Origin of the sequence: Pedobacter anseongensis, assembly GCF_037482965.1 — a bacterium.
GTDB classification, from domain to species: domain Bacteria; phylum Bacteroidota; class Bacteroidia; order Sphingobacteriales; family Sphingobacteriaceae; genus Pedobacter; species Pedobacter anseongensis.
In genome coordinates, this window is the sequence record NZ_JBBHKB010000001.1 from 1,441,107 (window position 1) to 1,498,777 (window position 57,671).

The 57,671-nt window shown below is 37.8% G+C and carries 49 protein-coding genes and 2 tRNA genes (2 of these 51 cut by a window edge); 35 read left to right on the forward strand and 16 right to left on the reverse strand.

Features of this window, described 5'->3' with window-relative positions:
* A protein-coding gene (locus tag WG904_RS06420) for a Tex family protein (RefSeq protein ID WP_339578467.1) crosses the window boundary here: on the forward strand, positions 1-1,732 show its 3' portion. The gene continues 542 nt to the left of window position 1, outside the view; only the last 1,732 of its 2,274 coding nucleotides appear in the window; the start codon falls outside the window, past its left edge; the stop codon is at positions 1,730-1,732.
* 117 nt (positions 1,733-1,849) lie between these two features.
* On the opposite strand, the gene WG904_RS06425 is transcribed toward WG904_RS06420, so the two are convergent.
* Positions 1,850-2,323, reverse strand: a complete 474-nt coding sequence (locus WG904_RS06425) for an Lrp/AsnC ligand binding domain-containing protein (RefSeq protein ID WP_339578468.1) — start codon at positions 2,321-2,323, stop codon at positions 1,850-1,852.
* 197 nt (positions 2,324-2,520) lie between these two features.
* Between WG904_RS06425 and WG904_RS06430 the strand changes: the two genes are divergently transcribed.
* Both WG904_RS06430 and WG904_RS06435 read left to right on the forward strand, forming a co-directional pair.
* Positions 2,521-2,630: transfer RNA gene (locus WG904_RS06430), tRNA-Asp, on the forward strand.
* Between the two features lie 74 nt (positions 2,631-2,704).
* Positions 2,705-2,848, forward strand: a tRNA-Asp gene (locus WG904_RS06435).
* A gap of 61 nt (positions 2,849-2,909) precedes the next feature.
* Here the strand turns inward: WG904_RS06435 and WG904_RS06440 are convergent.
* Together WG904_RS06440 and WG904_RS06445 are read right to left on the reverse strand one after the other, a co-directional pair.
* Positions 2,910-4,238 (reverse strand): amidohydrolase family protein, encoded by a 1,329-nt coding sequence (locus WG904_RS06440; RefSeq protein WP_339578469.1) that lies wholly within the window; start codon positions 4,236-4,238, stop codon positions 2,910-2,912.
* Positions 4,231-7,272 (reverse strand): amidohydrolase family protein, encoded by a 3,042-nt coding sequence (locus WG904_RS06445; RefSeq protein WP_339578470.1) that lies wholly within the window; start codon positions 7,270-7,272, stop codon positions 4,231-4,233. Before WG904_RS06445 ends, WG904_RS06440 begins: the two co-directional genes overlap by 8 nt.
* 140 nt (positions 7,273-7,412) lie before the next feature.
* On the opposite strand from WG904_RS06445, the gene WG904_RS06450 reads away from it, so the two are divergent.
* The 4 genes from WG904_RS06450 to trpC all read left to right on the forward strand — a co-directional run bounded on the left by WG904_RS06450 (position 7,413) and on the right by trpC (position 10,971).
* Positions 7,413-7,853: a cytochrome B gene (locus WG904_RS06450; RefSeq protein ID WP_339578471.1), complete on the forward strand. Its 441-nt coding sequence runs from the start codon at positions 7,413-7,415 to the stop codon at positions 7,851-7,853.
* Between the two features lie 297 nt (positions 7,854-8,150).
* Positions 8,151-9,554 (forward strand): anthranilate synthase component I family protein, encoded by a 1,404-nt coding sequence (locus WG904_RS06455; protein ID WP_339578472.1) that lies wholly within the window; start codon positions 8,151-8,153, stop codon positions 9,552-9,554.
* A 37-nt stretch (positions 9,555-9,591) separates the two neighbouring features.
* The gene (locus WG904_RS06460) at positions 9,592-10,167 is read left to right on the forward strand and encodes an anthranilate synthase component II (RefSeq protein WP_339578473.1); all 576 of its coding nucleotides are present in this window, start codon (positions 9,592-9,594) and stop codon (positions 10,165-10,167) included.
* Between the two features lie 21 nt (positions 10,168-10,188).
* On the forward strand, positions 10,189-10,971 hold the full coding sequence (gene trpC, locus WG904_RS06465; protein WP_339578474.1) for an indole-3-glycerol phosphate synthase TrpC: 783 nt from the start codon (positions 10,189-10,191) through the stop codon (positions 10,969-10,971).
* Here trpC and WG904_RS06470 read toward each other — a convergent pair.
* Positions 10,946-11,569, reverse strand: a complete 624-nt coding sequence (locus WG904_RS06470; RefSeq protein ID WP_339578475.1) for an outer membrane beta-barrel protein — start codon at positions 11,567-11,569, stop codon at positions 10,946-10,948. The genes trpC and WG904_RS06470 overlap by 26 nt on opposite strands.
* Positions 11,570-11,757: 188 nt before the next feature.
* Here WG904_RS06470 and hflX point away from each other — a divergent pair, with 188 nt between their 5' ends.
* The 6 genes from hflX to WG904_RS06500 all read left to right on the forward strand — a co-directional run bounded on the left by hflX (position 11,758) and on the right by WG904_RS06500 (position 15,776).
* Positions 11,758-12,951 carry a GTPase HflX gene (gene hflX, locus WG904_RS06475; protein WP_339578476.1) on the forward strand — a complete coding sequence of 398 codons (1,194 nt, stop codon included), beginning with the start codon at positions 11,758-11,760 and terminating at the stop codon, positions 12,949-12,951.
* 64 nt (positions 12,952-13,015) lie between these two features.
* Positions 13,016-13,402 (forward strand): 30S ribosome-binding factor RbfA, encoded by a 387-nt coding sequence (rbfA, locus tag WG904_RS06480; RefSeq protein ID WP_339578477.1) that lies wholly within the window; start codon positions 13,016-13,018, stop codon positions 13,400-13,402.
* On the forward strand, positions 13,386-14,030 hold the full coding sequence (gene trhA, locus WG904_RS06485) for a PAQR family membrane homeostasis protein TrhA (RefSeq protein ID WP_339578478.1): 645 nt from the start codon (positions 13,386-13,388) through the stop codon (positions 14,028-14,030). Before rbfA ends, trhA begins: the two co-directional genes overlap by 17 nt.
* Before the next feature lie 83 nt (positions 14,031-14,113).
* Positions 14,114-14,830 (forward strand): peptidoglycan DD-metalloendopeptidase family protein, encoded by a 717-nt coding sequence (locus WG904_RS06490; protein WP_339578479.1) that lies wholly within the window; start codon positions 14,114-14,116, stop codon positions 14,828-14,830.
* 8 nt (positions 14,831-14,838) lie between these two features.
* Positions 14,839-15,390, forward strand: a complete 552-nt coding sequence (locus tag WG904_RS06495; protein ID WP_339578480.1) for an energy transducer TonB — start codon at positions 14,839-14,841, stop codon at positions 15,388-15,390.
* Between the two features lie 2 nt (positions 15,391-15,392).
* Positions 15,393-15,776 carry a hypothetical protein gene (locus WG904_RS06500; RefSeq protein WP_339578481.1) on the forward strand — a complete coding sequence of 128 codons (384 nt, stop codon included), beginning with the start codon at positions 15,393-15,395 and terminating at the stop codon, positions 15,774-15,776.
* Between the two features lie 67 nt (positions 15,777-15,843).
* On the opposite strand, the gene WG904_RS06505 is transcribed toward WG904_RS06500, so the two are convergent.
* Positions 15,844-16,713, reverse strand: a complete 870-nt coding sequence (locus WG904_RS06505; protein ID WP_339578482.1) for a diacylglycerol/lipid kinase family protein — start codon at positions 16,711-16,713, stop codon at positions 15,844-15,846.
* Between the two features lie 141 nt (positions 16,714-16,854).
* On the opposite strand from WG904_RS06505, the gene WG904_RS06510 reads away from it, so the two are divergent.
* Together WG904_RS06510 and WG904_RS06515 are read left to right on the forward strand one after the other, a co-directional pair.
* Positions 16,855-17,829: an App1 family protein phosphatidate phosphatase gene (locus WG904_RS06510; protein ID WP_339578483.1), complete on the forward strand. Its 975-nt coding sequence runs from the start codon at positions 16,855-16,857 to the stop codon at positions 17,827-17,829.
* A 33-nt stretch (positions 17,830-17,862) separates the two neighbouring features.
* On the forward strand, positions 17,863-18,261 hold the full coding sequence (locus WG904_RS06515; protein WP_339578484.1) for an META domain-containing protein: 399 nt from the start codon (positions 17,863-17,865) through the stop codon (positions 18,259-18,261).
* Here WG904_RS06515 and WG904_RS06520 read toward each other — a convergent pair.
* On the reverse strand, positions 18,254-18,622 hold the full coding sequence (locus WG904_RS06520; RefSeq protein WP_339578485.1) for a YccF domain-containing protein: 369 nt from the start codon (positions 18,620-18,622) through the stop codon (positions 18,254-18,256). The genes WG904_RS06515 and WG904_RS06520 overlap by 8 nt on opposite strands.
* Before the next feature lie 45 nt (positions 18,623-18,667).
* Between WG904_RS06520 and aat the strand changes: the two genes are divergently transcribed.
* Positions 18,668-19,306 (forward strand): leucyl/phenylalanyl-tRNA--protein transferase, encoded by a 639-nt coding sequence (gene aat / locus WG904_RS06525; RefSeq protein ID WP_339578486.1) that lies wholly within the window; start codon positions 18,668-18,670, stop codon positions 19,304-19,306.
* Between the two features lie 50 nt (positions 19,307-19,356).
* On the opposite strand, the gene WG904_RS06530 is transcribed toward aat, so the two are convergent.
* Entirely contained in the window at positions 19,357-22,254 is a 2,898-nt protein-coding gene (locus WG904_RS06530; RefSeq protein WP_339578487.1) for a DEAD/DEAH box helicase, read from the reverse strand.
* A gap of 355 nt (positions 22,255-22,609) precedes the next feature.
* On the opposite strand from WG904_RS06530, the gene WG904_RS06535 reads away from it, so the two are divergent.
* Positions 22,610-23,263: a GIN domain-containing protein gene (locus WG904_RS06535; RefSeq protein ID WP_339578488.1), complete on the forward strand. Its 654-nt coding sequence runs from the start codon at positions 22,610-22,612 to the stop codon at positions 23,261-23,263.
* A gap of 81 nt (positions 23,264-23,344) precedes the next feature.
* Here the strand turns inward: WG904_RS06535 and amaB are convergent, their stop codons facing one another.
* Positions 23,345-24,886: an L-piperidine-6-carboxylate dehydrogenase gene (gene amaB, locus WG904_RS06540; protein WP_339578489.1), complete on the reverse strand. Its 1,542-nt coding sequence runs from the start codon at positions 24,884-24,886 to the stop codon at positions 23,345-23,347.
* Between the two features lie 307 nt (positions 24,887-25,193).
* Positions 25,194-25,658 carry a nuclear transport factor 2 family protein gene (locus tag WG904_RS06545; protein WP_339578490.1) on the reverse strand — a complete coding sequence of 155 codons (465 nt, stop codon included), beginning with the start codon at positions 25,656-25,658 and terminating at the stop codon, positions 25,194-25,196.
* Between the two features lie 191 nt (positions 25,659-25,849).
* Between WG904_RS06545 and WG904_RS06550 the strand changes: the two genes are divergently transcribed.
* From WG904_RS06550 to WG904_RS06580, 7 genes are all read left to right on the forward strand, one after another.
* Positions 25,850-27,253 carry a tetratricopeptide repeat protein gene (locus WG904_RS06550; protein WP_339578491.1) on the forward strand — a complete coding sequence of 468 codons (1,404 nt, stop codon included), beginning with the start codon at positions 25,850-25,852 and terminating at the stop codon, positions 27,251-27,253.
* 72 nt (positions 27,254-27,325) lie between these two features.
* Positions 27,326-28,102 carry a phosphosulfolactate synthase gene (locus tag WG904_RS06555; protein WP_339578492.1) on the forward strand — a complete coding sequence of 259 codons (777 nt, stop codon included), beginning with the start codon at positions 27,326-27,328 and terminating at the stop codon, positions 28,100-28,102.
* A 49-nt stretch (positions 28,103-28,151) separates the two neighbouring features.
* On the forward strand, positions 28,152-28,898 hold the full coding sequence (locus tag WG904_RS06560) for a shikimate dehydrogenase family protein (protein WP_339578493.1): 747 nt from the start codon (positions 28,152-28,154) through the stop codon (positions 28,896-28,898).
* A gap of 1 nt (position 28,899) precedes the next feature.
* The gene (gene gldD / locus WG904_RS06565; protein WP_339578494.1) at positions 28,900-29,475 is read left to right on the forward strand and encodes a gliding motility lipoprotein GldD; all 576 of its coding nucleotides are present in this window, start codon (positions 28,900-28,902) and stop codon (positions 29,473-29,475) included.
* A gap of 44 nt (positions 29,476-29,519) precedes the next feature.
* On the forward strand, positions 29,520-30,161 hold the full coding sequence (locus WG904_RS06570; RefSeq protein ID WP_339578495.1) for an MBL fold metallo-hydrolase: 642 nt from the start codon (positions 29,520-29,522) through the stop codon (positions 30,159-30,161).
* 28 nt (positions 30,162-30,189) lie between these two features.
* Positions 30,190-31,422, forward strand: a complete 1,233-nt coding sequence (locus tag WG904_RS06575) for an ABC transporter permease (RefSeq protein ID WP_339578496.1) — start codon at positions 30,190-30,192, stop codon at positions 31,420-31,422.
* Positions 31,422-31,802 carry a hypothetical protein gene (locus WG904_RS06580; RefSeq protein ID WP_339578497.1) on the forward strand — a complete coding sequence of 127 codons (381 nt, stop codon included), beginning with the start codon at positions 31,422-31,424 and terminating at the stop codon, positions 31,800-31,802. The genes WG904_RS06575 and WG904_RS06580 overlap by 1 nt, the downstream gene beginning before the upstream one ends.
* 5 nt (positions 31,803-31,807) lie before the next feature.
* Here the strand turns inward: WG904_RS06580 and WG904_RS06585 are convergent, their stop codons facing one another.
* Together WG904_RS06585 and mqnB are read right to left on the reverse strand one after the other, a co-directional pair.
* Complete coding sequence (locus WG904_RS06585; RefSeq protein WP_339578498.1) at positions 31,808-32,671, reverse strand: menaquinone biosynthesis family protein; 864 nt, start codon at positions 32,669-32,671, stop codon at positions 31,808-31,810.
* On the reverse strand, positions 32,668-33,339 hold the full coding sequence (gene mqnB / locus WG904_RS06590) for a futalosine hydrolase (RefSeq protein ID WP_339578499.1): 672 nt from the start codon (positions 33,337-33,339) through the stop codon (positions 32,668-32,670). The genes WG904_RS06585 and mqnB overlap by 4 nt, the downstream gene beginning before the upstream one ends.
* Before the next feature lie 186 nt (positions 33,340-33,525).
* Between mqnB and WG904_RS06595 the strand changes: the two genes are divergently transcribed.
* From WG904_RS06595 to WG904_RS06610, 4 genes are all read left to right on the forward strand, one after another.
* Positions 33,526-33,936 carry a 6-pyruvoyl trahydropterin synthase family protein gene (locus WG904_RS06595; RefSeq protein WP_339578500.1) on the forward strand — a complete coding sequence of 137 codons (411 nt, stop codon included), beginning with the start codon at positions 33,526-33,528 and terminating at the stop codon, positions 33,934-33,936.
* 11 nt (positions 33,937-33,947) lie between these two features.
* Positions 33,948-34,583 carry a GTP cyclohydrolase I FolE gene (folE, locus tag WG904_RS06600; protein WP_339578501.1) on the forward strand — a complete coding sequence of 212 codons (636 nt, stop codon included), beginning with the start codon at positions 33,948-33,950 and terminating at the stop codon, positions 34,581-34,583.
* Between the two features lie 143 nt (positions 34,584-34,726).
* Entirely contained in the window at positions 34,727-35,605 is an 879-nt protein-coding gene (gene fabD, locus WG904_RS06605) for an ACP S-malonyltransferase (RefSeq protein ID WP_339578502.1), read from the forward strand.
* Positions 35,606-35,729: 124 nt separating this feature from the next.
* Complete coding sequence (locus WG904_RS06610) at positions 35,730-39,449, forward strand: sensor histidine kinase (protein ID WP_339578503.1); 3,720 nt, start codon at positions 35,730-35,732, stop codon at positions 39,447-39,449.
* Between the two features lie 7 nt (positions 39,450-39,456).
* Here the strand turns inward: WG904_RS06610 and WG904_RS06615 are convergent, their stop codons facing one another.
* A complete protein-coding gene (locus tag WG904_RS06615; protein ID WP_339578504.1) occupies positions 39,457-40,362 on the reverse strand; it encodes a DUF8428 domain-containing protein in 906 nt (301 codons plus the stop codon).
* Positions 40,363-40,527: 165 nt separating this feature from the next.
* On the opposite strand from WG904_RS06615, the gene WG904_RS06620 reads away from it, so the two are divergent.
* Positions 40,528-42,069, forward strand: a complete 1,542-nt coding sequence (locus WG904_RS06620) for a glycoside hydrolase family 10-like protein (RefSeq protein ID WP_339578505.1) — start codon at positions 40,528-40,530, stop codon at positions 42,067-42,069.
* A gap of 296 nt (positions 42,070-42,365) precedes the next feature.
* Here WG904_RS06620 and WG904_RS06625 read toward each other — a convergent pair whose 3' ends face one another.
* Genes WG904_RS06625 through nagB form a run of 3 tightly spaced genes read right to left on the reverse strand, consistent with a single transcriptional unit; the run spans position 42,366 to position 48,305 of the window.
* Positions 42,366-45,203, reverse strand: coding sequence for a M16 family metallopeptidase (locus WG904_RS06625; RefSeq protein ID WP_339578506.1), 2,838 nt, complete (start codon positions 45,201-45,203; stop codon positions 42,366-42,368).
* A gap of 28 nt (positions 45,204-45,231) precedes the next feature.
* Complete coding sequence (locus WG904_RS06630) at positions 45,232-46,383, reverse strand: acyltransferase family protein (protein ID WP_339578507.1); 1,152 nt, start codon at positions 46,381-46,383, stop codon at positions 45,232-45,234.
* Positions 46,384-46,385: 2 nt separating this feature from the next.
* A complete protein-coding gene (gene nagB / locus WG904_RS06635; RefSeq protein WP_339578508.1) occupies positions 46,386-48,305 on the reverse strand; it encodes a glucosamine-6-phosphate deaminase in 1,920 nt (639 codons plus the stop codon).
* 235 nt (positions 48,306-48,540) lie between these two features.
* On the opposite strand from nagB, the gene WG904_RS06640 reads away from it, so the two are divergent.
* Positions 48,541-49,740, forward strand: a complete 1,200-nt coding sequence (locus WG904_RS06640; RefSeq protein WP_339578509.1) for an anhydro-N-acetylmuramic acid kinase — start codon at positions 48,541-48,543, stop codon at positions 49,738-49,740.
* A gap of 6 nt (positions 49,741-49,746) precedes the next feature.
* Here WG904_RS06640 and WG904_RS06645 read toward each other — a convergent pair whose 3' ends face one another.
* Positions 49,747-50,493 carry a DeoR/GlpR family DNA-binding transcription regulator gene (locus WG904_RS06645; RefSeq protein WP_339578510.1) on the reverse strand — a complete coding sequence of 249 codons (747 nt, stop codon included), beginning with the start codon at positions 50,491-50,493 and terminating at the stop codon, positions 49,747-49,749.
* Positions 50,494-50,715: 222 nt separating this feature from the next.
* Between WG904_RS06645 and WG904_RS06650 the strand changes: the two genes are divergently transcribed.
* The 5 genes from WG904_RS06650 to WG904_RS06670 all read left to right on the forward strand — a co-directional run.
* The gene (locus WG904_RS06650) at positions 50,716-53,817 is read left to right on the forward strand and encodes a SusC/RagA family TonB-linked outer membrane protein (protein WP_339578511.1); all 3,102 of its coding nucleotides are present in this window, start codon (positions 50,716-50,718) and stop codon (positions 53,815-53,817) included.
* A 22-nt stretch (positions 53,818-53,839) separates the two neighbouring features.
* Positions 53,840-55,453: a SusD/RagB family nutrient-binding outer membrane lipoprotein gene (locus WG904_RS06655; protein WP_339578512.1), complete on the forward strand. Its 1,614-nt coding sequence runs from the start codon at positions 53,840-53,842 to the stop codon at positions 55,451-55,453.
* 18 nt (positions 55,454-55,471) lie between these two features.
* Positions 55,472-56,248, forward strand: coding sequence for a DUF4397 domain-containing protein (locus WG904_RS06660; protein ID WP_339578513.1), 777 nt, complete (start codon positions 55,472-55,474; stop codon positions 56,246-56,248).
* Between the two features lie 112 nt (positions 56,249-56,360).
* Positions 56,361-56,576, forward strand: coding sequence for a hypothetical protein (locus WG904_RS06665; RefSeq protein ID WP_339578514.1), 216 nt, complete (start codon positions 56,361-56,363; stop codon positions 56,574-56,576).
* 414 nt (positions 56,577-56,990) lie between these two features.
* Positions 56,991-57,671, forward strand: the start of a protein-coding gene (locus tag WG904_RS06670) for a hypothetical protein (RefSeq protein WP_339578515.1). Its footprint extends 1,233 nt past the window's final position; the window shows 681 of its 1,914 coding nt (coding positions 1-681); the start codon lies at positions 56,991-56,993; its stop codon lies off the right edge, out of view.

Sequence of the window (57,671 nt, forward strand, 5' to 3'; positions counted from 1 at the left end):
CTTTACCCAAAAGGCCACCTATAAAACAACTTTAATTAAAGGCAAAGAAGAAGCAGGCATAAAATATAAAGATTACTTCGAATGGGAAGAACCTGCTAAAAATGCACCGTCTCACCGCGTACTGGCCATGCTAAGGGGGGAGCAAGAAGGTTTTTTAAAACTAAATGTGCTTCCAGCAGATGAAGATGCGATCGCTTTATTAGAAAATCAATTTCTTACCGCCAAAAATGCTGCGGCAGATCAGGTACAACTGGCAATTATCGATGGCTATAAACGCTTGCTTCGCCCTGCAATGGAAACCGAATTGAGAGCAACGATCAAACAAAAGGCTGATGAAGAAGCCATAAAAGTATTTGCCGAAAATGCCCGTCAACTCTTGTTAGCCGCTCCAATGGGACAAAAAAATGTCTTAGCGATCGACCCAGGTTTTAGAACAGGCTGCAAAGTAGTTTGTCTGGATAAACAGGGAAAATTACTTGAAAATGCCACCATTTATCCGCATACTGGCCAAGGTAACGTTAAGGATGCCGAATGGCAATTAGTGAAGCTTTGTGAAAAATATGATATAGAGGCCATCGCAATAGGCAATGGTACGGCGGGACGAGAAACTGAAGCCTTTGTGCGCAAGCTTAAAATACCAAATGTGCTGGTGGTAATGGTAAACGAAAGTGGGGCATCAATCTACTCTGCATCGCCCTTGGCGAGAGAAGAATTTCCAACGCACGACATTACGGTTAGGGGCGCTGTTTCTATTGGCCGCCGATTAATGGATCCTTTAGCCGAATTGGTGAAAATTGATCCAAAATCTATTGGCGTTGGGCAGTATCAACACGATGTAGATCAAGGTAAACTCCAACAGAGCTTAGACGATACCGTGATGAGTTGCGTAAATGCAGTTGGCGTTGAGCTTAACACAGCGTCTAAACAAGTCTTAGCCTATGTTTCAGGCTTGGGCGATACCTTGGCTCAAAATATCATTAATTATCGCAATACTCATGGTGCTTTTAAAAATCGTGAAAGTTTAAAGAAAGTGCCCCGTTTGGGCGACAAAGCTTTTGAGCAAGCCGCAGGGTTTTTGCGTATTCGCGATGCAAAACTGGCATTAGATCGTAGCGGCGTGCACCCTGAACGCTACGAGTTGGTTAACCAAATGGCAAAAGATTTAGGTTGTACAATTGATGAGTTGATGAAAGACCTACAACTGCAAAAGCAGATTAATCTACAACGCTATGTAAGCACTAGCGTCGGATTGCCAACGTTAAACGATATTGTAAAAGAACTGGCAAAACCTGGTCGCGATCCGCGAGAGCAATTCGAAGCCTTTAGCTTTGCCGAAGGTATAAATGCAATCGAAGATTTAAAAGCAGGAATGAAACTGGCAGGCATTGTAACCAACATTACTAATTTCGGCGCTTTTGTTGATATTGGCGTGCATCAAGACGGACTGGTACACACTAGCCAAATGGCTAACCGCTATGTAGCTAACCCTAACGAAGTAGTGAAGGTAAGCCAAGTGGTACAGGTAACCGTGGTTGAGGTTGATGTGGCAAGAAAGAGGATTTCGTTAACGATGAAAGGTGATGAAAGCCCTAAGTCTGGAGTCAGAAGCCGCCCTGACTCTAAAGTCCCAAGTCCGAAAGCGGTAACGCCAAAACCAACACAACAACCTAAAAAAGAAGTTGAGGGCGATTTGCAAACCAAGCTGGAAGTGTTGAAGAATAGGTTTAAGTAAGAATTTTGAGCAAAGAACAAGGACAGACCGTCATATCAAGCGAGCATAACGACGAGATATCTATCGAATAATCCTAACAGATCTCTCCTTCCGTCTAGGTGACGGATGTGCTAACCTCTACAACTCAATCTGCCTTTTAATACTTTCTTCCAAAGAAATCAACGTTTCTGTGCGCTGTATCCCTTTCACAGCTTGTATCTCTTCGTTTAAAACATGACGAAGGTGGTCGGTATCGCGACAGGTAATTTTGGCGAACATGCTATACGACCCAGTGGTGTAATGTAACTCTACTACTTCCTTTATATTGCTAAGCTGTTCTACGGCATCTTTGTAGAGCGATCCTTTTTCTAAATAAATACCTAAAAAGGCAGTAATGTCAAATCCAGCTTTTTTAGGGTCGATGATGAGGTGAGAACCTTTAATAATTCCCATATCGGCTAATTTCTTCATCCGAACGTGAACGGTTCCGCCCGAAATGATCAATTCTTTGGCAATTTCGGTGTAAGGTTTAGTCGCATCGTTCATCAACTGTGTTAAAATCTGAATATCCAGGTTGTCAATTTCTAAATTTTGAGTTTCTTTTTTGAGCATAAATTTTGTTATTTCTAATGATTATCTAATATAATTACAATTATCATAAAAATAAAATAAAATGATTAAAATATTTGCAACATATTTAGTATTTGTCTTATGTTTGTATCAACGAACTAGTCCAAAGTCGTAAGTTGGTAGTCCGAAGTCTAAATTAGACTAAAGACTAATAACTGGAGACCTAAGACTATAAATAATGTAGGGTGGTGAAATTGGCAGACACACCTCCTTGTCTCGGTGGTAGAGGAAATGGGAAATCCGGCAACGGTACAACCACTCTATGAAGGTTCGACTCCTTCCCCTACAGCTTCGTTAGTTTTGAGTAGTGAGTTTGGAGTTTTGAGGCTCCGAACTCCCAACTTAAAACTCCGAACTAAAAAATGTTGGGTGGTGAAATTGGCAGACACACCTCCTTGTCTCGGTGGTGGGGATCATGGGACAAACGCAATTTATGGGTTGACCACAAATTAATTTTGAATTGCAGCTAACTACCCCTTGAAGGTTCGACTCCTTCCCCAACAGCCAGTTTTATAAATAATAAGTTAGTTAAAAAGAAAAGCGACCCGGATAGGTCGCTTTCTTCTTTTTATTTTATCCCATATTTATCGCTAAACTTCTTATCCAACTGCTTGTGCAAGTTATCTAGGTTAATTGATCGGCCTTGGATAAAGGCTTCTTCAACTTTGTTGCCGATCATATCTAAAGCATCGCCAGCCGAGATAAAGAAGGTTGCGTCTTTTCCAATCGCTAAACTACCTGTAGTTTTATCAATCCCCATTGCTTTAGCAGCATTTAAGGTAATGGTTTTAAGCGCATCTTCTTTAGTCATGCCCCATGCAGAAGCAGTACCAGCCATAAAAGGCAAATTGCGTTGTCTCCAAAAACCATCACCACCATCAAAGCTAATCACAACCGTAACGCCAGCATTGCTTAAGCGAGCAACATTTTTGTACGGCATATTTACATCGTCATCAGCACTGTTAGGCAATGATTGTGGCTTTTTAACCACTATAATGATATTATTAGCTTTCAAGAAATCAGTTAACAAGTAGGCATCATCCCCACCTACAATTATAGGTGTAATGCCGAATTTTTTAGCAAAATTAACTGCGCCAACAATTTCTTTCTGTCCGTCGGCGTTGATAAATAATTTCTGTGTCCCATTAAATAATCCCTTCATTGCTGCCAAACGCGTATTCGTAACCGCAGGAGTAGTTTCTTGATATAGCTTAGCTTCAGTAAAGAACTTGTTTAATTCGGCAATGGCATTATTGGTTCGTTCGTTAGGATCAACTGCTGCACCGGCTGCTGCCCCGCCAAATCTACTGAAACCAAAACCACCTCTGCCTCTAGGTGCAGTAGGCCAAGTCATGTGCATGGCATCTTCCTTTTTTATTGCAGCATCCTCCCAATTCCAAGCATCTAGTTGAACCACCGAAGAGCTTCCAGAAATGGTTCCCCCTTGTGGGGTAATCTGAGCCATCAAAATACCATTGCTACGTAAAGTTGCGGGCACTTTAGAGTCTGTATTGTAAGCAATTAATGCGCGAATGTGCGCATTGTTTTCTCCCAATTCGTCATCATCAATTGTTGCTTTAACCGATTCGACCTCAATTAAACCCAAATTGGTAACGGGAGCAATAAAACCTGGGTAAATATGTTTCCCTGTTGCTGTAATAACCTTTGCATCTGTAAGTGCAAACTTTACTACGGTAGCATCACCAATACCGGTAATTTTACCCTTATCGAATGTGATGTATCCGTTAGGGATAACTGCACCATCGCCAGTATGAATGGTTGCCCCCATTACAATAATTTTTTGGCTTTGGGGCTTTGCCGGAGAAATATTTGCTTGTCCGAAAGCTAAACTTACCGAAGCAACGATTGCAATAGCGGTACTTATATACTTATTCATGATTGTGTTCTCCTTCCATTTCCATTTGATTTGCTTCGGCCCAATAATCTTCCAGGTATTCGCAATAATATAAACGAGGTGGTCTTTCGCCAAAAGGACGTTGCGTACGTGCACCTGCATTTTTGCTTTCTAACAATTTTTGGATAATTCGTGCTTTTTCTGCTTTCTGTGCCGTTTGCTGCAATGCATCACGGTCCATATCCCAATAGGCAATACCGTCTACAAATGTTTTTTCTGCTTTTGCATAGATAGAAAGTGGGTTGGCCGACCAAACTACCACATCGGCATCTTTACCTGGTTTTAAACTACCTACTTTATTGTCGATGTGCAACATTTTGGCAGGGTTTAAGGTAACCAATTTTAATGCTTCCACTTCGGGCACGCCACCGTATAGTACCGATTTACCCGCTTCTTGATTTAAGTGACGAGCCATTTCCGCATCATCAGAGTTAAACGCAGTTGTGATTCCTACATTATGCATAATTTTTCCGTTATAGGGGATTGCTTCTTGAACCTCCATTTTATAGGCCCACCAATCTGAAAATGTAGAAGCAGCAATACCATGCGCTTTCATCTTATCCGCTACTTTGTAACCTTCTAAAATGTGGGTGAAGGTATTAATTTTGAAACCTAAGCTATCCGCAACATGGATAAGCATGTTAATTTCGCTTTGTACGTAAGAGTGACAGGTAATGAAACGTTTGTTGTTTAGAATCTCAACTAATGCATCTAATTCTAAATCTCTGCGTACATTATTGCCTTTAACAGCCAATGCTTTTTCGTAATCTTTAGCACGTGTAAAGGCATCAACAAAAGTTTGCTCAACACCCATACGGGTTGATGGGAAACGCTGATTGTTTGACGAAGAACTTTGTTTCACGTTCTCGCCCAAAGCAAATTTGATGAACCCATCGGCACCAGCAAATTTTAATTCTTCTGGCAATTTACCCCAACGGAGTTTAATTAATTGGCTTTGTCCACCAATCGGATTTGCAGAACCATGTAAAATCTGAGAAGAAGTTACACCACCAGCCAACTGGCGATAAATGTTTACATCTTCTGAGTTAATAATATCGCCAATGCGAACCTCTGCTGAAACAGATTGTGCGCCCTCGTTAATACCACCGCTACCAGCAATATGCGAATGCTCGTCGATTAAGCCAGCGGTAATGTGTTTTCCAGTTGCATCAATCACTTTTGCAGAGCCAGCCGAAAGATTTTTGCCTACAGCTTTAATTTTTCCGCCTTCTAAAAGTACGTCAGCATTTTCTAATATCCCTTCCTTTTCGTTAGTCCACACCGTGGCATTTTTAAGCAATACCGTTTCAAGCACAGGAGCTTTAGCTGTGCCAAATGAAATGAATGGATAAATAATTGGACCCATGGTAACTGCTGGTTTTGCAGGTTCATCGCGTTTTGGCATTTCTTTAGCCGCCTCCTTAAATGTGCCGTTCCAATGGCCAGCTGCAATCGAATTCACTACTACATCGCCACTAAAAGCCACAGGAGCAGCACTTGTTAAAAATCCACTTAAGCGAACATCGCCTACTGGATTTTTTCTTAAGTTAAAATGTATGTTTACCCAGTCGCCCGTACGTGTAAATGTAGCATTTACTTTTACGCTATCCGCACCTAAACGCTCAATGGCTGCGGTAGGTGCAGTTGCTGTTCCTGCTATTCTTAATACAGTAGAACCAATTCCATCGATGTTTACCGAGTAGGTGCCACGTAAATCGGTTATATCCATTTTACTGATTACAAAGCGTTTACCCTGTACCCAGTTTTCGAAAATAATGTTTCCGGTTTTAAAGATGTTATCTGAAGTAATTAAGAAGTTAGCCAATTTGCCTTTTTCTATCGAACCTACTTTATCGCTAATCCCAAGTATCGAAGCGGGAATTTCGGTAACCGAAAGTAAAGCTTGTTTCTCGGTTAATCCATTGGCAATTGCTTGTTGAATGTTAGCCCAAAATGCATTTGGAGCATCTAATCCGAAAGTGGTTAAAGCGAATTTAATCCCTGCTTTTTCGAGTGCACCAGGATTAGTAGGAGCTAGTTCCCAACCTTTTAATTGCGCTAAACTTAAATTTCTTGCTTCAGTAGGATCCTCAACATCGAACGCTTTCGGGAAGTTAATTGGAATAATTAAGGTCGCGCCTGTTGCTTTAACGGCGTCAATACGTTGATATTCATCGCCATTGGATTTAATGACATACGTTTTCCCAAATTCTTTAGCCACTTTATCGGCACGCAAAATATTTGCCCATCCATCTGCCTCAAAAAGCTGGGGAAGCGTTTGTTGTTTATTAAATTGATCTAAAGAAATGTTATACTCTTCTTTTTGGTTTTTATACCAGTTTGCATCTAAATAGGTCTGGCGTAGTAATGCAATCGAACCCATTAGCGAAGAAGGATAATCGTTACTCGATGTTCCTCTGTTAAATGAATAATTTGCTGCGCTTTGATCGTTCAGCATCACTTCATTTTCTCTGCCATCGTTTAGGGTCACAGCAGCAGAAGTTCCACGGGCAATTCCGTCTCTGCTAATGGCATTTACGCTACCAAAACCGGCTTTGCGCAAATCATCAGCTTTTTTGGTATCGATGGCAAAAATGTTTCTCACTTCGGTTTCAGAACGGATACTCTCGTTCCATCCATAGGCGCCCTTTTTATTTGATGTAAAAACAGATTGTCTGTTTCCAAATCCGCCTGCAGGCATAGCACGTACAGCCTCAGGAATTCCGTAAGAAGTAAAAGCATCAATAAGCGAAGGATAAATGTATTTTCCTTTTAAGTCGATCACTACATATCCTTTGGGGATTGCTGTTCCGGTACCAACCGATTGGATGGTTTTGTCTTTAACTAGTAACACTCCGTTACTAATGGTTTGGTTGGCATTTACTACAATGGTTGCATTGATAAACGCATACTGTATAGGTCTAATATCATAAGAGCCGTTAACGGGATACGTTTGCTGGGCAAACAACAATGTAGTAGAAAATACCAGCGCGAGCGCAAGTAGAATTCTCTTCATAAAATTTTAGTTAGTTGATTATGTGTTAAATCTATTGATAAATAAAGATTTATTATATATCTAACTGTTATTTTACAACATTTTTAATCATTTTATCATTACGTCTATTTATTTGCTATTTTTGGACTAAATAAAAAACCATGAATACTTACGAAATCTTAAAAAATGCACACTCAGGTTGGAGATATATTGTTATTATCTTGTTGTTTGTAGCTATAATTCAAGCGTTGTTGGGGTGGACTGGCGATAAGCCTTATACTTCTAGGCATAGAAAATTAAATGTGTTTACCTTAATTAGTGCGCATATTCAGTTGTTATTTGGCTTAGTGTTGTATTTTTTAAGTCCGCTAACCAAGTTGCCAGCTGCCGATGCCATTGGTAGGTATTGGAAGATGGAGCACGTTAGCTTGATGATTTTGGCTGTAATTTTAATCACCATCGGAAATGCGCAGTCTAAAAAGATTACCGACGAGAAGGGGAAACATAGAACCATAGCTGTATATTTTGGCCTTGCATTTTTACTTATTGTTGGGGCCATTTTTATGATGATTATGGCAGATCCGAGTAGGACTTGGTACTAAACTCAAATAATTTCCTAAAATATTTTGATTACTTAACTTTTTGTATATTTTTGCTACTCAATGATTAACAATATCCATACATGGCAATGGCGTGGTAATTCTAACAAGAGTTATGTCGAAGCTTTGTGCACCTTATAGTTTATCAACCTAAACCTTAAAAACCACTAAAAAACCCGACGTAACCACACGCCGGGTTTTTTGTTTAATACCCTTTAGATCGCTCACTATCGTTCGAGATGATACAGAATTGAATAGAATGCGGAGGATTGAAAAAGAGGATAGAAAATAGAAGAAAGAATGAATACATATAAAATACACACACACAGCAAAAAGCGACTAGCAGATACCACTACACCGGTAAGTATATACCTCCGCTTGCGCGATGTTTTTCCGAATACCATTTTGCTCGAAAGTTCCGATTACCATAGCCGCGAAAACGCTACCAGCTACGTGTGCGCTGAGCCTGTTGCAGGTATTATTTTAAAAGACGGGATATTAACTACCTATTTTCCCGATGGTAGTAAGGAAAGTAAAACACAATTTGTGCTTACTGAGGAAATCGCAGCCTTTAAAGCACGATTCGAACTGCATAATCATGTAAAGGAAAAACATATTTCTACCGGATTATTCGGCTATTTTACGTGGAATGCCATTCCTCATTTCGAGGATATTAGCTTTACATCCACCACACCAAATGAGGATAAAATTCCAGTAATGCAATATCATATTTACAGATACATTATTGCGATAGACCATTTTAAAAACGAAGTTACGCTTTCGAAGAACGTATTTAATGGCGACGAGGGAGAAGATTTGACAAAGATGGAATACCTTATCCAGAACAAAAATTTCCCAGAATATAGCTTTAAAACAAAAGAGACCGAACGGTCTAATTTAACAGATGAGGGCTTTATGGAAATGGTAGAACAATTAAAAACACACATTTACCGTGGCGATGTTTTTCAAATTGTACCTTCAAGGGCTTTTAGCCAGGGATTTTTAGGAGATGAATTTAATGTATATCGCTGCTTGCGCTCTATTAACCCATCACCATACCTGTTTTATTTCGATTATGGAAGCTTTAAACTCTTTGGGTCTTCGCCAGAAGCACAGATTACCATTGACAATAACGTTGCAAATATTTTCCCAATTGCTGGCACATTTAAGCGAACGGGTAACGACGAAGAGGATGTCGCTTTAGCAAAGAAACTTGAAGAAGATCCGAAAGAAAGTGCTGAGCACGTTATGCTGGTAGATTTAGCTCGAAACGATTTAAGTAGGCATTGTAATGCAGTCGCCGTAAAATCATTTAAGGAAGTCCAGTATTACTCGCATTTAATTCACTTGGTTTCTAAAGTAAGTGGAAATTTACAAGAGGGAGTAAGTGCGTTTAAAGTGGTGGCCGATACGTATCCTGCTGGTACATTGAGTGGAGCTCCGAAATACAAAGCCATGCAATTAATCGATCAATATGAACAATTAGGCCGAAATTTTTACGCAGGAGCCATTGGCTATATGGGTTTTAACAACGATTTTAATCACGCCATCATGATCAGAACCTTTATGAGTAAAAACAATTTCTTGCATTACCGTGCTGGAGCTGGAATTGTGGCCGATTCAGTCGCAGAAAGTGAATTGAATGAAGTGAATAACAAAATTGCGGCTTTGCGTAAAGCAATTGAAATGGCCTGTGAGCTGTAGAGTTGGGAAAAAGGGATATACAAGTTAGCAAATAAAGATGAATAAGAATACCGTTTTAGTAATCGACAATTACGATAGTTTTACCTATAATTTAGTGCATTTGATAAATGAACTGGGCTTTGAAGCCGAAGTTTGGCGTAATGATAAGTTTAAATTAGAAGATGTTGCGGCGTACGATAAAATTTTACTTTCTCCTGGTCCTGGCATCCCCGAAGAGGCAGGTTTATTGTTGGAAGTGATTAAAACCTATGCGTCTAAGAAAAGCATAATGGGCGTTTGTTTAGGTCAACAAGCCATTGCCGAAGCGTTTGGTGGGACTTTGCTTAATTTAGGCAGGCCAATGCACGGCATTGCAACACCCATAACGATATTAGATACGTCGGAATTAATCTTTAAAGATTGTCCCGATTTAATTGAAGTTGGACGGTACCATTCGTGGGTGGTTAATCCGGCCGATTTACCGAGTAGTTTAAAGGTTACCGCTCTAGATGGTGATGGACAAATAATGGCTCTTCGTCATGAAAAATACGATGTTTGTGGCGTGCAGTTTCACCCAGAAAGTGTACTTACCCCTAATGGCAAACAAATGATGAAGAATTGGGTGGAAAATTAATAAGCAGAAGCAAAGGAAAACATGTCAATTTTAGATAAAATCGTAATTCGCAAGAAGGAAGAAGTTGCGCTTGCTAAGCAAAGCGTTAGCATTAAGCAATTAGAGGCGGCGCCAAATTTTAATAGAACCCCTTTAGTTTTTAGCGATTTCTTATTGGATGCAAACCGCACTGGGATTATCTCTGAATTTAAAAGACGTTCGCCATCAAAAGGGTTGATCAATGGAATTGCTGATGTAGCAACAGTTACTCAAGCTTATACTGCTGCAGGTGCTTCGGCTTTGTCGGTATTAACCGATACCGATTTTTTTGGCGGGAAGGCCGATGATTTAATAGCAGCGAGAACGGTGAACCAAATTCCGATTTTGCGGAAAGATTTTATGATTGATGAGTACCAGATTTTGGAGGCAAAAGCCTTGGGAGCCGATCTGATTTTATTGATTGCATCGATATTAACGCCACAAGAAATTGCTAGCTATGGAAAATTTGCACAAAGCTTAGGCTTAAGTGTTTTGTTAGAGGTACACGATTTAGCAGAGTTAGAGCGAAGTATTTGTTCGCATTTGAACGCTATTGGCGTAAATAACAGAAATCTTGGCGATTTTACCGTAAATATTCAAACTTCATTTGATCTTGTCGATAAAATTCCAAACGAATTTTTAAAGATTTCTGAAAGTGCAATCGACAATCCAGAAATAATTAAACAATTAAAAGCAGTTGGCTACAATGGCTTTTTAATTGGTGAGAATTTTATGAAAACTGAAGATCCTGGACAAGCGATTAGGGATTTTGTGAGTAAGCTTTAGCGTTGTTAAATGTATACGTTAGGCCTAGATTAACATTTGAATAAAGAGATAACGGCCTCGAACTATTCCTATTTTGGGCTTCGGACGATATTAAACCACTGTAATTCAAATTTGGAAGAATAAAAACACCCAAGTTATTTTTAAAATGATATTGCCCACCTAAACCTAAGCTGGCGCCCAAGCCAGCATAATTATTTTGGCCATAAAATTTACTGCTACTTATCCCAACATCTATCGATAGACCATAATTTAAGAATATGTATTTTCCAAATGTGTGACGTAACTTAACCAACACATTCAGAAGATTGTCTTCATCGTTTATGCTGTTATCTTCATTTTTATACTGAGAATAGCTTAACCCAGTTTCTATAAATAAGTGCTTATTTGTTTGATATAAATAGCCAAAACCAAACGTTTTTAAGGGTTTAATTTCTTCTTTAAAAATGACGCAACCACAACCAACTCCGCCACTACTTTCTTTATCACGAAAGGAAATGGGTTGCCCAAATCCATAATTGATTGAGAATATTTTTTTATGCTCTTGACCATTACAAATCATCACCAAAAAGAGAAAGGGAAAAACAAGAATTTTTTTCATATTTATGGCTAGGTTAGCTGTAAGTTATACGTAAAAATTGATGAAACGTTACAGTTCGTTCTCAGTTTATAGTTTCCAATTATCTTAAACCTTGCTTTGTGCTCTCCGTGTAAAACTCACTTTGCGATAAAGTTAACAAACCATAAATCATTTCCTCTGTTTTAATCTTCGTATATTTGTATCAAAATATGGGAAAACAGAAAACATACGATACTGCGCTTAAACAAGAGCGTGCTGTACTTGTGGGCGTAGTTACACCAGGCGAAAAACCAGAGCAAACGAAAGAATATCTTGATGAGCTGGCCTTTTTAGTCGACACCGCCGGTGGCGCTGTTGAAAAAGTGTTCACACAAAAAATGCTTCGTCCCGATCGGGCAACCTTTGTTGGTACGGGTAAATTGGAAGAAATACAGGCTTATGTAAAGGCCGAAGAAATAGATATGGTGGTGTTCGATGATGAACTTTCACCATCACAATTGCGGAATATTGAACGTGAATTGCAAGTTAAAATCTTAGATCGTAGCAATCTTATTCTCGATATTTTCGCTGGGAGAGCACAAACGGCACAAGCAAAAACACAAGTAGAATTAGCACAACTGCAATATTTATTACCACGCTTAACACGTTTATGGACCCACTTAGAGCGCCAAAAAGGGGGTATTGGGATGCGTGGCCCTGGTGAAACACAAATTGAGAGTGATAGAAGGATGATTTTAGAAAAGATCTCTTTACTAAAAGAACGCTTAAAATTAATCGACCGCCAAAACGAAACGCAACGTAAAAACCGTGGACAATTAATTCGTGTTGCATTGGTTGGCTATACGAATGTAGGCAAGTCTACCATCATGAACATGCTATCAAAATCGGATGTGTTTGCAGAAAATAAACTCTTTGCAACCTTAGATACCACCGTTCGGAAGGTGGTGATTGAAAATTTACCATTTTTACTGTCCGACACCGTTGGGTTTATTAGAAAGTTACCTCACCATTTGGTAGAATGCTTTAAATCTACTTTAGATGAAGTTAGAGAAGCCGATATTTTAATTCATGTGGTAGATGTCTCGCATCCAAATTTTGAAGATCAAATTCACACCGTTAACGAAACGCTAAACGATTTGGGAGCACGGGATAAGGATACCATCATGATTTTTAATAAAATCGACGCCTATGTAACGCCCGAAACAGACGAATATAACGAAGAAGAAATTGCGCCTTTAACCTTGGCCGATTTTAAGAAAAGCTGGATGGCTCACCATAATGCACCTGCTATTTTTATATCCGCTACGCGAAAAGAAAATATAGAAGAATTTAAACAATTACTTTACGATAAGGTTAAAAACATTCATACAAAACGGTATCCTTACGATAAGTTGTTATATTAGGGATTGAAGTAGAGAAGATTTAAGAAGTGAAATCCCTTAATTGGTGAAATCAAATATAAAGAACATGGAAAGTAAAAGACAACAGAAATTTGCGGGATTATTACAGGAAGAACTTGCCGCTATTTTTCAGCGCGAAGGAGCTGCATATTTACCAAATACATTAGTTACCATTACCAAAGTGAGGGTATCGCCAGATTTAGCGGTTGCAAAGGTATACCTCAGCTTTTTAAACACCAATAATACAGGTTTGTCGGTTGCTACCGTAAATTCCCATGCTAGCGAAATTAGATATAAATTAGGTTCTCGCATTCGCCACCAAGCCAGGGTTATTCCAACACTTTCATTTTTCGTAGACGACACCAATGAATATGTAGAGCACATGGATAAAATTTTCGATAAAATAGCGAAAGAGCGAAAAGAAACCGACGAAGAAAGTGAAGAGCAAAACTAGTTATATTCGTGAACCAGGGAACTTCTTTACACATGTTATTCCAGCATTCTTAGCTATTCCTGGGGCATATCTTTTACTCTTAAAAGCGTCGAGCCCCTTTGAATACACAGCCGCTTTAATTTATGGAATTGGAATGTTCGTTCTTTTTAGTGTGAGTTCAATCTACCATAGCCTACCCCGTACACCTTATGGTATTCGGTTTTGGCAAAAATTTGATCACTGTTGTATTTATTTAATGATTGCCGGATCTTTTACCCCTACTGCGCTGTTGGTTTTTGAAGGTAATTTAAGGTGGATTATTTTTGGAATGGTCTGGCTCGTGGCTTTAATTGGCTGTTTACTGAAAATCTTTAATCGATTAAAAAATGGTGCAGTTTCTACGGGACTGTATATTGCTATGGGCTGTTTAGTTATTCCATTTATAAAAAATATGCTCGAAACTTTGCCAATGAGTGCCATATTGTGGTTAATTTTAGGGGGCATATTTTATGTTGGTGGAACTTATTATTATGCAAAAGATAAACCCATGAACCGATTTTTTCATAGCCACGAATTGTGGCACATGTTTGTTAATTTCGGGGCGCTCTCGCATTTTATTTACAATTACGTTTATGTTTTTAAGGGTTAATTAACCTTAAGAAAATTTAGTCCTAATAGATCTTAACTTCGTAATGTTTAAAATAAGCGTATTTAAATTATTTGTATTTATTGATGAATTCACTACAAAAACTGCAAGAATTTTTAACTAATCCGTTAAATAAAATCGGGAAAGTAGTCGATTTTAATCCAGCGACTGATACGTTATTGCCTTTCGATTTTACTGCAGCAAATACCGAATTAACGCCAACGATTTTAAACGATACCGATTCTTTTTCGAACTGGGTCGAGGATAAATTAAATCAAAATAAAGCCAAATATGGCATTGGTGGATACAATGAGCATCGAACCATCTACAGTCGAAGCGAGCATTTCGACGCCAATGAAGAACCTCGGAGACTTCATTTAGGAATAGATATATGGGGGGCAGCAGGCACACCTGTTTATAACTTTTATGAAGCCAAAGTGCATAGTTTTAAGTTTAACGACAACTTCGGCGATTATGGCGCAACTATAATTTTACACTATCAATTAGAGGATGTAGAAGTATTTGGCTTATATGGTCACCTCGATTTAGCATCGCTTGATGGTTTGGCTGAGGGGAAAGTTATCCCAGCAGGGAAACAATTCTGCTGCTTTGGCGTTAGAGAAGAGAACGGCAATTGGCCCCCGCACTTGCATTTTCAACTGATTTTTGATATGGAAGGCTTAAAAGGGGATTACCCTGGAGTTTGTCAGTTTTCTAAAAGAGAAAGTTTTTTGCAGAATTGTGCAGATCCAGCGCTTGTTTTAGCTGCGAACTTTGGCCCAACATTAAATAAAAATACGTAAATTTAAGGATGGTGAATATCTTAACTGCATTTCTCGTTTGCCTATCTATTGGAATCTATGCGCAAGAACCCCAATTGCAGGGAGGGTTAAGTGTATTTCTAAAAGAGAATATCGTATATCCCCGTTACTCTTTACAAAATTGTATTCAAGGTACAGTAGACATTGGCTTTAAATTAAATAAAAAGGGAGAAGTGTACTACGCCACCATTACGAATGGGATAGGGACCGACCTGGATGATGAAGCGCTGCGGTTAATTAAATTAAGTAGTGGTAAATGGAATGTTCCTTTAGATCACGATACATCCACATTGGTGCTCGTTCCTATTAATTTTACGTTAAAGGGTTACGATTGCGAGCGAAAAGATAAGTATGCCATAGCAAAGGCCATTAGCGCATATAAAGTGGAGGCTGAACTAATAAATGTGATCGTTAATTTTTATCGAAATAAGCAAAAGGGCGTGTTTAACGCAGTCGAAGAATCAAAAATCTTAAAGCTTAGATCAGATTTAGGAATTGATGACGAATATTTAAATCGCCTACTTGCTAAACCCATTAACTAATTATGCGCTTTACGCTCCGCTCTCTTGTACTTCTAGATACGATCTCATTGCTGCTTTTAGGCTGGCAAATATGGGCATTTCTAACCAGTAATTTTCCCGAACAGCCTTCGCAAGAGGTACGCCACATGCTAATGGTACCAATGTTTATTCTTATTCTAATGGGTGCGATTGGATTATTTTTAGAAAAAAAATACGGATTTGTACTCTATTATATTCAATTTCCTTTTAGACTTTACTTGTGGGTTTTCTCTGTAGGTTTTATTACGCTGATACCCGAAGCCCTCGAAGTTTTTAATGATACACTATACGATATATTGTTTAAGGCGTGTTTTGTTGCGGAGGTTATCCGATTGTATTTAACGATAAAGATACATAGGGCGAAGTAATTTTTAAATCATGCTATATGCTTCCAAAGACAATCTCGAATCTTAAGAAGTAGGGATAATTCCACCCTTAAACTATAACCGTTAGTGCTTTAGGCATAATCTTCGCCACCACCCGATCTACCTTGCCAAGGTATTCGCCATCTACCTGAAAATGCACTTTATGTTTTGTTTTAATTTCCAATTCTGAAAGCTGATAGCTTTCAATCTTTTTCGGATTCCAAGGCAATTTGCTAATCCAAATCTTAATGATTTCCATAACAGCATATTCCTTCACAATAATCACTTCAAATAAACGATCATCTAGTTTGCCATCAGGATTTATCTCTAATCCTGTTCCATATTTAGTGGCGTTTGCTATGGCTACCATGGCCGCCTTTTGCTTAATGATCTTTCCATCAACCTTGAACGAAACATCCATTTTTCGGTGATTCCAAAATGCATGCCATGCTGCCTTAGCATACGTTTTCATCCCTCGTGTGGGTAAATCATCAAATTTTTTAACTAAATAGGCATTAAAACCAATATCAGATAAGTGAATGCACAGTTCTTTATTCACCATTACCGCATGAATTTTCTCGAGTTTACCCGCAGTGGTTAATTCAATCGCATCTTGCAATTCAAGAGGAATTCCCAACTCCTTTGCCATTCCATTTGCCGATCCTGCAGGTATAATTCCGAGGGGCATTTCTGTGTTTACTACACACTCGGCAACCATTTTTAAAGTGCCATCGCCACCAACAGCAATAATTCGATCTGCATTTGATTTTTTTATCGCGGCTTTTAATTTTTCGAGACTGCAATTGCTTGGCAATTCATAAATCTCGATATGTTCTTCTCTTTTCTTAAAAAAAGCAGTAATTTCTGTTGTATAATTAATTTCACCCTTGCCTGATCCAGGATTTACTACATAGAGCAACTTTAGCGTTTTAGATTTCATCCGTAAATAATTTATTGTTTTTGTCGGTCGGATGGAGCTCACCACGATTTAGATTCATTCACCGTATGTTTATAAGTATTTTAATTGTGTTCGGTTCACAACATACAAACAACAAGCGCCTAAATCTGTTTTAATTATATTATGGGTAATGCAAGCGTAAAAGTATATCATGGTTATGGACATACCCATAATTTAGTCGTGTATGGCCATGTTTTTAAATTCAAGGCAAAAACGGCGCAAATCTTCAGCAACAATCTCCTTGTAAACATCCTTCATCTTTTTAAACTTTTTGTAGTTAAACCTTATCCCTTTGCTAAAGTTCGACTCCATTTTTATACACAAATTATCGAACAAAAGGCAGAATACGATGGCTTCTTTAAATTTGAATGGAAAGCATTGAATGAGATAAAAGCAGGGTGGCACGATGTAAAAGTAGAGGCTTTTGAAGCTAATAATGAAGTAATAGCAACAGCAGAGGGAAAGATTTATGTTCCCCACATCACGCAATATGCGTTTATTTCTGATATAGACGATACGGTTATGGTATCTTATTCGGCCCGGTTCATTAAAAGGTTAAGAGAATTATTTATTAAAAACCCTAGAACCCGGAAAACCTTTGAATCGCTTAAAAATCATTATCAGTTATTGGCAAATGCACATACAAAAATAGACCAACCTAACCCATTCTTTTACGTATCGAGCAGCGAATGGAACCTATACGATTATTTAGTAGAAACCTTTCGATACAATGAATTGCCAGAAGGTACGTTCTTATTAAATCAATTAAAACGATGGAAGAATTTAATTAAAACAGGAAAAACCGGCCATGAAGGAAAACTATTAAGGGTAATGCGTATTATCGATGCCTTTCCGAATCAGAAGTTTGTTTTTTTTGGCGATAATTCTCAGCAAGACCCAGCCATTTATCAAACCATTGCCGAGAAGTATAGTAAAAATATAACGGCTATCTACATTAGAAATGTACGACCCGAAAAACAAGAAATAACGAAGAGCTTATTGGCTCAAATTGAAGAAAAAGGAATTTCTACCTGCTTATTTGAACACAGTGATGAAGCAATAGCACATTCAAAAAGAATTAAATTAATTGTGAGTTAAGTTTTATATTTATATCACCTAAAATCATTAATCATGAAGAACATATTTTTTGCATTATTATTCGTTGTCGGATTAAGTTCATGTGCTAAAGACCTCGATAAGGCTGTTAAAACCAACTCGAAATGGGTATTAATCGACTGGCCAGGTAAAACTATTCCTTCCAATGCTCAAGCCACGTTAAACCTAAGCGATGGCAACAAAATTGGTGGAAAATCATTTTGTAACACTTATGGGGGCAATGCTACTTTTAATGGTAATGCCTTACAATTTAGTCAAATCGTTGGCACAAAAATGTATTGCACCGAGGTTGCAGAGGCGGAAAATAAATTTCTAGACGACTTGCAAGCTGTAAATTCTGGAAATGTTGACGGTAATAAATTAACGTTGATGAAAGATGGTGTAGTGATGCTAGTATTCAATAAAACTAACTAATTGATTTCCCGAAAGGCGAAAAGGCTAAATTCATCAACTTAAAATGCTGCAAACCAAAGGGAATACCAATTATGGTGATGCAGAATAGTAAGCCAAACAAGAGGTGCGTGAGTACAATCCAGATTCCGCCGAATACGAGCCATATAATGTTCATAATCGTCGATAAACAACCAATATTTGATGACGTATCGGTTATTTTAACACCAAATGGAGCTAAACCTACAATGGCAAACTTAAAGCATTGAATTCCAAAGGGGATGCCAACAATGGTAAGGCATAACACTAAGCCCCCAAAAATGTATTGAAAGAAGATGAAGATTCCTCCGAAGATAATCCAGATAATATTTCCGATAAAACTCATACTTTTAAGACATCAACTGCTAAAAGTTGTTACAGTACACCATTCATGATTTTTAAACTGCTTGATGATTCTTTAATCTTCCCTAATCCTGCTTTGGCAGAAGATGATGGATTATTAGCCATTGGTGGAGATTTAAGCTCAGAACGCTTGCTTTTAGCCTATAAAAATGGTATTTTCCCGTGGTTTAGCGAAGGCGACCCCATCTTATGGTTTTCGCCACACGAGCGATGCGTTATTTTTCCGGGGCGGATTGCCATTAGCAAAAGCATGAATAAAATAATAAAACGCGGCGACTTTACGATTACCGAAAATCAAGCATTCGCCGATGTAATTTACAACTGTGCGAAAGCGCCAAGAGTGGGTCAAGATGGTACCTGGATAACCACCGAAATGACAGAAGCATATATATGCCTAAACGCAAAGGGCATTGCCAAAAGTATAGAAGTTTGGAAGGGAAATGAATTGGTTGGCGGACTTTATGGTGTTGAAATTGGATCTGTTTTCTGTGGTGAGAGCATGTTTAGCAAAGTAAGTAATGCCTCTAAATTAGCATTGATTTATTTAGCGCAAAAGGAAGGTATCCGATTAATCGATTGCCAGTTGCCGAATGGTCATTTAATGAGCATGGGAGCAGAAATGATCAGTAGAGAAGAGTATACTAAAATTCTGATGCAGGCCCATTAAAACAAAAAACTTAGCGATTTGTATTATGCGCCCAATCTCATAACTCACAATTAGTTCAGCAACTCCCTAATATCATCTTTACTTAACGATTTAAAGAAGCTTTCTTCTGTAGTAATCAGTGAATTAGCTAAAGACTTTTTACGGCGTTGTAAAGCCAGTATCTTTTCTTCTACAGTATCTTTCGAAATAAATTTGTAAATGAAAACCTTCTTGTCTTGACCAATTCGGTGCGTTCTATCAATAGCCTGTTGCTCAACTGCAGGGTTCCACCATGGATCTAAGATAAAGACATAATCGGCTTGAGTTAGATTTAAACCAACTCCGCCAGCTTTAATAGAAATTAGAAATACTTTTAAATCTTTGTTTTCTTGAAATTCGGCTACAATCTCACCTCGGTTCTTTGTTCCTCCATCTAAATAGGCAAAAGGAATGCCTTCTTTTTCTAAGCAGGTTCTAAAGATGTTCAGGTGCTTTACAAATTGTGAAAAAATAAGCACTTTATGCCCACCTTTTAATACATTATCTAAGGTATGCATCACGTTTTCGAACTTGCCCGAATCAGAAGTATACGCTTCATCGATCATTACAGGGTGATTGGCCAATTGTCTCAATGCTGTTAAACCTTGCAATAATTGCACTTGTTTTTTTGCATAGGTTCCGTTATCCATGCTGCTTAACAAATCGTTTCTATAGGCCGATTTGGTTTTTTCGTAATAGGCAGCCTGATCTTCGCTCATATCACAATAGAAAATATGTTCTGTTTTAGGGGGTAGCTCGGCAGCAACCTGTTCTTTGGTACGGCGCAATACAAAGGGCTTAATAATGGCCTGTAATTTTCGCGCTTTTTCTTCGTCTTTTCGTTTTTCTATGGCCTGCACATATTCTTCGTTAAAGAAAGATTGTGTACCCAATAAACCAGGATTCAAGAATGTAAGTTGAGTCCACAAATCGCCTACCGAATTCTCAACAGGCGTACCACTCAATACTAATTTATGCCTCGACTTTAGCATGCGCACCGCCTTGAACGATTTAGAAGAAGGGTTTTTTATGTTCTGACTTTCATCTAATATGATATAATTAAAGTAAAAATGGCTAATCTCTTCTACATCAACTCTTGTAATACCATAAGTGGTAATTATCAGGTCGTATTTAGCAAAAAGACTCACATCTTTATTTCTAAACGTGCCAGTATGCGCATGGATTTTAAGCTTTGGTGTAAACTTTTTTGCTTCATTTAACCAGTTATAAATGAGCGATGTTGGCATAATAATGAGCGAAGTGCTATGCGTTCCATTTTGCTCATCTTCTTCCTTTAGTTTTTGCAGCATCGCCAAGGTTTGAATGGTTTTACCCAAGCCCATATCGTCAGCCAAGCAACCGCCAAAATTGTATTCGCGCAAAAAACTAAACCAATTGTATCCGGCCTTTTGATAGTGTCTTAAATCGCCCTTGAAATTAACAGGCATGTTGGTGTCGGCAATGTGTTCGAAATCGTTTAAACGCTGCAGTTTTCTGTCCAATGTAACATTGGCTAAGCTATCTTCTGCCAAATCATTAATTAAGCCAATATGGTGCTTTTTAAGTTTAAGTCCCTTGTTCCCATCTGCCAGGCTAAATAAGCTACTATATTGTGTAAACCATTTTTCGGGAATAATAGCAATATCTCCATCGGGCAACATAAATTCTCTTTTTTTATGGAGTATATGTTGTTTTAAGGATATAAATGGAATGGGGTGAATTCCGAAATAGACAATGCCATTAATATCAAACCAATCATTATCTTCTTTAATTTCGAAATCAATTTTATTTGTTCCAAATACAAAACGCTTACCTGAACTTGCTTGCTCGATCTCGAAGCCATTTTCTTGGAGAAGTTCGATATGTTCATTCACCCAAGTAATAATGGCATACGATGGATTATCATTCTCAGTTAAATTGGGCAGTTCTAAATGATGAAATATGGCACTTATTTTCTTTAAACCCAAACTTAATAGGAAACCAAATTTTTGTTTCTCCCACTCGCTATTGCGCTTAATTCGAGTAAATGTATAATTGTCGTCTTCCTTGCTTAAACGAACCGTAACTTTATGTTCGTTGCCCATAGCGAAAGCATAAGCGCCATATTTAAAATAAAGCTGAATTTGTGAGATACCACCGTCTACATAAATTACTTTCAGAACGGATGTGGGGTCGTGCTTTTCAGTTTTAATTTCGAAGCCCTCGGCGTATACATGATATTTTTCAATCAGCGGACCTACAAATTTTTCGAAGTAGGCATCTTCCGTTGCTCTGGGGATGGTGATGTAACGCTTGTTTAAGAAAGGCATTAGTTTTTTGCCTTCAATATCTTGTTCAAAGAAGTAGAGTACATCGTTCAATAAAAGCCAGGCGGGCTGATTACAAACTACCTGTGCATCTTTAAACATAAAATCGATACGCAGGCCTTGATACTTTATGGTTGGGAAATACCTCGTTTCGGTTTCACCTCTTCTGAAATGAAAAAGTACCGTTGCAGGTTCAGTAGCTAAATCGATTTTACGCTCTGCGGGCCAACCATCTTTGTCCATTAAATACAGTCCATCCTTAATTTTCAGCGTTTCTAGCACTTCAGCAAGTTTTTTTTCAATTTTAGGACGAACAGTATCATAAAATTTCTCGTCGTAAAACTTACTGAAGAACTCAAACGGACGAATCGCCTTTTTATGGTATTTCTTAATGATGTAATCTTGCTCAGTTTCGTCCAGGATTTTAATTAATTTAAAATCGACCTCGGATAAGTGTTTAGCAAATTCTTTAGCTGTATGCGTAAATAAACGTTGGTAGGTTAACGAAAAATCGCCCTGTGGATTTAGCTGAACAATGTGCGGTTCGATTAAATAACCCAAAAACTCATGCTTACATAAGGAATATACAATTCTGCAGGGACCGGAACTATTTACGCGTAACATTGGTTAAAGGCTAAAAGAAAGAAAAGGTAAGCAGCTAAAAAATTCTAAACTTACATCAAAAAGTTGTGTATTCAAACTGTATGTAAACTTTTGTAAGATTTATTTTTTACGGCTCATTCCAAAATGTTTTACCGTGTATTTTAATGAGGCGGATAAATAGGCGGTTGAAGCGGTGTTAATTTTTCTCTTCCCGTTCGTCGAAGAAATACAGCCGTTCGTCTATGGTTACCTGCTCATGGTCTAAAAGCCTGAAAGTCAGTGCAACCTTTTGCCTCTATTGTCGTCTTATTTACGAAACCTGCCAAAAGGAACGGCAGGCAAAACATAAAAACAAAATATTTAAAATATAAAAGACATGAAAACTTCTATCAAATCATTAATCGCAGCAGTTTTAACAACAGTAGTGTTAACTAGTTCTGCATTTGCTTCAACAGATGAGCAAAAAAACACAAACACAGTTACCATTTTAAACCAAGTAAAAAACATCAACAAATTAGTAGTTAGCGGAAACGTTGAGGTATTCATTATTCAAGCCCCAACAGAAAGTGTAAAAGTATACGATAGCTACTATTCAAAAAATGCATTAGTGCAACAAGAACAAGGAGTTTTAAGAATTAGCTCTTTCGAAAAAGAGACGTTAAAAGTTGCGATTTATGTGAACAACCTTTCGTCTATCCAAGCTTCGGATAACGCTTCAGTAAAAACTTTTGGTAAAGTTAGTTTCTTAAGCTTAGACGTGCTGTTAAAAGATAAAGCTTCTGCTGCTATCAATGCGAGCACAATTAGCTTGTTTACTTCGGTAAAAGATAGCGCAAGCTTAACTTTAAGCGGTACTACCGAAGATCATACAGCGGTTTTAGGATCAGTTGCTAAAATGAGCATGAACCAATTTGCAGCAGTAAGTTCTTCAGTAAGCAGCATTGCTAATCCGGTTATTGCAAAAAAACAACCTGTTAAACAAACGTTAGAGAGCTTATCATCAATGAGCATTTCCGAAATTGGAAAATAACAAACCCAACATATTAGTGAGAGCTCCCGATTTTCATCGGGAGCTCTCTTTTTTAGCGCATCAGATGAAAAAGCTTTTAAATTATAAATCAAACTTAATTCCTTGCGCCAAAGGCAAAGTGTTTGCATAATTAATCGTATTCGTTTGCCTCCGCATGTAGGCTCTCCAGGCATCTGATCCGCTTTCTCTGCCGCCACCTGTTTCTTTTTCACCACCAAAAGCGCCCCCAATTTCGGCACCTGATGTACCAATATTCACATTGGCAATGCCACAATCTGAACCTTGTGTAGATAAGAATAATTCGGCTTCTCTTAAATTCAAGGTCATAATAGCTGATGATAATCCTTGTGGAACGGCATTTTGCAGTGCAATTGCTTCTTCGAGTGTGCTGTATTTGATAAGATATAAAATAGGGGCAAAGGTTTCGTGCTGCACAATTTTAAAATCGTTTTTAACTTCTGCAATACACGGTCTTACGTAACAACCTGAAGTGTAATTTTCGCCTTCTAACACTTCTCCCTCTACTACAAAATTGCCGCCTTCTGCTTTGCATTTTGCTATCGAATCTAAATAGTTTCCTACGGCATCGGTATCAATCAGCGGACCCACATGGTTATGTTGATCTAATGGGTCGCCAATGCGTAATTGTCCGTAGGCTTTTACCAATTTTGCCACAAAAGTATCGTAGACACTTTCGTGGATAATTAATCGACGTGTAGTGGTACAGCGTTGTCCGGCAGTACCAACTGCGCCAAATACAGCCCCTATGATGGACATATCTAAATCTGCATCTTTCGAAATAATGATGGCATTGTTTCCACCTAGTTCTAACAAACTTCTGCCTAAACGTGCACCAACTGCAGCACCCACCGCTTTCCCCATTCGGGTAGAACCCGTTGCAGAAACCAATGGAATACGAGTATCATGACTTAAAAGCTCGCCAATTTCGCGATCGCCAATGATCAAATTCGAAACACCTTCTGGAACCTCATTCGCTGCTAAAACTTTTTCAATAATATGTTGGCAAGCAATTGCTGTTAAAGGTGTTTTCTCTGATGGTTTCCAAATGCAAACATTACCGCATACCCATGCTAAAGCGGTATTCCAGGCCCAAACTGCCACCGGAAAATTAAAGGCAGAGATGATGCCCACAATACCAAGTGGGTGCCATTGCTCGTACATTCTATGATTTGGCCGTTCGCTATGCATCGTTAAACCGTATAGCTGGCGCGACAAACCCACTGCAAAATCGCATATATCTATCATTTCTTGCACTTCGCCAAATCCTTCTTGCAAACTTTTACCCATCTCGTAAGAGACCAAAGTACCTAGCGCTTCTTTATTAGCACGTAAAGCCTCGCCAAACTGACGAACCATTTCGCCTCTTTTAGGTGCAGGTACTGTACGCCATGCTAAAAAAGCTTTTTGTGCCGTTTCTACAACTAAATCATAGTCTTTTTTAGAAGCTGTATAGGCTGAAGCAATTCTTTGCCCATCTACTGGAGAACTACTTTCAATTTGTTTTTCGCTTCCCGTAGTGCCCCAATTTGCACCTGTACTGTAGGCAGGATTCATCGCTTCAATCCCTAACTGCTCTAGTATAGCTTTTATATCTGTTTTCATCTGTTTATAATTTTGTTTTTAGTGGTCAGATGTTCCTTACCATGATTAAATAATCATACCCTTGTGTGTTTAATAATTCTTTAATCATGGTCGGTTCATATGTAGATTATATTGTTGTTATTTTTCATATGGAATACGCCATGTATCTTCATTTGTGTTTGTGCGTTTCGGCACATGGCTATTTCATACGTTGATGTTTAAATCTATAGGTACAAAGCAACAAAAAATTAAGGAGCTTTACCAATAATACATCATCGAATGAGTTTGGCATGTTGTCTATACTCATCCGAGAACGATTTCTTACAACTCAATTACACTTATCTTTCCTTCGCGTATCAATGATATAAATAATCTTCCAACCTTCTTCACTCTTAAAAAGCTGAAACGAATTTACACCACAATGGCTAAACCTATCACCAATATAGAATTTATAATCAGTCCACACGCTCGCAAGGTTTCCATCAATTAACACTTTGGTAAACACAATACGCTCATCGTATTTTTGGGGATGTGGAGCAGCAATACTTTTAATAAATCCATCTACACTTTCTGATCGCACCGATGCTTTACCTTCTTTGCTCATGGCAATGGTTTGCATGATGCTTTTTGAGGTAAAAACCTTTCTAATTATGATGGTGTCCGAAGTCCGCATGCCATCGAACAAGGCATTTATAGTTGCTTTAACTGCGTTTTCTTCAGCAAGAGCTGATTGAGCATTTACCTGGCCGATGCCCGTACAAAAAATAATAAATAAGATGAATAGCTGTTTCATGACTTGAATTTTACTGATTTAAGATTAAATATATGTTATTTTGCAAATAGTTGATAAGAACTTTATTATTAATGAATTAACAGATAAGATGTGTGGATGTGGAAAATTTTTCCATACAAGCGGCTATAGAAAAACGTAAACTTATATTGTATTTATTAATTAATTGGAGATGTTCTTTAAATACTTGAGAAATGGAAGAAGAATTTGAATTTGATTTTAGTAAAGATGCACAAAACTCGATTGAACGTTACGAAGAAATGATTCGTAATCAAGATCAATATTTCTTTGATGCACAAGCATTTGAGTACATAATTGATAATTACATCGATAAAAACGACCCTGTTAAAGCCTTACAGGTGGTAGAGTATGCGTTAAGTCAGCATCCCTACGCTGCAATTTTTTTAATCAAGCAAGCGCAATTGCTGTTGTTTACCGATCAGGTTGATAGCGCTTTTGCGGCCTTAGAAAAGGCAGAAATGTTAGAAGCTTCTGAAGCCGATATTTATGTGCTTCGGGGAAACATTTATCATAATTTAGAACGACATGCCGAGGCACTCGAAAATTTTGAAAAGGCATTAACACTTGCCGAAACTACCGACGAGATTTTATTACAAATGGCCTATGTGTATCAAAACATGCACGATTATGAGAGCGCGATTGTTTACATCAAGCGCAGCTTAGAGCAAAACATGGAGAATAAAGACGGTTTGTACGAGTTGGCTTTTTGTTATGATATTTTAGATAAACAAGAAGAAAGTATTCAATTTTATCAAGAATATATTGATAACGATCCCTATTCGTATGCTGCGTGGTATAATTTGGCGAATTCGTTCCATAAAATGGATTTATTTGAGAAAGCAATCGATGCTTATGATTATGCCATTTTGATTAAGGAAAACTTCGCATCAGCCTATTATAACAAAGGAAATGCATTGGTACAGCTCGATAAATATGCGGAAGCGATAGAAGTTTACAAACAAACTTTTGAGTACGAGCAGCCAAATGCAGATACCTATTGTGCAATTGGAGAGTGCTACGAAAAGCTTGAGCAAATGGACGAAGCCCGTTCTTACTACAAGAAATCGGTCAAAATGGATTCTAAAATGGCCGATGCTTGGTTTGGAATTGGGGTAACCTTAAATTTTGAAGAGCGCTTCTTCGAATCGCTTCATTTTTATAAAAAGGCTTTAGAATTGGACGCAGAAAATCCTGATTTTTGGTTCGCTATAGCAGATGCCTATTATAAACTAGGGCAAATTGAGCAGTCGGTAGAGGCTTACTACAAGGTTTTAGAGTATAATCCGCTCGATGTTGAAGCCTGGCTCGATTTTTCGACGGTATTGTACGAACAAGGCAAATTGATAGAGGCTTCAGAAACGATAGCCGATGCGATTAAGAATAATCCTGATGCTGCAGAGCTATATTACCGAATGGTGGCTTATCTTTTCGCACTTGGCGAAGGCAAGGATGCTATAACTTATTTAGAAACGGCGCTTACTACTGACCCCGAGAAGCATTATATTTTATTCGAATATCTGCCTCAATTGCAAGACAATGGGTTAATTATCGATGTCATTAACAAATATATTAAATAGAATATTTTAAAAAATAGCAGAGTTTTATAACCTTTGCAGGATATATGAAGCCCATAGGGTTAACACAAACAAATGAATTATAAATTAAATAATATTCCAGAGCGCCCAGTTAAGCCCCGTCAAAGCGGTTTAACAATGGTAATGGATAAAGGGTTAAGTCTGAGACAGGTTGAAGATTTTATAGAAATTGCTGGCGTACATACAGATATCGTAAAATTAGGTTGGGCTACTTCGTATGTAACCCCCAATTTAAAAGAGAAATTGGCACTTTATCGCAGTGCAGGAATACCTACCTATTTTGGGGGAACATTATTTGAAGCTTTTGCTATTCGTAACCAGTTCGACGATTATAGAAGGGTGTTAGACGAGTTTGGGATGGAGTATGCCGAAGTATCTGATGGATCGATGGATATTGATCACGATGTAAAATGCGAGTTTATTAATACGTTATCTAAGCAAGTTACTGTAATTTCTGAAGTTGGTTCAAAAGATGCCGCCAAGATATTTGCACCCTATAAATGGATTGCTTTAATGAAAGCAGAAATTGAAGCGGGTTCGTGGAAAGTAATTGCCGAGGCTCGTGAAGGTGGCAACGTAGGAATTTACCGTGGTACCGGAGAAGTAAGAGAAGGGTTGGTTGATGAGATTTTAACCCAAATACCTGAAGATACAATTATCTGGGAAGCTCCACAAAAAGAACAACAAGTATGGTTTATTAAACTAATAGGCACAAATGTGAACTTAGGAAATATAGCTCCATCAGAAGTTATTCCCTTAGAAACCATTCGCTTAGGGCTAAGAGGCGATACGTTTGATTATTTTTTGAAAGGGAAAAAATTTGGTGAATAGGTAATAGAAAATAAACAAGATACAATAATTGCCTAATAAAGCAAAATGCATGTTAAGAACCTTCGGTTTAATCGGTTACCCCTTATCTCATTCCTTTTCTAAAAAGTTCTTTTCAGAGAAGTTTGAGAAAGAAAAGATTGCAGGTTGCACGTATGAGTTGTTTCCGGTTGAAAACGCCGAGTCTATTTTAGGCTTAATTAATGAAAATCCATCGCTTTGCGGATTAAACGTAACGATCCCACACAAATTAGCAGTAATTCCTTTTATTGATGAACTGGATGATGCAGCCGCTAAAATTGGAGCGGTGAACTGTATTCGTGTTCATCAAAGTGATTCAGGAATTTCACTAAAGGGCTATAATACCGATGCGTATGGTTTTGCAGAATCACTAAAACCCTCACTAGAGAAACATCATCAAAAGGCCTTAGTATTTGGTGATGGTGGAGCGTCAAAAGCAGTTAAATATGTGTTAAACCAATTCGGTATTCCTTATCAGGTTGTATCAAGAAAGCAAACCTCAAATACGCTACAGTATAATGAGCTAACAGAAGACATATTAAACGAATATAAACTATTGATTAATACGACGCCACTTGGTATGTCGCCAAATCTAGAAACTTATCCACCCATACCTTACCAATACCTTAACCACCTGCATTTGGCTTACGACTTGGTATATAACCCTGACGAAACTGTATTTTTAACCAAAGCAAAAGAGCAAGGGGCTAAAATTAAGAACGGACTAGAAATGTTATATCTTCAGGCAGAGCGTTCTTGGGAGATATGGAATACATAGTATGAAAAAATTAGGCTTGTTTTTACTGATACTTGCCATTGGCTGTACAGATGGAAAGGTAGATACACCTAAACCAAAAGGTTATTTCCGTCTTAAATTTCCGGCAAAAAAATATATACCGTACAATTCAGATGCCCCATTTACGTTCGAGTACCCCACCTATGCAAAAATGGTAAAAGATACCGAAAGAAATGCACAGCCGTATTGGAACAACTTAGACTTTCCTCAATTTAATGGTCGATTACACCTTACCTATCATGGTGTATTTTCAGCAGAAAACTACAACAAAATGACCGAGGCAGCTAGAACTCTTGCCATGAAACATACTGTCAAAGCAAGTGCTATTGATCAACGGATCATTAATTATCCTGATAAGAAAGTTTACGGTATTTATTACGAAATTCAGGGAAACACCGCTTCAGCAGTGCAATTCTTTTTAACCGATAGTTCAAAACATTATTTTAGGGGAGCGCTTTATTTTAACGAAGCTCCAAAATATGATTCCATTCAGCCAATTATAAAATTTATAAAAAAAGATATCGATAGGATGATAGAAACGTTTAAGTGGAAGAAATGATTGGCTAATATGTAAATTAGCTAACAAGCGTATTAATTAGCAAGATGATCAACATAAAAAAATTTACATTTAACCCTTACCAAGAAAACACCTACGTATTGTACGATGAAAGTGGTGCTTGCGTGATTATCGACCCTGGAATGTACACTGGTGCCGAACAAAACGAACTTGTATCCTTTATTAAAGCACAAAATCTAAAGCCCGAACGGTTATTAAATACCCATTGTCATATCGATCATGTACTCGGGAATAAGTTTGTATTCGATAATTGGGGTTTGAAACCAGAATTCCATAAGGGCGAACTTTATATTTTACAAGCGGTTGCAGGTTATGCACCTCAAATGGGAATGCATTATGAGCTTTCTCCAGAACCCGAATTTTTTCTGCCTGAAACTGGGACGATTAATTTTGGCAATAGCATGCTGAGTTTAATTTTCGCTCCAGGTCACTCTCCAGCACATCTATGTTTTTATGCCCAAGCAGAAAATTTTTTAATTGGGGGTGATGTTTTGTTTTATCGTAGCATAGGTAGAACCGATTTGCCAGGTGGCAATCACCAACAATTAATCGATAGCATTGAGAATACGGTTTTTCAACTGCCAAACGATTGCGAAGTTTTTCCTGGGCATGGGCCATCTACAACAATTGGGTTTGAAAAAATGAATAACCCATTTTTAATTAGTTAATTAGCAAATTTACTAATTATCTTTGAGCGTGAATACAGCCCTATACATCGCCAGAAGATATCTTTTGGCAAAAAAATCGACTAATGCCATTAATATTATTTCGGCAATTTCGGTATTGGGTGTTTTTGTAGGCACCACCGCATTAATTATTATCCTATCGGTTTTTAATGGGTTCGAGAATGTTGTCTTAAAAATGATCAACACTGTTACGCCACAATTGCTTATTACACCTGCAAAAGGAAAAACCTTTGATCCTAATACGGTCTATTTTCAGCAGCTAAAAGCAAACAAAAGCATCTATTCTTATACCGAAGTTTTATCGGAGAACGCATTAGTTTTGTTTAAGGATAAACAAACGCCAGCCCTAGTAAAAGGCGTAAGCAACGATTTTCTGAAGAATGGTAGTTTGGATAGCATTACAGTAGAAGGTCAATTTGTTCTGCAGAATGCTGCGGGTCCGAATGCCATTATTGGGTCCGCTTTGCAGGCGTACTTAAATGTTAATCCCAGTGACCCCTTTGATAAATTACAGATTTATTCTCCAAAAAAAGGATTAAAAGCACCCTCAATTAATCCTATGGATGATTTTACAACACTAGCTATTTCTGCAGCAGGTGTTTTCGAAGTACAGCAAGATGTTGATAATACAGCTATTGTACCTTTGTCTTTTGCCAGAGAATTATTTGGGGAAGAAAATAAAATTTCATCTATCGAAATTAATTTAAACGCGAACGAGGATGCTGCCAGTTTAAAGGAGACGATTGAAGCTGCTTTGGGCGATGCTTTTGTAGTAAAGAATAGAGTTGAGCAAAATCAGGCTTTATATAATGTGCTGAGTTCGGAGAAATGGATGGTGTATATCATTCTCACTTTTATTGTGATTATTGCTATATTTAACATCATTGGTTCATTAACCATGTTGGTGATCGAAAAATTGAAAGACATTTCTATTTTGAATAGCTTAGGTGCTGGCAAAAAGCTAATTAAACGAATTTTTTTGGTTGAGGGGATGATGATTACCCTATCTGGTTGTATATTGGGCCTGGTTGTTGGTTTTGTTTTTTGCGTGCTACAACAACAATATGGCTTCGCAAAAATGGGTGAGGCCACCATACTTGCCACAAATGCCTATCCAATCGGATTAAAATGGAGTGATTTTGCGTTAGTATTTGTAACCGTTAGTGTTTTTTCTTTAATTGCTTCAACTTTAGCAGCAAGTTTAAGCGTTAAGAGAATAGATAAATTAAATCAAGACCTATAATGATGTTTAAAAAACAAAATTTATTTCTCTTTGTCCTATTTCTCTTTGGAGCAGCTTGTACAAATGATAAAAAAGAAACCAAAGAAGAAACAAGAATTCTAATCGCAAAAGGTTTGTATAGTTTTGGTCCAGAAGTAAAAACTTTTACACGCTGTGAAGATGGAAAGGAATATTGGGTTGCTGATAGTGCAAAAACTTTAGAGTTAGCCTATCACAATTTGGGCTTCGAAAAACCTTATTTGCCAGTTTATATTGAGGCAGAATATCATTTTATTAAATCCGACACGTTTGCTGCCTCCGCGCATTACGATTCGACAATGGTGGTTACCAAATTACTTAAAATTAGCAAGGAAATACCAAAAGGGCCTTGTTCGCCTTAGGAGATTTAGGACTGAACATAAATGCTTTCTGTAGACACTGGAATAATTCCTTTTTCTTTTGCCATGCTAAATAGCTTGTCGATCGCATTTCTACCCTCCTCACCCAAATCAATCGAGTATTGGTTCACATATAATTCAATGTGCTTGTACATTACTGCCTCTTCCATTTCTTGTGCATGTTCACGAATAAATTCAATTCCAGATTTTGGATTAGCAAAGGCAAATTCTACAGATTTACGGATCAATCGTTCTACTTTCTGCTGTAAGCTTACATCGATGTTTCGGTTAATTACAATTCCGCCCAAAGGGATGGCACAGCCTGTTAATTGTTCCCAATAATTTCCTAAATCTAAAATTTTCACTAAACCTTTTTCTTCATAGGTAAACCGATTTTCGTGAATGATTAACCCGAGATCAATTTGATCTAAAAGTAAAGCATTTTCGATTGCACTAAATATAATTTCCTCTTTATGAATTAGCTGAGGATAAGCTATGCCTAATAAGAAGTTAGCGGTGGTGTATTTGCCTGGAATTCCAGTTTTCAATTTAATTTTATCATCCTGAGCCTGTCCAAGCAACGTATTCATGCGCGCTTGATTTTCTGCCTTGCAGATTAGTAAAGGGCCAACACCAAACCCTAATGCGCTACCTGAACTTAATAAGGCATATTTGTCTATTACATGTGCAAAAGCATTAAAACTAAGCTTAGTAATGGCCAATTCGCCATGCATCGCTTTTTGATTTAACGTTTCTACATCGTGATAAGAAACCTCGAACGATAAACCTTCTGTGTCTATTTTGTGATGGACTAAGGCATCAAAAATAAATGTATCATTGGGGCAGGGCGAAAAACCTAAGCTAAGCTTCATGCTGTAAATTTAGTATTAAGATATGTGATTAACCATTCGTTTAAGTTTTTTATAGCCAATCCAACTTTCCAGCTTTCCCTATTTCTTTGCTCAATATAATTAGAGATGCTCCTAATTTGTACGGCAGGGATATTCAGTTGCTCACAGGCATAAAAAACGGCTGCACCTTCCATACTTTCTGTGCTAACAGGTAGCCGTTCGAGAAGTTGCTTAATTCGATCAGCATTACCATGAACGGTATTAACAGTAATGCCTTTTACTACCATTATATTCGTAATTAAATTATTTTCTGTAGTAAGATTTGAAAGATGTACGCTTTTGCCAAAGCCAAGTTCATCAATAGGTATAAAATGATGACCATCTTCGGCACCAAATTCTGAAAAAGTATCTTCTGTAATGTTAACCAAGCTCCCAAGCTCAATTTCTTTGTTGAAACTTCCGGCAATGCCAACATTTAAAACAAAACCATAAGAATCGTTTAGCCGTTGGCCCAGCGCAAATGCAGTTGCCGTTATGCCCACCCCTGTAATCAGCACATCGTAAGATGGCTGTTCAACAAAGTTAGCCTTTGGCCATCCAAAATGCGAAAACGTTGGTAAAAGTTCTTCGTATGTGGCGGCAACAACTAAAGTTTTTTGGTTTGTTGGTTTGTTGGTTTGTTCGGTCATACGTTCAATAGTTCATTAGTCATTTTCTTTGTGCCAAAGCTTCCCTGCTCCAGATAGTCTACGCTTATGCGCTAATGCCAACACCCTCAGCAAATTTAGCAATAAAACAATAACCCCCCAACCAAATAGCGAAAAACCAGTAACCAATTAAAACCATTCCGTATATTTGCTCATAATTCTATAATCATGATTTATATTACGCGCCGCGAAAGCTTTAATGCTGCACATAAATTATCTAGGAACGATTGGAGCCAAGATAAAAATACAGAAGTATATGGTAAATGTGCCAATCCAAATTGGCATGGTCATAACTACAACCTTTACGTTACAGTTAAAGGCGAAATTAATCCAGAAACAGGTTTTTTGGTTGATTTGAAGTGGCTTAAACAAATTATTAATGCTAATGTAATTGATAAAGTTGATCATAAAAATCTAAACCTTGATGTCGATTTTATGAAAGATAAATTAGCATCGACAGAGAATTTAGCCATTGCCATTTGGGACATTCTATATCCCCTTATCTATGAAAGTGGTGCCCAATTGCACAGCATTAAACTGTACGAAACTGAAAATAATTTTGTAGAATATTTGGGTTAAATTTAAATTGAATGAACAACGATATACATGAATATGATGATGAATTTTTGGGATACCAAAAAATAGACCGTTACGATGAAAAGAAAATCGAATCGGTAGCTATTCATTATAAAGATATTTTAAGCCAGCTTGGTGAAAATCCAGAGCGCGAAGGCTTGCTTAAAACACCAGAACGAGTAGCAAAGGCATTGCAATACCTTACGCATGGCTACGACATCCATCCCGAAGAAATTCTTCGTTCGGCGATGTTCAAGGAAGAGTATAGTCAAATGGTGGTGGTTAAAGATATTGAAGTGTTTTCCATGTGCGAGCACCATATGTTACCTTTTTTTGGCAAAGCACATATTGCTTATATTCCCAACGGACATATTGTAGGCTTAAGTAAAATACCCAGGGTAGTTGATGCTTTTGCCCGGAGGTTGCAGGTTCAAGAGCGTTTAACGAACGAAATTAGAGATTGCATTCAAAATACCCTACAACCTGCTGGGGTTGCAGTAGTAATGGAATGTAAGCATTTATGTATGGCCATGCGCGGTATACAAAAGCAAAATTCTGTAACCACAACCTCGGCTTTTACAGGTGGATTTTTAAGCAACGACAAAACCAGGGCGGAATTTTTAAGATTAATTACGGCAGATTTACATTAATTAGTAAAAATCGTCATCTCGAGTGAGTGAAACGGCGAGAGAACTATCGAAAGATATCTCCTCGCTACGCTGCGTTCGATATGACGAAATTGAGCAAGAATCATACAACTAACAAACCAAACAACGAACAAACTAAAAACCAAATGAAAGCATATATATTTCCAGGGCAAGGTGCTCAATTCTCAGGAATGGGCAAAGACCTATATGAAAATCCGTTAGCAAAGGAATTATTTGAAAAGGCAAATGATATCATTGGTTTCCGCATCAGCGACGTGATGTTTAATGGCACCGACGAAGAGCTTAAGCAAACCAATGTAACTCAACCTGCCATATTTTTACACTCGGTTATCTTAGCTAAGGTTTTAGGTAACGATTTTAAACCAGAAATGGTAGCAGGGCACTCTTTAGGTGAATTTTCGGCCTTGGTTGCAGCAAATGCCTTAAGTTTCGAAGATGGATTGAAATTGGTAATTTCTAGAGCCAATGCGATGCAAAAGGCCTGCGAATTGCAACCGTCTACAATGGCGGCTATTTTGGGGCTTGCAGACAATGTGGTAGAAGAAATATGCGCGAGTATCGAACATGTTGTAGTACCAGCGAATTACAATTGTCCAGGACAGCTTGTTATTTCTGGTAGCATTGAGGGAATAGACGAAGCCTGCGAAAAACTTACTGCTGCTGGGGCAAAACGTGCTTTGAAGCTAAATGTAGGTGGAGCCTTTCATTCACCATTAATGGAACCAGCAAAAATCGAATTGCAGGAAGCAATAGAAAACACGACTATTCTAACCCCTATTTGCCCAATTTACCAAAATGTAAATGCAAAGCCCACTACAGATCCGGCTACCATAAAGCAGAATTTAATTGCTCAATTAACAGGTGCGGTTAGGTGGACACAAACGGCAACAAACATGATTGCCGACGGTGGAACTGAATTTGTGGAAGTTGGACCAGGTAGCGTATTACAAGGACTTGTTAGAAAAGTAAGTAGAGAAGTACAAACAAGTAGCGCCGAGGTTTAGTAACAGATTTTACCAGATAATTTGTTAAATTTAAGCCGGAGATGTCGAGATTTTTCTCCCTCAGTTTACCGATGGGAAATCTGCGCATCTGCGGCTATTATTTTTACACGTTAAATTAAAAGCTGTGAGTATAGGAGGCAAAATCAGGTTTTTGTTATTGATTTTTGGCATTTGCTGCATCATTACGGCATTATCTTTAGATCATGCCATTACAAAGGCAGATCTTTTAACTCACGAATCCAATAAATTACAAGAAAACCTTTCTACAAAAGAACGGATTATCCAAAATTTTCTAGCCGACCCTAATCAACTGAAAAAAGCTAAAGCTTTTGATAAAAACGGCGAAGATGCATTAAAATTTATAGATACTTATCGACCTCAAGGCATAAATCTTTTAGTTTTTGAAGAAAATTCACTCAAATTCTGGAGTTCATCTAAAGTATTACCGCCAATTAACAGTGTAAAAGAAGGAACTTCCTTTTACTCATCAAGAAATGGCTATTATGAACTGGTTAAAAAAACAGTAGATAATTATTCATTCCTGTTTTTTATCACCATAAGAACGGATTTTTTTATCGAAAACCAATATTTAAGAAATGAAATTACGCCTGAGTTATTCCCTAATCAAAGTTTAGATCTAGCAGGATTTACAGACAAAGAAACTAGAAATATTTTTACCATAAATAAGGATTATCTTTTTCAGGTAAAACTGAAAGATACCTATACTGGTGGTGTTTACACCAATATACAATTGTGGCTGTGGATTGTAGGGCTGTTTACCATTTGTTTATTCGTAAATTCCTATTGTACCTGGTTAGTGAATAGAGGATCGGTGATTACGGGAATAGTTATACTAACTATTTTCTTTTGCGCACTACGGCTTACCGATCTCCAGTATTTTTGGCTTAACCACCAGTTTAATTTAGAGATATTTAATCCCTCTATCTATGCACAGAGTGATTTACTGCCTTCTTTAGGCGATTTTTTATTAAACATTGTTGCCATTACTTGGATTTGTTTATTTACCTATACCCATCGAAAAAAGCTAAATGTGCCAAAATGGGCTTCCAATAGTAAATTAACAGGAATACTAGTTCACATTGCACTTTTACTCATCTTATCAGCAATTGCTTTCCTCACCGATGATGTATTTTTTGGACTTATCGATAACTCCCGAATAAACTTCGATCTTACCAATATCATTAACATCAATTTTAATAGTTTTATTTGTATCCTAATTCTATGCTTGGTTTGGTTTAATATTTTCTTAATTGCGAATATCTTTATCGAAGTAACTAAACTATTTATTTTATCCAATAAGAATAGATTAATCGTTTTCTTGGTAAGCCTTTCTCTCTTTTTTGTTTATAAGTTGATAGATAATTTTACGATTTATTTTCTTGTTTATGCGTTATTCATTTTTATTCTCTGCTGGAATGATTATGTACAACAAAGGAGGTTTTATATTGGCATATATGCTGCTTTATTCTTTTGCATGGCCTTCATTAGCGCATTAAAATACGTTAGATTTATCGACATTAAAGAACGCAGTGTTAGAAGTGGAATTGCCGAAAAATTATTTCTAGCCGATGAACCAAAAGTAATAAACTCCATTACCAGTTTCGAAAATAAAATATCGAAAGACTCACTAATCGTGAACTATTTTAAGCAATCGCAGCGAATACTGCCCTTTCAAATCCATAACTATATTGTTAAAAATTACCTGGATGGCTACTTGTCGCGTTACGATTATAAAATATTTGAATACGATAAAATCGACTCTGCCTTTAAAGGTGAAGATATTATCCCTTTATCAAATTATAGAGATTTAGTTCGCTCTGGCGCACTAAAAATTCAAGGCTCGGGTTATTTTTACCGTATCAATGATACGTTTGGCTTCCAAAAGTATTTCGGAATTATTCCCGTTTTTGAAGAAGGAAATATTCTTGGCTTTATGGTAATCGAACTTACCTCGCAACCCTATAACCATAATGTTAATTTCCCTGAACTACTTATTGATGGGAAATTGAAAAGCGATGAAGATTATAACCAATACTCCTTTGCATTTTATAAGGATAATAAGTTGTTTAGCCAATCTGGAAAATATACGTACGCTACTATCAATAAATTTTCTGGTGTTATCGATTCAGTTGTATTTGAGAACGAGTTTAATCCAGATTACAACCATGCTATTAAAAAGAAAGATAAATCGAAAGTTATTGTCATCAGCAAAGAACGAATGTCGTACACCACACGTTTGGTAACCTTATCCTTTTTCTTTATCGTATTTATTTGCTTCAGCGTGGTATTATATTGCTTACTATGGCTGTTTAACAACATAAATAATCAACAATCTGGATGGTTTAATATAAACCGGTATCTGATGATTAATGCCAATAAGATTTTATATAAAACTCGTATCCAAGTTACTATTGTGCTTGCCGTTGTGGCTACCTTGCTCATTGTAGGTTGGACTACTTTTTATTACATTAAAGATGAATACATCAAACAACAGGAAGACGATATCAGAGAGAAAGTGCGAAAAGTTCAATTGTCTTATGAGAAGCTTATTTCGCCCACTGGTTTAAAGAATGATGAAGACGCCGTGTATAAATTTAATGGGTTCGCCGAGGTTAATGCCACCTTTTTAAATTTATATAAAGCCGATGGAAGTATTTATATTACTTCATTGCCAAAAATGTACGAGTATAGCATATTAGGGCCAAAAATGTCTCCTAAAGCCTTTATAAATATACATTCCAACCAAAAATCAGAATTCATTAACACGTCCGAAAAAATAGGCAAATTTACCTATGCTGCAGGTTATGCACCTATTCGAAATGCTCAAAATCAAACCATAGGCTATATTGGCCTACCTTACTACAGTAACGAGGCCGATTATCAGGAAAAAATAGGCTTATTTATCAACACATTAATTAATATTTATGCCTTAGTATTTGTATTAATTGGCGTACTAGCTGTTTTTTTAGCCAATCAAATTACCCATCCTTTAACCTTTATTCAAGAGAGTATAAAGAAGACTAAGCTTGGAGAGCAAAACCAACCTATTGTGTGGCATAGGCAGGACGAAATTGGGTCGATGATTAAAGAGTACAACAAAATGCTTGCAGCACTAGAGATGAGTGCAGTAAAATTAGCTCGGTCTGAACGCGAAAGTGCATGGCGAGAAATGGCTAAACAGGTGGCTCATGAGATAAAAAACCCACTTACTCCGCTAAAATTAGGTGTTCAATTGCTAGAGAAGTCATGGAAAGAGCAAGATCCTAATTTTGAGAAAAAATTTGCCAGCTTCAACAAATCGTTTATTGAACAAATCGATAGTTTAGCAACCATTGCTTCAGAGTTTTCTAACTTTGCAAAAATGCCCGATACAAAGTTGGAAAATCTAGAACTTGTTCCAATAATAGAGCAAGCGATCCGTGTGTATAATTCTACAGATAATATTGAAATAAGTTTAACTAATCAGGTAAAAGCCCACTTAATTGTGCTGGGCGATAAAGATCAATTATTGCGGACTTTCAATAATTTATTAAAAAATGCTATCGAAGCCACGGAAGGTAAAGAGCGAGGCATAATTCGAATTAAAATTATAAATGATCAGAAGTTTGCCTTTGTTGAAGTTGAAGATAATGGGAAAGGGATAGATGAAGGCTTGCAAGACAAGATCTTCGTGCCAAATTTCACTACAAAATCTTCTGGCACAGGTTTAGGCTTAGCTTTTGTTAAACAAGCTATCGAAAACGCCGGAGGTACTATTCACTTTAATTCTGTACTGAATGCAGGAACAACATTTTATTTGAGTTTTCCGTTGGCTTCAGAATAATTCGTCATTATTTCAACCCAATCTGCCCTTTGCCCATTTCAAATCCATCACAATATAGAATAACCGAATAGGTGCCCTTTATAAACTCCTTAGGGTTAGTCCAGTCTATCGTAAATGTGGTGTCGTCGTTATTATAAGAAACTTGAAGTTTGTTGCTGTACTGCATTTGTTGACCATTGGCTTCAAAAAAGTCGTTATCATTTGCAATTAAATTTCCGGCAGGATCAAACACTCTAAGATAGATTTTCCGCAGCCCTTTCGTAGCAAGATCGTTTGTTGCAATCGTAAAATTGATGACAAATTTATTAGCGGTATTGGCTTTAGTTACTAAAACTAATTTGCCGTTGCTCTTAACCTTATATGCTGTAATGTTGATGCTACTGGTTTTTAACAGTTCCCCAACTTTCACTTTCGCATTTAAATTCTCATTTTGCTTTTCGAGTTCGTCGGCTTTTTGAGTAATTACTTCTGTGGTATTTTTTAAACTATCACGCTCGGTCTTCAAGTACGAATTTTCCTTCTCTAAGCGGATAATCTGATCGTTATAGTTTCTAACAAACTCTTTTAGCGCAATAATTTGCTTTTGGGCTTCTTCCAAATCGCCCTGGGTTAACTTTCCTTTTTGTAATGCAATTTTAAGCTCACTGATTTTATCTCTTGCTAGTTTTTGTTCTTCCTGTAGTTTGTCGTTCAGCGTAACATTTAGTGAATTAACTTTATCAAGCTCAGCTTCGATTTTCTCCACTTCGAGATTTAGCCGGTCTTTTTCTGTGCTTACGGTTACAAAGCGACTACTTTGTTGCTTATCCTTAAAATATAAATAGGCATTTACGCCTAAAAGAGCAATAATAACAAAGATTAAAATGTAAACTTTATTGCGATCAACTTTATTTACCTGGTCTTGTTCTTGCATGTTAAATTTGCTATACGCGTTGTTTTACATTTGCTAACTTAATATAAAAAAGTGAGAAGTGTAAAAAATGTAGCACTTTTGTATCAAATTTTTAAAAATTCCGTTAAATATTAACGTTAAATTCTGATGCAATTATACGTTAACTAAATAATATTTAAGCCGCTAATGATCAAAAGTATACTTTTCGCATTTTTAATCACTTTTACACTCTCAACTTTAGTTTTTGCTCAAACTAAAGAAACTATCCCCCCAAAACGCGAGTTTAGAGGAGTTTGGGTGGCAACAGTAACCAATATCGACTGGCCTTCAAGACCTGGCCTATCGGTTGATCAACAAAAGCAAGAACTAATAGGAATTTTAGAGCAACATAAGCAAACAGGTATAAATGCCATCATGCTTCAGATTAGGCCTACTGCCGATGCATTATATGCTAAATCTAGAGAGCTATGGAGCCATTGGTTAATGGGCAAGCAGGGTTTAGCACCTGCACCAGGCTATGATCCACTAGAGTTTGCCATCAAGGAGGCTCATTTTCGAGGGATGGAACTCCATGCTTGGTTTAATCCTTATCGCGCAACGATGAGCGCTAGAGCAATCACCAGTCCCGATCATATTACCCAAAAAAGACCCGAATTGTTTTATACCTATGGGGGCCAGAAACTTTTCGATCCTGGATTGCCAGAAGTAAGGGAATATATTGTGCAAGTAATTTTAGATGTTGTTAAAGGATACGATATAGATGGTGTTCATTTTGATGATTATTTTTATCCTTATCGTATTGCCGGGCAAAAAATTGTGGACCAAGCCACTTTCGCAAAGTACCCTAATGGGTTTAAGGACATTGAAGATTGGCGACGAAATAATGTCGATCTTTTGGTGAAAATGGTAAATGATAGCGTTCATCACTATAAAAAATACGTTAAATTCGGAGTAAGTCCATTTGGAATTTGGAAAAACTTCCGAGAAGATACATTGGGTTCTAAAACCAACGGATTATCTAATTATCATGAATTATATGCCGATTCGAGAAAATGGATTAAGGAGGGGTGGGTAGATTATATCAATCCACAAATTTATTTTACGTTTAGCAGGGCAGTTGCGCCTTTTGGGGTGCTCTTAGATTGGTGGGGCAATAACACCTTCGGTAGGCATTTATACATCGGTCAGGCCGCCTATTTAGTGCATAATCCTTATGCTAAAGGAGAAGCAGCTTGGGGTGTTTATAGCGAAATTCCCAATCAAATTAGAGCAATACGTAACAATAAAAGAGCACAAGGCAGTATTTTCTTTAGCTCTAAATCATTATCAACGGTAGCAAAAAGCCTTGCCGATTCGTTAAAAGGCAATTTTTACAAATATCCAGCTTTGCCGCCTCAAATGCCATGGTTAGACGAAATTGTGCCAAATGAGCCACTAAACTTTACCGCAGAAGCATTAGGTGATGGTGTACATCTAAAATGGCTTAAACCTACTATGGCAAAAGATGGAGAAACGGCTTCAGGTTATGTAGTATACCGATTTGAAGAGGGGGAAAAGCCCAGTACAATTAATCCTAAAAACATCATTAAAATTAGTTTCGAAGAGTATCCATTTTATTTAGATACAAATGTAGAAAAGGGAAAAAGATATACCTATTTGGTAACTGCATTGGATCGCTTAAAGAACGAAAGTGAAGGGAGTTTGCCTGTTGGGGTATTAACAAAATAGTAGTAATTTTTTACCACATAACCACATAGAATTTTATTTATATTTGAGAAGTCATCCACTTTTTATTACTTAATAACAATAAAATAGGATGACTAAGAAAAATATTGAAATCGGAACAGGTTTAAGATGTGATTTATTTATAGCAATTATTAACCTATATGAATTGTTAGATGCACCAAAAGGAAGTCTGATAAACTTCAATTCAGCTAATGTGTTTAAAAACCATGTGATCTATGTGTTTAGGTGGTTATAAATGGATAAGCTAGATGTTTAACCTAGCTTATCCTTTTTGTTAACTATTTCTTCTCAGGCAGCAACACTAAACGAATATAGTTCTTTCCGCTTAAGTAGGTGTTAGCAGCTTCTTTTAAGCTTTCTGGTGTTATTTTCTTAAGCGAATCGATATAAGTTAACACTTTTTTAGGGCTTTCTTCATTCTGTGCAGCATTTACTAAGGTTCCCAACCAAAACTGGTTCGATTTTAACGAGGTTTCAGTAGTTCTAGTTTCTTCGGCAACAAATTTCTGAATATCCACGGCAACAGCTCCGTTAGTTTTAATCTTATTGATTTCATCCAATGTAGAGGCAATAAGTTTTTCTACATTCTCTGGTGCACAGCCAAAAGTAATCGTTAAACTATAACGATTAGTGGGGAATTTGCTATAAGATGCACCCGCATCTGCACCATACACGCCTCCTTCATCCTCACGTAATCGCTCAATTAATTTGATGGTCAATACTTCAGCCAATGCATCTAATTGATTGTTATTAGTTTCATTGTAGGTGTAATCGCCCGAAAACACCAATCTAACAGTAGCTTTTGGCTCTTGACCTTTATAAACGGTTTTACTAATCACGCCCGAAGGAGTTTTTATGCCTAAATTAACAGCCTTTTCTATACGGTTAGTTGAAGGTAATCCGCCTAAATATAGCGCTAACAATGGTTTTATTTTATCTACTTCGAAACTTCCCACTACGGTAAACGTAAAATCGCTCGCATCTGCAAAACGCTCTTTGTAAATTTCATAAGCACGGTCTAGATTAATTTGATCAAGTTTAGCAAGCGATGGACCCGTTCTTCTGATGCTGTAATTCCCTAATACTGCCGATACAGTATCGCTAAAAACACTATTCGGGTCGCTTTCTCTATTCGCAAGATTTCCTTTTTGTTGCGTTATAATGCCTTTGAAAATCTCCGGATCTTTCCGTGGAGCCGTAAAGTATAAATAGGTTAATTGCAAAGCCGTTTCTAAATCCTTTGGTGTAGTAGATGCCGAAATTCCTTCTGAGCGCTCACCGATCATAGGCGATACGAATACAGTTTTGCCGGTTAAAAGTTTAGGTAATTGTATAGAATTAAATTCGCCTACACCACCACGACTAATCACCGTTGCAGCATTAGCGGCGGATTGATAATCAGCATCACTGTATAAAGAGGTTCCACCCGGACTAAACGCATAAAAACTAATTTCATCATTCTTAAAATCAGTAGGTTTTAAAATTACCTTTATACCGTTCGATAATTTTAATTCGGTTACACCAAGCTCGGGAATAGTTGTTTCTGAAACTACTTTACCTGAAACTGGTTTTTTTGCTAATAAGGGCTTGTCAGACACCTGATCTATATAGGGGGTAATGTTGTCTTTTAATACACTATTAATCCATTCATTAACCGTTGCTTCGCTTGGTAATTTATCCTTATCCTTCTCTGGGGCCATTACAATTACATCACGATTGGTGTTGGTAATATATTTTTTAGCAATTGCGTTTACATCGGCTAATGTAATAGCTGGGATGGTTTGCTTATAAAAAGCGTATTCATAGGCCATGCCCGGACTTACCGTCCCTTTCAAAAACAATTGAAGGTATTCTTGAACAAAATTATCTGATGGTGTCTTATCTTTTTCTTTATAGGCCGATTCTTGTGCGTTTAAGAAAGAAGCTTTTGCTCTTTCTAATTCAGTTGCAGTAAAGCCAAATCTCTTAACGCGCTCTACCTCTGTAAATGTAGTTTTTAAGCCCTTTTCAAATTCTCCAGGTTTTGCAGCTATAAATGTACTTGCAGCATCAAGGCCTGCTAAAAATCCTGAAATACTACTTCCTGCTTGTAAAAAAGGAGGGTTTGCTTGCTTACTTAGCTCAGAAAAACGTGCACCTAACATTTGATTGTATAAAGAACGAATAACCGAACTCTTTAAATCGGCTCTAGTTAATAACGGTTGTTCTTTGTGCTTAATTAAAATTTGAGCAACTGTAACTGGAAATTCTTTATCGGTTACCGTAATAAACTGATTTTTACCCGTTAAAGGAATACTATACTTAGTACGAGGTATTGGATTTGTAGGATTTTTCAAATCTGAAAATTTAGCCTTAATCATTTTTTCCATCGCAGCTACATCAATATCGCCCACTACAATAAGTGCTTGCAAATTCGGACGATACCAATCTTTATAAAACTGCCTAATCGTTTCTGGCTTCGAGTTCTTTAGCACCTCTTCTGTTCCGATGGGAAGTCTATTCGAATAGCGCGACCCATTAAAAAGCATTGGAAGATATTTGTCTTGCATTCGTTGCTGAGCACCTTTACCTAAACGTTTTTCTTCTAACACCACACCACGCTCTTTATCTATTTCTACTGCATCGAGTGTAGCATCCTGTGCCCAATCGCGCATAATCTGCAATCCATTTTTAACAATAGTAGGATCGTCGCTCGGAATTGGCAATTGATATACGGTTTCATCAAAGCTGGTGTAAGCATTTAAATCTGCTCCAAAGCGAACGCCAGTTTTTTGTAAATAATTAACCAATTCGTTTTTCGGGAAGTTTTTTGTTCCATTAAAACTCATATGCTCCATTAAATGTGCTAAACCGCGTTGATTGTCGTTCTCTAAAATAGACCCCGCTTTATTTGCAAGGTAGAGCACAACCCGGTTTTTTGGCTCTACATTTCTACGGATGTAATAAGTAAAGCCATTTGGTAATTTGCCCACTTTAACTGCAGGATCTAAGGGAACCGCAGGCTCAACAGTGCGTTTAATCGCAATTTTAGCGGCTGGTTTATTTTGTGCTTGGACAGGTTGAGCAAGGAAAATTGCCGCTAACCCGAGTAATAAAAAGTTTTTGTTGATCTTCATGTAGGTGTGTTTTTAATAGGTTGCTAATTTAAACTTTAATAATTATATTTTTCTTATACATTGCCCATAGGATAACATAAAAAAAGAGTACAACGAAAATGGCATAGGCCAGAGAAGCATTTATTGGAGAGAAATAGGGAGTAAAAAAAGTTTGATTAAACGCGCTTAAAGCCCCAGTTTTGTCGCCATTTTCGTTTTCTATTTTTATCATATTTATTAACCTTGGTAATAGCCCCGACACAAAAAACACGGTAATTGCGTTTACCCCATACACTACGAAAGGTTGGGTGAATCGAGTGTAGTTATTCGCATCAATAATCCAGTACGATAGGGTTAACAGTATAGTGGCTAATCCACCTGCATACAATACATACGAACTGGTCCATAACGCTTTGTTAATCGGAAATTCTAAATCCCAAAGTAGCCCTAGTAAAACCGCTGCAACTCCAGCAGAAAATAACCAAGCCATTTTTTTACCAACTTCAACATCTTTTCTCTTTAAATAGACGCCAACTAATACACCAAATAACGCTGTTGCAATAGCGGGTAAAGTGCTCAATATCCCCTCTGGATCCCAAGTTACTGACGATTTCCATAGATGAGCCTCGGTTAAAATGGTTCTATCTAGCCAAGCACCTAAATTGGTTTCTTTTTCTAAATTGGCATAGCCCAAGCCTGGCACCGGAACAAATAGCATTAAAAACCAATAAGTAATTAAGATAAGGATAAATGCCCTGTATATGTTTTTTGTAGACAGTTTTAAAAATAGGATAGAAGCAATAACAAATACTACACCAATTCGCTGTAGAACTCCAGGAATGCGAACATGTTGAAGGGAATCAATTACATCAAAATCTTTAAAATTTCTTGGAAAAAAAGCGAGGATAAATCCCAGGGTAAATAATATAAATCCTCGTTTGCAAGCTCTTAAGATGGTTTTGCTATGAGTTGAAGGATCTTCCTTTTTGCTACCCATGGCATAGGCAATAGATACCCCAACGATGAACAAGAAGAAAGGGAATACCAAATCTGTAGGCGTGCATCCGTTCCATTCGGCATGCTCTAAGGGTGCGTAAATATGCCCCCAGCTACCGGGATTATTCACTAAAATCATAGCGGCTACCGTTAAGCCGCGAAAAAAATCTAACGATAACAATCGTTGTGGTTTAGCTAATTCCATAGTTAAAATTTATATCGTACAAATGCCTCCATTGCTTCGTATTCGGCCATGCCTAAGCCGTCGTAAGCTTTTGCTGTTTCTCTATTTCGGTCTTCTGCTCTTTGCCAAAATTCTCGAGCATCATCGCCCGGAAAAACAGCCCTGTCTTTTTGAGATTGATGCTTAAAGATGGCAAATTTCTTCCGCTCTACTTCTTGTGGACTAAGCGGTACAGCCATTTCAATTTCATGCGTTTCAAATTCTAACCAAGCGCCCCTATACATCCATAGCCAACAATCGTTAACCCAGCTTTCGGTTTTTCGCAAGCGCCTTAAGGCTTCGATTACAATGTTAAAGCATACGATATGGGTTCCATGAGGGTCTTCAAAATCGCCAGCGGCAAAAACTTGGTCGGGCTTAATCTTTTGCAATAATTCCATCGTTAGCAAAATATCGGCCTCGGTAACAGGATTTTTCTGATTTTTACCACTTTCATAAAAAGGCAAGGCCATAAAATGGATATGATCGTCGGGCAAACCACAATAGCGAGCGCCTGCTATGGCTTCTCCTTTTCTAATTAAACCCTTTATGGTTTGTATTTCGGGAGTATCGATCTGGTTCGGTAGTTTTTGCTCCATAAATTGACGCATATTTTGGTACACGCGCTTCATTTCTGACTGCCCTAGCCCAATCTTCTCCGAAAAATCGATATTAAATTCAACAAAGCGCAGCGCATCATCGTCCCAAACCGCAGTGTTACCCGAAGTCTGATAAGCTACATGTACATCGTGCTGCTGGTCTACCAAGCGAATAAAAGTGCCACCCATCGAAATTACATCATCATCAGGATGTGGTGAGAAAATAACCACTTTCTTTTTTGCAGGTTCGGCTCTTTCAGGGCGCTGACTATCGTCTGCATTGGGTTTACCACCTGGCCAGCCTGTAATGGTATGTTGTAATTTATTAAAAATGTGAATATTAATGTTGTACACAGGCCCCTTTTCTAAGGCCAATTGGGCCATGCCATTGTTATTGAAATCGTCTTCTGTTAACTTCAAAATAGGTTTATTTAACTTATTGGCTAACCAAATCACGGCTTTTCGGGTTAATTTATCTGTCCAACTGCAATCTTTAACTAACCATGGAGTATCGAATCGGGTTAAGAGCGATGCTGCATCTTCGTCTAATATAAATTCAACGTTGTCAGACAACTGCAGATAGGTAGCAGGCACCTCACTAGACATTTCGCCTTCAACGGCTTTTTTTATAATTGGGGCCTTTTTCTGATTCCAAGCCATCAACACAATTTCGCGCGCCTTAAAAATGGTTCCAATGCCCATGGTTATGGCTTTGGTGGGTACATGAGATTTACCACCAAAATCTCTAGCCGCATCTCTTCGGGTTAAATCGTCTAAGGTTACCAGGCGCGTACCCGAGTTGGGTGCCGAACCAGGCTCGTTAAACCCGATGTGTCCAGTACGTCCTATCCCCAAGATTTGCATGTCTAATCCACCCACTTCCTCTATTTTTTGCTCATAGGCTAAGCAAAATGCAGGAATGTCTTCTAATTTTAGCATCCCATCGGGGATATGGATATTTTCTTTTAGGATGTCGATATGGTCGAATAAATGCTCGTTCATAAAATGAACATAGCTCTGTGCTGCGGTAGGTTGCATGGGAAAGTACTCGTCGAGATTAAATGTGATTACATTTTTAAAGCTCAAGGCTTCTTCTCGATGTAAACGAACTAACTCGGCATAAACAGCAATTGGTGTAGCTCCAGTAGCTAATCCTAAAACGGCATTCTCGTTGTTACGTTGTTTAACTGCAATGATTTTTGCAATGCGATGCGCAACGCTAATCGAAGCTTCCTTGGGAGTCGTAAACACCGTAACAGGAAGCTTTTCGAATCGGGTTTCCTCTAAGAGATTTAATCTTGCCATTTTTTATATTTAATAGTTAAACCTAGCCATAAATATAGTAGGTATTTATATAACTTGAATAAAATTAGATCCATATTCACTTTGTGATCTTCCATCTTCCTTATATTTCCTCTATAATAAGATATCTTCAATGGTTGAGGAGAGATCGATAATTCCTTTTTTTATGCAGCGCACTTATATTGCATATAAAAAGGAATTTATATAAGTTTGAGCGTATTTACCCTAATTTATTGCCGTGAATCCTACTATTGCTAAACTTTACGAAATTGCGCAAAAGCCTGCACGAAAAATTATTGGCCTTATGTCTGGCACATCCTTAGACGGACTAGATATTGCATTGTGTTTATGCAGCGGTTATGGCACTGAAACAAAAGTAGAAATATTAAATTTTACAACGCTAACATACGATGCCAATTTTAGAGCTGATGTAAGGAGCATTTTCGCAAAACGGGATGCAGATTTAGAAAAGGTATGCGTGCTAAATGAACTCATCGCTATCAAACATGCTGAACTCATTTTATCCGCATTGGCGGATTGGGGTATTTCGGCAAAAGAAATCGATTTAATTGCTAGTCACGGACAAACCATTTTCCATGCCCCTAAAATTCTCCACGGAAAAAAAAATTACCCAAATGCAACCTTGCAAATAGGAGATGGTGATCACCTTGCAGTTCATACCGGCATTATTACCATTGCTGACTTTAGGCAAAAGCATATTGCGGCTGGTGGAGAAGGAGCACCATTGGCGGTGTACGGAGATTATTTAGTTTTTTCTAAAAAGGGCGAAGATCGAATCATGTTAAATATAGGGGGAATTTCGAACTTTACCTTTCTACCGGCCGATGTCGATGCGGCTAAAGTATTTTCCACGGATGTTGGTCCAGGGAATACCCTTATGGATCAGTTTATTCAACACCATTATCCAGGTTTGTATTTTGATGAGAATGCAAAAAAGGCAAAACAAGGGAAGTTGAATGAAGAATTGTTGGATGCATTGCTCGAAAATGAATTTTTCGAGGCAGCATTTCCCAAAACCACCGGGCCAGAGTTGTTTAATTTAGCTTATTTATATACTGCTCAACAAAAGAGCAATACCTTTCATCTCAATAACGAAGATATCTTAGCAACACTTTGCCACTTTACAGCGCAAGGGATTATTAAAGCAGTAAAATCCACGCTAAATGGGTTGTTAACACCTAAGATCTTTATGAGTGGTGGCGGAATGCATAATCCTTTGTTGGTCGAGCTCTTAAAATGCGGATTACCCAGTAGTTCGTTCAGTACCACCGCCGATCTCGAAATCAATCCTGATGCCAAAGAAGCTTTGCTTTTTGCGTTGCTGGCTAATGAAACTGTTGCAGGTTCTCCAATCAATTTTGGCGAGCGTGAAGGTGTACCATCGGTTTGTATGGGGAAGATTTGCTTGCCAAGTTAATTCACTTTACAAAATCTCCAACCCCTTAGTTTGATAATCTAATAATTGATCATGCGCAGGCTCCAACTCCGTAATTAAATAGCTGATATGTTCCAGTCCGGCAACCTTTAACTTTAACGTAATATCTAGTTTCTCCGAAATACACAATACTGCCGTTTTTTTCGACGAATTGATCATCGTTTTCTTTAATTGATTAATTTCCCAATCGGTATCGGTTAAGCCGTTGGTAGGATGGATGGCACTAATTCCCATTAAGCATAAATCGGCATTGAGCTCAGAAAGTTGGCTAATTACTTGTCCGCCATAAGTAATTTGCGAATTTTTAGAAAATAACCCACCTATTAAAATCACTTCTATTTTACGGTATTTGGCTAATTCTACAGCTACCAGCGGACTAATCGTAAAAAATGTGGCTTGAAGATTTTCCGGCAATTGCTTTACCATCTCAATAATCGTAGTTCCGCCACCCGTTAACACGAACATGCCATCCTTAATTAAAGGCAGTGCTTTTTTGGCTATGTTAATTTTAGCCTCTTTTGCGTAAACCGTACTGTCATCAAATGTAGAATGATAAGATTTAGATAATGCACCGCCATGAACCTTATATAATAGGTTATCATCAGACATTTCTTGAAGGTCGCGCCTGATGGTATCTTCAGAAACATTAAGCAAGTGCACCAGATCTGAAGTTAATACTCTGTTGTGCAAGTTTATCTGTCTCATAACGAAGTCGTGGCGCTCTTTTTTTAGCATATGTATAGCTGTTTGGAGTACTAATATAGTTAAAAAAAATTATTATGCAGGTATTTGCAGGTTTTTGCAGTAAAAAAATGTTAAAATAGTTGGTTAATTTCTTTTTTTACTCAAAAACATTTATCATATTTACTTCGCATTTGATAATTTGCGTATTCGTGCGTGTTTTATCAGATTAAAAACAATCAAAACAAAACAAATTTATTAACCAAATTGGCGTTTATGAAAAAAAAACTACTCATGCTGTTTTTGGGCGTGATGATGCTGGCAATTCAGACCTATGCTCAGCAGATCACGGTTATGGGAAAAGTAACCTCGGCAGAAGACGGGCAGCCCATTCCAGGTGCTTCAGTAAAAATTAAAGGTGCTACCGTTGGGGTGCAAACTGCACCCGCAGGTACGTATTCAATTAGAGCTAAAGCCGGCGATGTGCTTCAGTTCTCTTATCTAGGTTATGCGCCTGTAGAACGTACCGTAGGCACGGCCACTACCATTAATGTAGTGATGAAAGAAGATGCTAACTCTTTAAAGGAGGTAACCATTACTACCGCTTATAATATAGAGCGTGATAAGAAAAGTTTGGGTTATTCTACATCAACCGTTAAAGGTGATGAAGTTACACAAACCGGTAGAGAGAACTTTATAAATGGTTTAGCGGGTAGGGTACCAGGTTTGTCTATTAACCCAACAAGTGGTGACCCGGGTGCGTCTTCTCAAATTGTATTAAGAGGTATTGTATCGCTAAGTGGCGACAACCAGCCTTTGATGGTATTAGATGGGGTGCCGATCGATAACTCGGTAACTAACCAAATTAATACTACTATACAGGGAACCAATAGAAATCAAGATTATACCAACAGAGCATCAGATATAAATCCAGCTGATATTGAAAGCTATACCATCTTGAAAGGTCCAGAAGCAACTGCATTATACGGTAACTTAGGGGCGAATGGTGCGATTGTAATTACAACTAAAAAAGGTAAATCGGGTAAGGCTTCTGTATCTTACAATGGATCTATGCGTATAGAAACCGTAAATAATCCGCCTGAAGTACAAACTGTTTATGCACAAGGTGGTTCAAACGGTATTTATGCGGGTAGCTCAGGCTTGTTTTTCGGTCCTAAATATGCAGAAGGATTGCAGATTTACGATAATATCGGTAATTTCTTCGATGCAGGCAGAAGGCTAACAAATAACCTTGTTTTCGAAGGTGGTAAAGAGTCGTTTACCTACCGTTGGTCTACCGAGTACACAGATTATGATGGTCCGATACCTGAAACAAAATACCAACGTCTCGTAACTTCGTTGGTAGGTACAGCTGCGTTATCTGAGAAAATTAAAATGACAACACGTTTTAGCTATACCAATGCATACAATCGTAAAGCAAATAAAGGATTGGCAGGTTACTTAATGAACTTATTAACCTTCCCTTCGCGTTTCGATGTTAGAAATTGGATTACGCCTACTGGTCAGCGTGTACTTACCACTTCAGATATCTATAATGAGGTGGATAATCCATTTTGGGATGTTAATAAGAATTTATCAGATGATAGAACGAATACTATTTTCTTCAATTCCAATTTCAATTATAAGGCGACTAATTGGTTAACATTTAATGCTGTTATTGGTGCAAACGTATCTAATACAGATGGTAACCTTGTTTTCCATCCTTTGTCATACCGCGGTTCTGGTTCAGCTACTTCACAAACAGGAGGTGTAATTAATACCTATAGTACATTAAATAAATCTTTCAATGGTCAATTAACCGGTCAAATTAGACAGAAGTATGGTAAATTTGGTACCGTTTATAATTTTGGTGTAACCATGGATAACATTAATAATGAAACTAACTCTGCTCGCGGAACTTCATTTTTCGATCCTGATTTTTATAGTATCAATAATACCTTACCTACTACAAGAAATGCGATGTTATATATTGCACGCCGTAGAAATGCAGGCTTGTTTGTACAGGCAATGTTAAGTTACGAAAGTTTATTGTATTTAACTTTATCAGGTAGAGGTGATGCGGCTTCACGTATGATGCCTAATAATCCATATTTCGCTTATCCATCGGCAAGTTTGGCCTTTAACTTTACAGAGTTAGAAGCAGTTAAAAAATTGGAATGGTTAAGCAGTGGTAAATTAAGAAGTTCATTCGGTTTAACGGGTAAGGAACCTTATAAATTTTATGCTTTAGCCACCCGCTTGGGTACAGTTACCACAAGTGGTGGTGGTTTTACACGTGATTTAGCAGCAGGGGGTAATCCTGATTTAGTGCCTGAGCAAACTTTCGATTTTGAGGTAGGTACAGAATTAGGTTTCTTAAAAGATCGTATTTCGATCGATGCAACCTATTATACAAGAGAAAGTCGCAAACAAATTATATCGCCTCGTATCAGTTATGCTACTGGTTCCGTAATTCGTATTATGAATGGTGGTGTAGTTTCTAATAAAGGGGTAGAGTTACAACTAAAGGGAGCGCCAATCCGCAGGCCTAATTTTAATTGGGATATGATATTTAACTTTACCCACAATAAAGGTATCGTAAAATCTATCGCTGATGATTTGCCAGAGTATTATGATTCAGATACATGGATTGCAAATGGTGCCCGTTCTTCTGCAACCATTGGATCGAGTACATTAGCACTAGCCGGATGGGTGAATGCAAAAAATGATAAAGGGCAATTATTAATCAGTCCAGTTAGTGGAATGCCAATTTTAAAAAGCTCTTCTGAGTTCGTTAATATTGCCGACAGGGCACCTAAATTTACATTGGGTTTCGTGAACAGCTTTAGATACAAAGATTTGTCGCTCTCATTCTTGTTCGATTATAGACACGGTGGCGACGTATATAACCAAACTCAATATGAGTTGTACAGAAGAGGGTTGAGTATCAAAACACTAGATCGTGAGCAACCACGGATACTTAATGGCGTATTACAAGACGGATTAGAGAATACAGATAATCCTACTAAGAATAATATTATGATTACGCCATATTTAAATTCGAATTATTATACCAGTACTACAGGGAGCTTGGCACCAGAGCAATTTGTTGAGCGTAATATTAAATCATTGCGTTTAAGAGATATTACTGTAGGTTACGATCTTCCACAAACAGTTGCAGCTAAAACTAATTTTATTTCTAGTTTAGGTATGTACGTAACGTTAACCGACGTGTTTTTGATGACAAATTATTCTGGTATGGATCCAGATACAAACGGAAATAATCCAGCTACTGGTGGTTCTGGTGGTTACGGTATAGATTACGGTAGCATGGGTCGCCCATTAGGGGTTAACATTGGCTTAAGAATCAAGTTATAAGTTGAATTTAAAGATTATAAATATGAAATATATTAGAATAATATGCCTTTTTATCATGCTGTTTTCGGCCAGCGGGTGTAAAAAATGGCTAGATGTAAACACAGACCCTGCTACGCCGCAAACGTCTAGAGCAGAGTTTTACCTGGCGCCAATTATTGCGCGCATGGCCATGTCTACAGCTCAAGATTATAGAGATGCACAATTTAAGTTTACGCAAGGAATTATGGCGCAAACTAGCTTAAATGTATTCGAACGTCACGGTTTTGCCGCATCAGATGTTGGTGGCATGATGTGGAGATTTGTTTACATAGATGCTGGCTTAAATCTAGAAGATATGTTAACCAAAGGTAACGAACAAGGCGCTTTTGGGTTAGTTGGAATTGGGTATGCCATTAAAGCATGGGGCTTTCAGTTCTTAACCGACTCTCATGGCCCAATTATTTTAGATGAAGCCTATAAAGATCAATTAACATTTGGTTATCAAGATCAGCCAGAGGTATATGCTAAAGTGAGGGAGTGGTGCCAATTGGCATTGGTTAATTTGAATAAGACCGATGTAGGCGACTATAGCACTATATTAAGAAATAACGATTTCCTTTTCCAAGGCGATAGAGACAAATGGAAAAAATTTGTGTACGCTATTTTAGCACAACAATATAGCCACTTAACGAATAAACCAGAATTTGCCAGTAAATATGCCGATAGTGTGGTAAAATATGCCGACTTATCTTTTGCTTCAGCGGCAGAAGATGCAGCAATTAGCTTCAATGGAAATACTTCAGCTGATGCTAATCCAAATAGCGTGCTGGGCGGTTATTTAAGTGCAACTACAACAGGAAGAATAGGTCAGCCAATTGTGAACTATTTAACAGGTGGAGTTAGAGGGGTGCCTCCAACCAGCCCAACTTCATCTATCGATCCACGGTTAACCCGTATGATTAATCCAATGGTAACTACATCTACTGCGACTAACGGGGTATACAGGGGAGTGGTAGCAACCAAAGGAGATGTGCCTACTACGAAAACCATTCCAAGTGTATACGGTAGTGCTGTAAATACTGCTTCTGCACCCTATCCTGGAAAGTATCTTTTCGGACAAGGAACTTCTACAGTAGATAAGCCAAAATATCTACTGTTCAGTTATGCTCAAATGCAATTCGCAAAAGCCGAAGCTTTGTTCATAAAAGGCGATAAGGCTGGAGCATATACTGCTTATCGTAATGGAATCACTGGTCACATGAATTTTGTAAATTTATATGGGTTAAATGGGGTCATCAAGGCACCGGCTATCACTTCGGCCGAGATTACTGCTTATATGGCTTCTAGCGAAGTTGCTCAAAGTGCTGGTGATTTAACTATTGCAGATATTATGGGTCAAAAGTACATTGCGCAATGGGGATGGGCCGGACAAGAACAATGGTGCGACATGCGTAAATATCATTATGATCCATTAGTATTTAAACAATTCAAGCCTCTCGAAAGTTCGGAGTTTTATCCAACAACAGTTGGAAAATATGCGTACAGAATTAGGCCACGCTATAACTCCGAGTATTTATGGAATAGAGCTGAATTGGAACGTCTAGGCGCATACGAAGACGACTACACCACAAAAGAGACATGGTTTTCTTTACCTTAACCCAAAAAATTGAAAATTATGAAGATTTTTTCGAAACTATCAATAATAGCCCTTTTAGCAGTTTTGCTATTTAATGGCTGCAAGAAAAATGCAATAAACTATTCGGATTTTGAATATGTAAGTCCAGATCAGGCAAGAGTTAAAATAAATTACAATGTAGCCTTTTATAATAATCCTGCTACGCAGATAAAGATTAATGGGGTAAGGGTTAGCGCTACAATAGTTACCACACGGTATCCATTTCCTGGTGGGGGCTTTAATACAGGTGGTGGGAACTTTGGTGATTATTTACCCGTTAATCCGGGCGCTAATGAAATTTCAGTATCGATTCCAAAAAGAGGTACAAACATCGATTCTATTGAGGTGTATAAAACCACAATGAATATGGCTGCAGGCAAGCACTACTCGCTTCACATCGCAGATACCTTGGAGCGGAAGGGTTTGCCCGTAGAGGAAGATGTTACACGGCCGGATTCTGGCTTCGTGAGATATAGATTTACGAACCTAATGGCTAATGTACCTGCTATGGACTTGTATATCGGTACTGTGAAGGTGGCGGAAAACATTCCTTTTATGGGAATCAGTGCTCCATTTACTTTGCCAACCTCACAAGTTAACATTTCGTCTACTTGGACCATTAGGCCTGCTGGGGCGTTGCCAACTTCTACAGCACTTGCAACTTACAATAGTGCAAGTACCTTATTAAGTAGTAGGGTTTATACGGTATTTGCAACAGGTTATGCAGGGAATACAGGTGCGCGATTGCCATATGTTTCCTTTTATTACGTGAGATAATTTATACTTGCTAAGTCTTAAACTTCGTAAGACTATAAAGGTTGGCTGTTAAAATAGCCAACCTTTTTTTATAGGCTAAAATTTTATACTTTTGCAACATATATATAAAGGTATGGCGAATTTCACCCTCACTCCAGAAACTTGGCAAAAGGTTAAGATTAAATTTTTAAGAAAATATCGCGATTTGGCGCAAGTTGATCTTTCTTTTAATCCAGGGCAGGAAGACCAGTTGGTACAACAGTTGATGGCATTGGTAAAGAGAGACCAGGCCTATATCGAATTTACCATTCGCAAAGCATTAGCCGATCCAGAAGGCAATAGGTTGTAAAATGGCTGTCTTTCCGTATTTATCGAAAGCTCTTATAAATTAAAATGAAATTGGGTGTAGCGTTTTACATCTTTATCTCGTTTAAGTTTCGTCAAGCTTTGAATATTTCTAAAATATTAGTTTAACACCACCTATTTAATGTTTAGTGTTTCAGGCACATAAAATAAAAAAAAGTAAAAAAAAATTGGTAATATTAAAACTAAAGTTGATATTTGTTGCCGGATACAATTTTTTTATGGTATCGACTTATAGTCTGCAAACAATTAATGTTTAAAAAAAGAATATTTTTTTTAAAATTATTGTTTTAAGTGTATATTCGTACCGTGAACTGATGTTGGTTCAAACAGGGAATGCTGAAAACTGTTAATAGAGTAAGCAAGAAAAAAGAAAATAAATTTTATTAACTCTAAGATTATGAGAAAAGTTTTATTAACTGTAATGATGGTGAGCTCTCTTCTTGCGTTTAACGCTTGTAAGAAAGACCCTGTGGTAGGTCCTGCGGGTCCTGCTGGTCCAACTGGTGCTACGGGTGCTGCAGGTGCTGCAGGTGCTGTTGGTGCTACTGGCGCAACTGGTGCCGCTGGTACCAAAATTTTACCTACTACTGGCGCTCCGGCTTCTACATTAGGTGCAACTGGTGATTACGCATTTGATTCAGCAACTAAAATGCTTTATGGCCCTAAAACTGCTACTGCATGGCCTGCTGGTATTGCGTTATCAGGAACTAACGGTGCTACTGGAGCAACTGGTGCTACTGGGGCAACTGGTGCTACTGGAGCAACTGGCGCTACTGGCGCAGCTGGTGCTGATGGTGCTACTGGTGCAACTGGTGCTACTGGTGCAGCTGGTGTTAACGGTACACAATTCTTAGCTGGAAATGGTGCTCCAACTGCAGCAATTGGTGTAACTGGTGATTTCTATTTTGACAAAAACACTTCAATTTTCTATGGTCCTAAATTGGCTGATGGAACTTGGGGTTCTAACGCTTTGCCTTTAGGTCAAGCTTATGCCGCTAAAACGTACACTATCATTAGAGGTTTTGAGAATGTAACTGAGGTAACTGCAGGTGCTCCTGCTGTTGCGGTTAGACAATAT

What these genes read in the sequence shown, in the direction of transcription:
- WG904_RS06455 (WP_339578472.1), top strand. Translation starts at nt 8,151, where the DNA reads ATGAATACATATAAAATACACACACACAGCAAAAAGCGACTAGCAGAT.
- gldD (WP_339578494.1), top strand. Translation starts at nt 28,900, where the DNA reads ATGAAAAAATTAGGCTTGTTTTTACTGATACTTGCCATTGGCTGTACA.
- WG904_RS06495 (WP_339578480.1), top strand. Translation starts at nt 14,839, where the DNA reads ATGGTGAATATCTTAACTGCATTTCTCGTTTGCCTATCTATTGGAATC.
- WG904_RS06440 (WP_339578469.1), bottom strand. Translation starts at nt 4,238, where the DNA reads ATGAATAAGTATATAAGTACCGCTATTGCAATCGTTGCTTCGGTAAGT.
- WG904_RS06530 (WP_339578487.1), bottom strand. Translation starts at nt 22,254, where the DNA reads ATGTTACGCGTAAATAGTTCCGGTCCCTGCAGAATTGTATATTCCTTA.
- hflX (WP_339578476.1), top strand. Translation starts at nt 11,758, where the DNA reads ATGGGAAAACAGAAAACATACGATACTGCGCTTAAACAAGAGCGTGCT.
- WG904_RS06545 (WP_339578490.1), bottom strand. Translation starts at nt 25,658, where the DNA reads ATGAAACAGCTATTCATCTTATTTATTATTTTTTGTACGGGCATCGGC.
- trpC (WP_339578474.1), top strand. Translation starts at nt 10,189, where the DNA reads ATGTCAATTTTAGATAAAATCGTAATTCGCAAGAAGGAAGAAGTTGCG.
- WG904_RS06520 (WP_339578485.1), bottom strand. Translation starts at nt 18,622, where the DNA reads ATGAGTTTTATCGGAAATATTATCTGGATTATCTTCGGAGGAATCTTC.
- fabD (WP_339578502.1), top strand. Translation starts at nt 34,727, where the DNA reads ATGAAAGCATATATATTTCCAGGGCAAGGTGCTCAATTCTCAGGAATG.
- WG904_RS06660 (WP_339578513.1), top strand. Translation starts at nt 55,472, where the DNA reads ATGAAGATTTTTTCGAAACTATCAATAATAGCCCTTTTAGCAGTTTTG.
- WG904_RS06550 (WP_339578491.1), top strand. Translation starts at nt 25,850, where the DNA reads ATGGAAGAAGAATTTGAATTTGATTTTAGTAAAGATGCACAAAACTCG.
- WG904_RS06450 (WP_339578471.1), top strand. Translation starts at nt 7,413, where the DNA reads ATGAATACTTACGAAATCTTAAAAAATGCACACTCAGGTTGGAGATAT.
- WG904_RS06585 (WP_339578498.1), bottom strand. Translation starts at nt 32,671, where the DNA reads ATGAAGCTTAGCTTAGGTTTTTCGCCCTGCCCCAATGATACATTTATT.
- WG904_RS06535 (WP_339578488.1), top strand. Translation starts at nt 22,610, where the DNA reads ATGAAAACTTCTATCAAATCATTAATCGCAGCAGTTTTAACAACAGTA.
- WG904_RS06615 (WP_339578504.1), bottom strand. Translation starts at nt 40,362, where the DNA reads ATGCAAGAACAAGACCAGGTAAATAAAGTTGATCGCAATAAAGTTTAC.
- WG904_RS06470 (WP_339578475.1), bottom strand. Translation starts at nt 11,569, where the DNA reads ATGAAAAAAATTCTTGTTTTTCCCTTTCTCTTTTTGGTGATGATTTGT.
- rbfA (WP_339578477.1), top strand. Translation starts at nt 13,016, where the DNA reads ATGGAAAGTAAAAGACAACAGAAATTTGCGGGATTATTACAGGAAGAA.
- WG904_RS06630 (WP_339578507.1), bottom strand. Translation starts at nt 46,383, where the DNA reads ATGGAATTAGCTAAACCACAACGATTGTTATCGTTAGATTTTTTTCGC.
- WG904_RS06645 (WP_339578510.1), bottom strand. Translation starts at nt 50,493, where the DNA reads ATGCTAAAAAAAGAGCGCCACGACTTCGTTATGAGACAGATAAACTTG.
- WG904_RS06460 (WP_339578473.1), top strand. Translation starts at nt 9,592, where the DNA reads ATGAATAAGAATACCGTTTTAGTAATCGACAATTACGATAGTTTTACC.
- nagB (WP_339578508.1), bottom strand. Translation starts at nt 48,305, where the DNA reads ATGGCAAGATTAAATCTCTTAGAGGAAACCCGATTCGAAAAGCTTCCT.
- WG904_RS06570 (WP_339578495.1), top strand. Translation starts at nt 29,520, where the DNA reads ATGATCAACATAAAAAAATTTACATTTAACCCTTACCAAGAAAACACC.
- WG904_RS06580 (WP_339578497.1), top strand. Translation starts at nt 31,422, where the DNA reads ATGATGTTTAAAAAACAAAATTTATTTCTCTTTGTCCTATTTCTCTTT.
- WG904_RS06595 (WP_339578500.1), top strand. Translation starts at nt 33,526, where the DNA reads ATGATTTATATTACGCGCCGCGAAAGCTTTAATGCTGCACATAAATTA.
- aat (WP_339578486.1), top strand. Translation starts at nt 18,668, where the DNA reads ATGATTTTTAAACTGCTTGATGATTCTTTAATCTTCCCTAATCCTGCT.
- WG904_RS06425 (WP_339578468.1), bottom strand. Translation starts at nt 2,323, where the DNA reads ATGCTCAAAAAAGAAACTCAAAATTTAGAAATTGACAACCTGGATATT.
- WG904_RS06665 (WP_339578514.1), top strand. Translation starts at nt 56,361, where the DNA reads ATGGCGAATTTCACCCTCACTCCAGAAACTTGGCAAAAGGTTAAGATT.
- WG904_RS06515 (WP_339578484.1), top strand. Translation starts at nt 17,863, where the DNA reads ATGAAGAACATATTTTTTGCATTATTATTCGTTGTCGGATTAAGTTCA.
- WG904_RS06555 (WP_339578492.1), top strand. Translation starts at nt 27,326, where the DNA reads ATGAATTATAAATTAAATAATATTCCAGAGCGCCCAGTTAAGCCCCGT.
- WG904_RS06510 (WP_339578483.1), top strand. Translation starts at nt 16,855, where the DNA reads ATGGGTAATGCAAGCGTAAAAGTATATCATGGTTATGGACATACCCAT.
- WG904_RS06505 (WP_339578482.1), bottom strand. Translation starts at nt 16,713, where the DNA reads ATGAAATCTAAAACGCTAAAGTTGCTCTATGTAGTAAATCCTGGATCA.
- WG904_RS06620 (WP_339578505.1), top strand. Translation starts at nt 40,528, where the DNA reads ATGATCAAAAGTATACTTTTCGCATTTTTAATCACTTTTACACTCTCA.
- amaB (WP_339578489.1), bottom strand. Translation starts at nt 24,886, where the DNA reads ATGAAAACAGATATAAAAGCTATACTAGAGCAGTTAGGGATTGAAGCG.
- folE (WP_339578501.1), top strand. Translation starts at nt 33,948, where the DNA reads ATGAACAACGATATACATGAATATGATGATGAATTTTTGGGATACCAA.
- WG904_RS06445 (WP_339578470.1), bottom strand. Translation starts at nt 7,272, where the DNA reads ATGAAGAGAATTCTACTTGCGCTCGCGCTGGTATTTTCTACTACATTG.
- WG904_RS06650 (WP_339578511.1), top strand. Translation starts at nt 50,716, where the DNA reads ATGAAAAAAAAACTACTCATGCTGTTTTTGGGCGTGATGATGCTGGCA.
- WG904_RS06560 (WP_339578493.1), top strand. Translation starts at nt 28,152, where the DNA reads ATGTTAAGAACCTTCGGTTTAATCGGTTACCCCTTATCTCATTCCTTT.
- WG904_RS06655 (WP_339578512.1), top strand. Translation starts at nt 53,840, where the DNA reads ATGAAATATATTAGAATAATATGCCTTTTTATCATGCTGTTTTCGGCC.
- WG904_RS06490 (WP_339578479.1), top strand. Translation starts at nt 14,114, where the DNA reads ATGAATTCACTACAAAAACTGCAAGAATTTTTAACTAATCCGTTAAAT.
- mqnB (WP_339578499.1), bottom strand. Translation starts at nt 33,339, where the DNA reads ATGACCGAACAAACCAACAAACCAACAAACCAAAAAACTTTAGTTGTT.
- WG904_RS06500 (WP_339578481.1), top strand. Translation starts at nt 15,393, where the DNA reads ATGCGCTTTACGCTCCGCTCTCTTGTACTTCTAGATACGATCTCATTG.
- WG904_RS06625 (WP_339578506.1), bottom strand. Translation starts at nt 45,203, where the DNA reads ATGAAGATCAACAAAAACTTTTTATTACTCGGGTTAGCGGCAATTTTC.